The 57671-nt window shown below is 52.1% G+C and carries 51 protein-coding genes and 1 pseudogene (2 of these 52 cut by a window edge); 32 read left to right on the top strand and 20 right to left on the bottom strand.

Annotated features, from left to right (window positions below; translation table 11 throughout):
- Nucleotides 1–1885, bottom strand: the 5' portion of a protein-coding gene (locus tag GUC46_RS10705; RefSeq protein ID WP_016150348.1) for a nitrate reductase subunit alpha. 1859 nt of this gene lie to the left of the window's left edge; only the first 1885 of its 3744 coding nucleotides appear in the window; it begins with the start codon at nt 1883–1885; its stop codon lies beyond the left edge, outside the window.
- 514 nt (nt 1886–2399) lie between these two features.
- Nucleotides 2400–3791, bottom strand: coding sequence for a NarK family nitrate/nitrite MFS transporter (locus tag GUC46_RS10700; RefSeq protein ID WP_003020752.1), 1392 nt, complete (start codon nt 3789–3791; stop codon nt 2400–2402).
- 340 nt (nt 3792–4131) lie between these two features.
- On the opposite strand from GUC46_RS10700, the gene narX reads away from it, so the two are divergent.
- Nucleotides 4132–5928 (top strand): nitrate/nitrite two-component system sensor histidine kinase NarX, encoded by a 1797-nt coding sequence (gene narX, locus GUC46_RS10695; protein ID WP_003020754.1) that lies wholly within the window; start codon nt 4132–4134, stop codon nt 5926–5928.
- Nucleotides 5921–6571 (top strand): two-component system response regulator NarL, encoded by a 651-nt coding sequence (narL, locus tag GUC46_RS10690; protein WP_003020756.1) that lies wholly within the window; start codon nt 5921–5923, stop codon nt 6569–6571. The genes narX and narL overlap by 8 nt, the downstream gene beginning before the upstream one ends.
- A gap of 21 nt (nt 6572–6592) precedes the next feature.
- Here the strand turns inward: narL and GUC46_RS10685 are convergent, their stop codons facing one another.
- Nucleotides 6593–7978: a YchO/YchP family invasin gene (locus GUC46_RS10685; RefSeq protein WP_044700186.1), complete on the bottom strand. Its 1386-nt coding sequence runs from the start codon at nt 7976–7978 to the stop codon at nt 6593–6595.
- Nucleotides 7979–8153: 175 nt separating this feature from the next.
- Between GUC46_RS10685 and GUC46_RS10680 the strand changes: the two genes are divergently transcribed.
- Both GUC46_RS10680 and GUC46_RS10675 read left to right on the top strand, forming a co-directional pair.
- Entirely contained in the window at nt 8154–8507 is a 354-nt protein-coding gene (locus tag GUC46_RS10680) for a DsrE/DsrF/TusD sulfur relay family protein (protein ID WP_003020761.1), read from the top strand.
- Between the two features lie 262 nt (nt 8508–8769).
- Nucleotides 8770–9015 (top strand): DUF1883 domain-containing protein, encoded by a 246-nt coding sequence (locus GUC46_RS10675; protein WP_003020763.1) that lies wholly within the window; start codon nt 8770–8772, stop codon nt 9013–9015.
- Nucleotides 9016–9069: 54 nt separating this feature from the next.
- Here GUC46_RS10675 and GUC46_RS10670 read toward each other — a convergent pair whose 3' ends face one another.
- Nucleotides 9070–9765 carry a gamma-glutamylcyclotransferase gene (locus GUC46_RS10670; RefSeq protein ID WP_003020766.1) on the bottom strand — a complete coding sequence of 232 codons (696 nt, stop codon included), beginning with the start codon at nt 9763–9765 and terminating at the stop codon, nt 9070–9072.
- Nucleotides 9766–10177: 412 nt separating this feature from the next.
- On the opposite strand from GUC46_RS10670, the gene chaA reads away from it, so the two are divergent.
- The gene (chaA, locus tag GUC46_RS10665; RefSeq protein ID WP_003020769.1) at nt 10178–11278 is read left to right on the top strand and encodes a sodium-potassium/proton antiporter ChaA; all 1101 of its coding nucleotides are present in this window, start codon (nt 10178–10180) and stop codon (nt 11276–11278) included.
- Nucleotides 11279–11376: 98 nt separating this feature from the next.
- On the opposite strand, the gene kdsA is transcribed toward chaA, so the two are convergent.
- From kdsA to hemA, 6 genes are read right to left on the bottom strand one after another with little or no spacing between them, the layout of a single operon-like run.
- Nucleotides 11377–12231 carry a 3-deoxy-8-phosphooctulonate synthase gene (kdsA, locus tag GUC46_RS10660; protein WP_003020772.1) on the bottom strand — a complete coding sequence of 285 codons (855 nt, stop codon included), beginning with the start codon at nt 12229–12231 and terminating at the stop codon, nt 11377–11379.
- A 35-nt stretch (nt 12232–12266) separates the two neighbouring features.
- Nucleotides 12267–13076, bottom strand: coding sequence for an invasion regulator SirB1 (sirB1, locus tag GUC46_RS10655; protein ID WP_003020775.1), 810 nt, complete (start codon nt 13074–13076; stop codon nt 12267–12269).
- A 2-nt stretch (nt 13077–13078) separates the two neighbouring features.
- Complete coding sequence (gene sirB2 / locus GUC46_RS10650; RefSeq protein WP_003020779.1) at nt 13079–13471, bottom strand: invasion regulator SirB2; 393 nt, start codon at nt 13469–13471, stop codon at nt 13079–13081.
- Complete coding sequence (prmC, locus tag GUC46_RS10645; protein ID WP_048232145.1) at nt 13468–14301, bottom strand: peptide chain release factor N(5)-glutamine methyltransferase; 834 nt, start codon at nt 14299–14301, stop codon at nt 13468–13470. Before prmC ends, sirB2 begins: the two co-directional genes overlap by 4 nt.
- Nucleotides 14301–15383 carry a peptide chain release factor 1 gene (gene prfA, locus GUC46_RS10640; protein ID WP_003020786.1) on the bottom strand — a complete coding sequence of 361 codons (1083 nt, stop codon included), beginning with the start codon at nt 15381–15383 and terminating at the stop codon, nt 14301–14303. Before prfA ends, prmC begins: the two co-directional genes overlap by 1 nt.
- A 41-nt stretch (nt 15384–15424) precedes the next feature.
- Nucleotides 15425–16681 (bottom strand): glutamyl-tRNA reductase, encoded by a 1257-nt coding sequence (hemA, locus tag GUC46_RS10635; protein ID WP_003020789.1) that lies wholly within the window; start codon nt 16679–16681, stop codon nt 15425–15427.
- A 211-nt stretch (nt 16682–16892) separates the two neighbouring features.
- On the opposite strand from hemA, the gene lolB reads away from it, so the two are divergent.
- From lolB to dauA, 4 genes are all read left to right on the top strand, one after another.
- Nucleotides 16893–17516, top strand: a complete 624-nt coding sequence (lolB, locus tag GUC46_RS10630) for a lipoprotein insertase outer membrane protein LolB (protein WP_003841325.1) — start codon at nt 16893–16895, stop codon at nt 17514–17516.
- A complete protein-coding gene (gene ispE, locus GUC46_RS10625; RefSeq protein ID WP_032935447.1) occupies nt 17513–18364 on the top strand; it encodes a 4-(cytidine 5'-diphospho)-2-C-methyl-D-erythritol kinase in 852 nt (283 codons plus the stop codon). The genes lolB and ispE overlap by 4 nt, the downstream gene beginning before the upstream one ends.
- Before the next feature lie 266 nt (nt 18365–18630).
- On the top strand, nt 18631–19578 hold the full coding sequence (gene prs / locus GUC46_RS10620) for a ribose-phosphate diphosphokinase (protein ID WP_001518537.1): 948 nt from the start codon (nt 18631–18633) through the stop codon (nt 19576–19578).
- Nucleotides 19579–19729: 151 nt separating this feature from the next.
- A complete protein-coding gene (gene dauA / locus GUC46_RS10615; RefSeq protein WP_008322586.1) occupies nt 19730–21385 on the top strand; it encodes a C4-dicarboxylic acid transporter DauA in 1656 nt (551 codons plus the stop codon).
- Nucleotides 21386–21505: 120 nt separating this feature from the next.
- On the opposite strand, the gene GUC46_RS10610 is transcribed toward dauA, so the two are convergent.
- Nucleotides 21506–22969 carry an aspartate aminotransferase family protein gene (locus GUC46_RS10610; protein WP_130714603.1) on the bottom strand — a complete coding sequence of 488 codons (1464 nt, stop codon included), beginning with the start codon at nt 22967–22969 and terminating at the stop codon, nt 21506–21508.
- Nucleotides 22970–22984: 15 nt separating this feature from the next.
- Nucleotides 22985–24370, bottom strand: coding sequence for a diaminobutyrate--2-oxoglutarate transaminase (locus GUC46_RS10605; protein WP_008784983.1), 1386 nt, complete (start codon nt 24368–24370; stop codon nt 22985–22987).
- A gap of 608 nt (nt 24371–24978) precedes the next feature.
- Between GUC46_RS10605 and lysC the strand changes: the two genes are divergently transcribed.
- Entirely contained in the window at nt 24979–26340 is a 1362-nt protein-coding gene (lysC, locus tag GUC46_RS10600; protein WP_130714602.1) for a lysine-sensitive aspartokinase 3, read from the top strand.
- A gap of 114 nt (nt 26341–26454) precedes the next feature.
- Here lysC and ychH read toward each other — a convergent pair whose 3' ends face one another.
- Complete coding sequence (gene ychH / locus GUC46_RS10595; RefSeq protein WP_003020810.1) at nt 26455–26736, bottom strand: stress-induced protein YchH; 282 nt, start codon at nt 26734–26736, stop codon at nt 26455–26457.
- Between the two features lie 274 nt (nt 26737–27010).
- Here ychH and pth point away from each other — a divergent pair, with 274 nt between their 5' ends.
- Together pth and ychF are read left to right on the top strand one after the other, a co-directional pair.
- Nucleotides 27011–27595, top strand: a complete 585-nt coding sequence (gene pth / locus GUC46_RS10590; RefSeq protein ID WP_003020814.1) for an aminoacyl-tRNA hydrolase — start codon at nt 27011–27013, stop codon at nt 27593–27595.
- A 115-nt stretch (nt 27596–27710) separates the two neighbouring features.
- Nucleotides 27711–28805 (top strand): redox-regulated ATPase YchF, encoded by a 1095-nt coding sequence (ychF, locus tag GUC46_RS10585; protein ID WP_003020818.1) that lies wholly within the window; start codon nt 27711–27713, stop codon nt 28803–28805.
- Between the two features lie 200 nt (nt 28806–29005).
- Here the strand turns inward: ychF and GUC46_RS10580 are convergent, their stop codons facing one another.
- Nucleotides 29006–30001, bottom strand: a complete 996-nt coding sequence (locus tag GUC46_RS10580; protein WP_003020837.1) for a LacI family DNA-binding transcriptional regulator — start codon at nt 29999–30001, stop codon at nt 29006–29008.
- A 174-nt stretch (nt 30002–30175) separates the two neighbouring features.
- Here GUC46_RS10580 and GUC46_RS10575 point away from each other — a divergent pair, with 174 nt between their 5' ends.
- The 3 genes from GUC46_RS10575 to GUC46_RS10565 all read left to right on the top strand — a co-directional run bounded on the left by GUC46_RS10575 (nt 30176) and on the right by GUC46_RS10565 (nt 33915).
- On the top strand, nt 30176–31612 hold the full coding sequence (locus GUC46_RS10575) for a glycoside hydrolase family 32 protein (protein WP_130714600.1): 1437 nt from the start codon (nt 30176–30178) through the stop codon (nt 31610–31612).
- A gap of 30 nt (nt 31613–31642) precedes the next feature.
- Nucleotides 31643–32590 (top strand): aminoimidazole riboside kinase, encoded by a 948-nt coding sequence (locus GUC46_RS10570; RefSeq protein WP_106108100.1) that lies wholly within the window; start codon nt 31643–31645, stop codon nt 32588–32590.
- Between the two features lie 65 nt (nt 32591–32655).
- A complete protein-coding gene (locus tag GUC46_RS10565; protein WP_096878370.1) occupies nt 32656–33915 on the top strand; it encodes an MFS transporter in 1260 nt (419 codons plus the stop codon).
- Nucleotides 33916–33993: 78 nt separating this feature from the next.
- Here the strand turns inward: GUC46_RS10565 and GUC46_RS10560 are convergent, their stop codons facing one another.
- The 6 genes and pseudogenes from GUC46_RS10560 to ycgZ all read right to left on the bottom strand — a co-directional run bounded on the left by GUC46_RS10560 (nt 33994) and on the right by ycgZ (nt 36752).
- Nucleotides 33994–34404, bottom strand: coding sequence for a LuxR C-terminal-related transcriptional regulator (locus GUC46_RS10560; protein WP_371729166.1), 411 nt, complete (start codon nt 34402–34404; stop codon nt 33994–33996).
- Nucleotides 34355–35515 (bottom strand): IS30 family transposase, encoded by a 1161-nt coding sequence (locus GUC46_RS10555; protein WP_049015173.1) that lies wholly within the window; start codon nt 35513–35515, stop codon nt 34355–34357. The genes GUC46_RS10560 and GUC46_RS10555 overlap by 50 nt, the downstream gene beginning before the upstream one ends.
- Nucleotides 35516–35564: 49 nt before the next feature.
- A pseudogene (locus tag GUC46_RS24245) lies at nt 35565–35768 on the bottom strand (LuxR family transcriptional regulator); the annotation flags it as partial.
- A 132-nt stretch (nt 35769–35900) separates the two neighbouring features.
- Complete coding sequence (locus GUC46_RS10545) at nt 35901–36167, bottom strand: biofilm development regulator YmgB/AriR family protein (RefSeq protein ID WP_003020849.1); 267 nt, start codon at nt 36165–36167, stop codon at nt 35901–35903.
- 34 nt (nt 36168–36201) lie between these two features.
- Nucleotides 36202–36474: a hypothetical protein gene (locus GUC46_RS10540; RefSeq protein WP_016150365.1), complete on the bottom strand. Its 273-nt coding sequence runs from the start codon at nt 36472–36474 to the stop codon at nt 36202–36204.
- Nucleotides 36475–36515: 41 nt separating this feature from the next.
- Nucleotides 36516–36752 carry a regulatory protein YcgZ gene (ycgZ, locus tag GUC46_RS10535; RefSeq protein ID WP_121571806.1) on the bottom strand — a complete coding sequence of 79 codons (237 nt, stop codon included), beginning with the start codon at nt 36750–36752 and terminating at the stop codon, nt 36516–36518.
- 317 nt (nt 36753–37069) lie between these two features.
- Here ycgZ and GUC46_RS10530 point away from each other — a divergent pair, with 317 nt between their 5' ends.
- The 17 genes from GUC46_RS10530 to GUC46_RS10450 all read left to right on the top strand — a co-directional run.
- Complete coding sequence (locus GUC46_RS10530; protein ID WP_016150366.1) at nt 37070–38299, top strand: diguanylate phosphodiesterase; 1230 nt, start codon at nt 37070–37072, stop codon at nt 38297–38299.
- 203 nt (nt 38300–38502) lie between these two features.
- Nucleotides 38503–39234 carry a MerR family transcriptional regulator gene (locus GUC46_RS10525; protein ID WP_003020862.1) on the top strand — a complete coding sequence of 244 codons (732 nt, stop codon included), beginning with the start codon at nt 38503–38505 and terminating at the stop codon, nt 39232–39234.
- 309 nt (nt 39235–39543) lie between these two features.
- Nucleotides 39544–40074 (top strand): spore coat protein U domain-containing protein, encoded by a 531-nt coding sequence (locus tag GUC46_RS10520; RefSeq protein WP_003020867.1) that lies wholly within the window; start codon nt 39544–39546, stop codon nt 40072–40074.
- Between the two features lie 14 nt (nt 40075–40088).
- Complete coding sequence (locus GUC46_RS10515; RefSeq protein ID WP_003020869.1) at nt 40089–40811, top strand: molecular chaperone; 723 nt, start codon at nt 40089–40091, stop codon at nt 40809–40811.
- 55 nt (nt 40812–40866) lie between these two features.
- Nucleotides 40867–43152, top strand: a complete 2286-nt coding sequence (locus tag GUC46_RS10510) for a fimbria/pilus outer membrane usher protein (protein ID WP_160180185.1) — start codon at nt 40867–40869, stop codon at nt 43150–43152.
- 13 nt (nt 43153–43165) lie between these two features.
- Nucleotides 43166–44134: a spore coat protein U domain-containing protein gene (locus tag GUC46_RS10505; protein WP_008322599.1), complete on the top strand. Its 969-nt coding sequence runs from the start codon at nt 43166–43168 to the stop codon at nt 44132–44134.
- Nucleotides 44135–44454: 320 nt separating this feature from the next.
- Nucleotides 44455–45729, top strand: a complete 1275-nt coding sequence (locus tag GUC46_RS10500) for a Glu/Leu/Phe/Val dehydrogenase (protein WP_003020877.1) — start codon at nt 44455–44457, stop codon at nt 45727–45729.
- Nucleotides 45730–46054: 325 nt separating this feature from the next.
- Nucleotides 46055–47125: a dihydroxyacetone kinase subunit DhaK gene (dhaK, locus tag GUC46_RS10495; RefSeq protein ID WP_003020880.1), complete on the top strand. Its 1071-nt coding sequence runs from the start codon at nt 46055–46057 to the stop codon at nt 47123–47125.
- Nucleotides 47126–47136: 11 nt separating this feature from the next.
- Nucleotides 47137–47769, top strand: coding sequence for a dihydroxyacetone kinase subunit DhaL (gene dhaL / locus GUC46_RS10490; protein ID WP_003020881.1), 633 nt, complete (start codon nt 47137–47139; stop codon nt 47767–47769).
- Between the two features lie 10 nt (nt 47770–47779).
- Nucleotides 47780–49210, top strand: a complete 1431-nt coding sequence (dhaM, locus tag GUC46_RS10485) for a dihydroxyacetone kinase phosphoryl donor subunit DhaM (RefSeq protein ID WP_016150370.1) — start codon at nt 47780–47782, stop codon at nt 49208–49210.
- A gap of 170 nt (nt 49211–49380) precedes the next feature.
- On the top strand, nt 49381–51093 hold the full coding sequence (locus tag GUC46_RS10480; protein ID WP_130714599.1) for an alpha,alpha-trehalase: 1713 nt from the start codon (nt 49381–49383) through the stop codon (nt 51091–51093).
- 207 nt (nt 51094–51300) lie between these two features.
- Nucleotides 51301–52323, top strand: a complete 1023-nt coding sequence (locus GUC46_RS10475; protein WP_130714598.1) for an ABC transporter substrate-binding protein — start codon at nt 51301–51303, stop codon at nt 52321–52323.
- A gap of 26 nt (nt 52324–52349) precedes the next feature.
- Complete coding sequence (locus GUC46_RS10470; RefSeq protein ID WP_369707389.1) at nt 52350–53309, top strand: FecCD family ABC transporter permease; 960 nt, start codon at nt 52350–52352, stop codon at nt 53307–53309.
- Nucleotides 53306–54067 (top strand): ABC transporter ATP-binding protein, encoded by a 762-nt coding sequence (locus tag GUC46_RS10465; protein WP_130714596.1) that lies wholly within the window; start codon nt 53306–53308, stop codon nt 54065–54067. Before GUC46_RS10470 ends, GUC46_RS10465 begins: the two co-directional genes overlap by 4 nt.
- 9 nt (nt 54068–54076) lie before the next feature.
- Entirely contained in the window at nt 54077–54889 is an 813-nt protein-coding gene (locus GUC46_RS10460; RefSeq protein ID WP_130714595.1) for a class I SAM-dependent methyltransferase, read from the top strand.
- Nucleotides 54886–55743: a ModD protein gene (gene modD / locus GUC46_RS10455; protein WP_130714594.1), complete on the top strand. Its 858-nt coding sequence runs from the start codon at nt 54886–54888 to the stop codon at nt 55741–55743. Before GUC46_RS10460 ends, modD begins: the two co-directional genes overlap by 4 nt.
- 23 nt (nt 55744–55766) lie before the next feature.
- Nucleotides 55767–57671: the 5' portion of a TonB-dependent siderophore receptor gene (locus GUC46_RS10450; RefSeq protein WP_130714593.1), read on the top strand. Its footprint extends 66 nt past the window's final position; 1905 of the gene's 1971 nt are visible here — the first part of the coding sequence; it begins with the start codon at nt 55767–55769; its stop codon lies beyond the right edge, outside the window.

Genomic DNA, 57671 nt, shown 5'->3' with positions numbered 1-57671 from the left:
GTTCCTGTGCCGTAACCGTCTCATAGCGCCATTGGCTGGAGTGGTTATAGAAGTAGGACGTACTGTTCATATGACGCGCCGGACGCTGCCAGTCAAGGCCAAACGCCAGCGGCTGCCAACCGGTCTGCGGACGCAGTTTTTCCTGACCCACATAGTGGGCCCAACCGCCGCCGCTCTGGCCGACGCAACCACAGAACACCAGCATGTTGATAAGCCCACGATAGTTCATATCGAGGTGATACCAGTGGTTCAGACCCGCGCCGACAATAATCATTGAGCGGCCGTGCGTTTTATCTGCGTTATCGGCAAATTCACGGGCAATACGCACGATCTGAGCGCGCGATACGCCAGTGATTTTCTCTGCCCATGCCGGAGTATACGCTTTGATATCGTCGTAGCTGGAGGCGCAGTTTTCATCGTTCAGACCGCGTTCCAGACCGTAGTTGGCCATGGTCAGATCGTAAACGGTGGTCACCAGCGCGGTGCTGCCATCTGCCAGTTGCAGGCGTTTTACCGGCAGTTTGTGCAGCAGAACATTTTCCAGTTCAACTTTGCTAAAGTGCTCGGTGCCTTCGCCGCCAAAATACGGGAAGCCGACTTCAGCGATGTCGTCCTGGCTGCCCAACAGGCTGAGCTGCAGTTCGGTTTCGTTACCGGACGTGCCGTCGCGCTGCTCAAGGTTCCATTTACCTTTTTCACCCCAGCGGAAACCAATTGAACCGTTTGGCGCAACCATTTCGCCGTCGGTATTGATGGCAACAGTTTTCCACTCTGGATTATTTTCCTGACCCAGGGAGTCAACCAGATCGGCGGCACGCAGCATACGACCCGCCGCATAATACCCGTCACGCTCTTCGAGCATCACCAGCATCGGGAAGTCGGTGTAACGACGCACGTAGTCGGTGAAGTATTGGCTCGGGTTATCAAGGTGGAACTCGCGCAGCATGACGTGACCCATTGCCAGCGCCATTGCGGCATCGGTGCCCTGCTTCGGAGCCAGCCACAGATCGCAGAGTTTAGCGATTTCAGCGTAATCCGGGGTGATGGCGACCGTTTTAGTCCCTTTGTAGCGAACTTCCGTGAAGAAGTGCGCATCTGGGGTACGGGTCTGCGGAACGTTTGAACCCCAGGCGATAATGTAACTGGAGTTATACCAGTCGGCAGATTCCGGAACGTCAGTCTGCTCACCCCAGGTCTGCGGAGACGCAGGCGGCAAGTCACAGTACCAATCGTAGAAGCTCAGGCAGGTGCCGCCAATCAGCGACAGATATCGTGCACCGGAGGCGTAGGAAACCATCGACATCGCAGGGATCGGCGAGAAGCCCGCCACGCGGTCAGGACCGTAGGTTTTAACGGTGTAAACGTTAGAAGCGGCAATCAGCTCATTCACTTCCTGCCAGGAAGAACGCACGAAACCACCACGACCACGCGCTTGTTTGAAGCTTTTTGCTTTATCGGCGTCTTCGATGATGGAGGCCCATGCGTCTACCGGATCGCTGTGCAGTCTTTTCGCTTCACGCCACATTTTCATCAGGCGTTTGCGCATCAGCGGGTATTTCAGACGGTTAGCGCTGTAGAGATACCAGGAATAGCTTGCACCACGAGGGCAACCACGAGGCTCGTGGTTTGGCAGGTCCGGACGGGTACGCGGATAATCGGTTTGCTGGGTTTCCCAGGTCACCAGACCATTTTTCACATAGATTTTCCAGCTGCATGAGCCAGTGCAGTTTACCCCGTGGGTTGAACGCACGATTTTGTCATGCTGCCAACGCTGGCGGTATCCGTCCTCCCAGTCCCTGTTGGTATTGAGAAGCTGGCCATGCCCATCGGCAAAGGTTTCGCCCTTCTGCTTGAAGTAGCGAAACCGGTCCAGGAATTTACTCATCGGTTTTCTCCTGTAGGAGCCTGACGGCTCTCTGATAAATCGACATTGCTTGATTGAGAGCGAAGGTAACGCTCTGAAAGGGCGTGAGAATTGATAACGATCAAGGCAGGCAGGGATGAAAAATGAGGGTTGGTTTTTACATACCCCCAAAGTGGGATATTGATATTTAACGTAATGAATTGAATTTAAAGGATTTTTAATAATTCAATTATCATGCAAATGTTAAATTCTTTATAAGTGGGTATTAAGGGGTATCCCCCCTGCTTAGCATGTTGCGTACGCCGTTCTCACAGGCTGTTGTCATGCCACAATACAAAAGTATGTTGTAACTAATTACAGACAAAAAAAAGCGCGGTCTAACACCGCGCAATGGATAATCAACTTACACTTCATCCTTCAAACTGCTTCGCGTTGGCTGCGCTCGTTCTCCCCAGTCACTTACTTCTGTTAGCTCCTGGGGATTTCTCACTTGTCGCCTTGATGCAGTTAGAATGATTTTGTGTATACCACTTTTTTACTTTTTAGAATGACGTCCGTATACCGCCCAGGTGATAACCACACAAGCGACATAGAAGATCAGAAATACTTTCATCGCACCGACCGGAGAACCGGTTAATGCCAGGGACGTGCCAAATGCTTTCGGGATAAAGAAGCCGCCGATCGCACCAATAGCAGAGATAAAACCCAACGCTGCCGCCGTATCGGTTGCCGCCTCGCGCATCGCTTTCTCCTCTGAACCACCTTCAGCTTTTACTCTGTCCATCGTCAGTTTGCGAAAGATTACAGAGATCATCTGGAAGGTTGAACCACTCCCCAGACCAGCCGTCAGGAACAATGCCAGGAATACCGCAAAGAAGGCGATAAAGTTGCCGCCGACACCGTTTGATGGCAGCGTCAGGAACAGTAAGGCACTGAAAATAGCCATCAGAATGAAGTTCACCAGCGTGACGCGGGTCCCGCCCAGACGGTCAGAGATTGCGCCGCCCGCAGAACGCGCCAGCGCACCAATGAACGGGCCAAAGAAGGCGTAATGCAGGATCTGCACCTCAGGGAACTGCGTTTTTGACAGCATCGCGAAACCGGCAGAGAAACCGATAAAGGAACCGAAGGTCGCCAGATACAGCAGGCTCATAATCCACAAATGCCCGCGTTTCAGCACCGGCAATTGCTCTTTCAGCGAGGCTTTGGAGGTTGCTAGTTCGTTCATACCGAACCATGCTGCCAGCGTGAAAATAGCGAGGAACGGCACCCAAATCCATGCAGCGTTTGCCAGATACAGCTGCGTGCCATCCGGTTGTTCAACCCCGTGGCTACCAAATGCGGCAAAGATTGACAATGAAACCACCAGCGGCGCGACCAACTGCATCACGCTGACGCCCATGTTGCCCAGGCCACCGTTCAGACCCAGCGCGCCGCCCTGTTTCTGTTTTGGAAAGAAGAAGCTGATGTTTGCCATACTGGACGCAAAGTTCGCACCAGCGAAGCCGCACAGCAGGGAGATAATAATAAAGGTACTAAACGGCGTGGAGGTATCCTGCACCGCAAAACCTAACCATACGCAAGGAATGATCAGGATGCCGGTGCTAAATGCCGTCCAGCGACGTCCACCAAACAGGGGGACCATAAAGGAGTACGGAACACGCAGCAGCGCGCCGGACACCGAAGGTAATGCCGTCAGCATGAACAGCTGTTCAGTGGTGAAATCAAATCCGACTTTCGGTAAGTTCACCGCCACGGCGCTAAATAACATCCACACGCAAAACGCCAGCAGCAAACAAGGGACGGAAATCCACAGGTTACGGCTGGCGATTCGTTGACCACGCTGCTGCCAGAAGGCGGGATCTTCCGGTCGCCATTCGGTAATTACAGCTCCAGATGCCCTTTCCGGGGCAGATGAGTGACTCATAGACACCTCTGATACTTGTTTCGATGCCTGCAACATTAGGGTTTACAGCTGGAGGTAAGTTGATATAAATCAAAGGAAAAGGTGTCATTATTCATGCCTAAAATTTATTATTACCCTTAATGAGTACATAACTTCGGTAAAAAAGATGTGGTTTTTCACGCTTCTGTCGCCCCCTACTCCCCCTCGCCCAGGATCTCTCCCTCCACTGGCAATTAAGAGGTAGCCCGTTTGAGGTATGGGTATACTCCAGTGTATCGCCGAGAATAACGCCACTGCCTGCAGCAGAATCGTCATTCAATAAGGTTTTCTGTTCGACGAAAACCCGAAGGAACAAGTCACCATGTTTAAACGTTGTCTCTCCCCGCTTACGCTGGTCAACCAGGTGGCGCTGATTGTTTTATTGTCCACAGCCATCGGCGTGGCGGGTATGGCTGTCTCCGGCTGGCTGGTTCAGGGCGTTCAGGGTAGCGCCCATGCAATCAACAAAGCGGGATCGCTGCGCATGCAGAGTTATCGCCTGCTGGCAGCCGTACCGCTGGACGCTAGCGATCAACCGCTGCTGGATGAAATGGAGCAAACGGCGTTTAGCCCGGAGTTAACGCGTGCCGCAAAGCGAGACGGACAACAGGCGCAGTTAAAAGCATTACAGGATTACTGGCACACTGAACTTGCGCCGGGACTTGCGCATGCGCAAACGCCTGATGCGGTAGCGCAGGATGTGACGCGCTTTGTGGGCGGACTGGATAAATTGGTTACCGCCTTTGACCATACCACCGAATTACGCATTGAACGCGTCGTCCTGCTGCATCGCCTGATGGCCGTATTTATGGCATTGCTGCTGGTTTTCACCATTATCTGGCTGCGCGTGCGCCTGTTAGAACCGTGGAAACAGCTGCTGTCGATGGCGCGAGCCGTCAGCCAGCGTGATTTTACCCAACGCGCGCATATCAGCGGTCGTAATGAGATGGCGGCTTTGGGCTCGGCGCTAAATAATATGTCGGAAGAACTGGCCGAAAGTTACGCTGTGCTGGAACAGCGAGTACAGGAGAAAACGGCGGGGCTGGAGCACAAAAATCAGATTCTTTCTTTTCTGTGGCAAGCTAACCGCCGCCTGCATTCTCAGGTGCCGTTGTGCGAACGCCTCTCTCCGGTACTGAATGGTTTGCAAAATTTGACCTTGCTGCATGATATTGAGCTCCGGGTTTACGACCTGGAAGATGAAGACAATCATCAGGAATTTACCTGTCAGTCAAATGCCAGCTGTGATGAGAAAGGTTGCCATCTGTGTCCTCGCGGAACGCTGCCCGCGATTGACGGCGGGATTACATTGAAATGGCGGCTGACCGATGCGCATACCCAGTATGGTATTCTGCTCGCCACCTTGCCGAACGGACGCCATCTCAGCCACGATCAGCAGCAGCTGGTTGATACTCTGGTTGAGCAACTGACCGCAACGCTTGCGCTCGACAGGCATCAGGAGCGTCAACAGCAGTTGATTGTGATGGAAGAGCGTGCCACCATTGCGCGCGAACTTCATGATTCCATTGCACAATCGCTCTCTTGTATGAAGATGCAGGTTAGCTGTTTACAGATGCAGGGCGATGCGCTTTCAGATAACTGTCGCGAGTTGCTCAGCCAGATTCGTAACGAGCTAAATGCTTCATGGGCACAACTACGAGAACTGTTAACCACCTTCCGTTTACAGCTCACGGAACCTGGATTACGACCGGCGCTGGAAGCCAGCTGTCAGGAGTACAGCGCCCGTTTTGGATTTACGGTTAAGCTGGATTACCAGCTACCGCCACGCCTGGTCCCTTCGCATCAGGCGATTCACCTACTACAAATTGCGCGCGAAGCCCTGAGCAACGCACTTAAACACTCTCAGGCCAATGAAGTGGTCGTGACGGTGGTGCAAAATGGCAAGCAGGTCAAACTGACAGTGCAAGATAACGGCTGCGGCGTACCGGAAAACGCCGAACGCAGTAACCACTACGGCATGATAATAATGCGCGACCGCGCGCAGAGCTTGCGCGGCGATTGCCGCGTACGCCGTCGCGAGACGGGCGGTACTGAAGTTGCTGTCACTTTTATTCCCGAAACAAACTTCACAGAAGTCCAAGGAGATACCCATGAGTAATCTGGAACCGGCAACTATCCTGTTGATCGACGATCATCCGATGCTGAGAACCGGTGTAAAACAGCTTGTCAGCATGGCGCCCGATATTACCGTTGTCGGCGAAGCCAGCAATGGTGAGCAGGGTATCGAGCTGGCTGAATCCCTTGATCCCGATCTGATCCTGCTTGATCTCAACATGCCCGGCATGAACGGTCTGGAAACCCTCGATAAGCTGCGTGAAAAATCACTGTCGGGCCGCATCGTTGTGTTTAGCGTATCCAATCATGAAGAAGATGTGGTTACCGCACTGAAGCGTGGTGCCGACGGTTACCTGCTGAAAGATATGGAGCCGGAAGATTTACTGAAAGCATTGCAGCAGGCTGCGGCTGGTGAAATGGTGCTGAGCGAAGCCTTAACCCCGGTTCTGGCCGCCAGCCTGCGCGCCAATCGCGCAACGTCCGACCGTGATGTTACTCAACTGACGCCGCGCGAACGCGATATTCTTAAACTCATCGCCCAGGGTCTGCCTAATAAGATGATCGCCCGCCGCCTCGACATCACCGAAAGCACAGTAAAAGTTCACGTGAAGCATATGCTGAAGAAAATGAAGCTCAAATCACGCGTTGAAGCCGCGGTATGGGTGCACCAGGAACGCATTTTCTGATAACGCGCTCATGCGTCATTGTTAACGAGGATCATTTTCCGAAACGGTAATAAACGGTTCGGTCAGTGATAGCGTGATCTCATTGGAAGAGACACGCTGGCCCTGCTCATCTTCTACCACCACAGACAACCGCCAGCGGTTTGTCGCACCTTCTCTGTTGTCCCACTTCGGCATAATAATCGTCCAACCCTGAGCGCTTCGGCTATTGCTGCCCGCCGTTAAGCTCAACGCCTGAGTATCACCTTGCCATGCCAGACGACGGATCCCATGCAAACTACGCACCTGCACCTTCAACGCCACCGTCTCACCAGGCTTGAGATCCCAGGGTGGCGTGGCCAAAAATACCGACAGTGTTTTACGCTGGCGATACTCCAGCGTCGGCAGATTGTTACGTTGTGGATCGTCATAACGACTGCCGCGCAGCGATCGGCTGTTTGCCACCTCGCTTACCATCAGCTGTTTTTTTAGCGGCACACCAAAACGATAATTTAGCGTTAATCCGAGGTTATTCTGACTGACGCCATTTTCACCCTGCTTATGCTGTGCTGTCACGGTGATCAGCGGCACCGGCGTATAGCTCAATCCCAGATTCACCGCCACAGGATTGTGGTACCCGGTTCCGGAATGAAACAGATCCACCTGGTCACCAAAATACTGCTCCACGCTGACGCTGGTATTAAGATGTTGATAGAACGGCATGCGCATTTGCGCGGTCAGGTCGTATCCCCGGGCCATCCGTTGTTCTTGAGTTGCAAAACGATCCTGCCAGGAGGACAACGGTTGATAGTAATTAGCAGATAAACGGAGGTATTCACCCCACGCCTCTGCCCCCACGCCTCCCCGAGGCAGATTCTCATCCAGCAGGTTGTCATAAAAGGTGTTGTAACCCAGTAACCAACCGTCACGAACCCAGCGCTGCCCAATCCCCGCATTACTGACCAGGCCTCCGTCCTGTTGCGTCAGCCCCAACTGGCTCCATGTGAGATAACGTTGATTGTCCTGCCACGGGATAAACCAACTTCCCCGACTCCCGGTAAAGCTGCCTTCGTTATCCACCTGCAACCCGACGCTGGCGTTTCCCCAGGGAGAGAGCCAGGATTCCAGTTGCTGATTCACCTGTTCGCTGACCCTGTCGCGCACCTGGCCAAACGCAAACTGCTTCGCCTGTTCACCGGTATCAAGCCCGTTATCGGTCATGCTGGCTTCACCAAACGCTTTGACCATTTCGGCAAAGTGCTTTTCGCCTGCCCGCGACTCCGGCGCCATACCAAGATCGGGCAAGCCATCACTATTGTTATCGAAAGGGTTTTCCGCCTGGTGAATAAATGACGATTGCGCGCTGGCAGTACCGCCTGCCAACGGCAAGAGTGCAAATACAGCGAGAGATAAATAAATATTACGGCTCAAATCGTTAGTGGTTTCTTATATCTATTAGCCACAGCGGCATACTTATCTTAAACCATAACGTCTTCAGTATTGATTTTCAGCCCTTCCTTCCTTTTTCGGCATTATCCTGGCATCTAGAAATAGGTGTAACATACGTGTCAGTTTTTAACGCTCACATGCAGCAAAAGGAGTAAAAATGCAAAAGATAGTGATCGTCGCGAACGGTGCAGCCTATGGAAGCGAATCGTTATTTAACAGCCTACGTCTGGCTATCGCCTTGCGCGAGCAGGAAGGGGATCTCGATCTGCGTTTGTTTTTAATGTCGGACGCGGTAACCGCGGGATTGCGTGGTCAAAAACCCGCGGAAGGATACAATATTCAGCAAATGCTGGAGATTCTGACGGCGCAAAATGTGCCGGTCAAACTGTGCAAAACCTGCACCGATGGCCGTGGAATCACCACGCTGCCGTTAATTGACGGAGTAGCCGTCGGCACGCTGGTTGAACTGGCTCAATGGACGCTGGCTGCAGATAAAGTGCTGACCTTCTGATACACCGCTTTCAGGCAAGCACACTGAAAGTGTCGATAATTTCCGGATTTAATCGTAGATGGGCGCGGTTTCGTTGAACGTTAGCACGCCCTTTCAATCCTTTTGAGGGATTTTGTCACTTTTGTTTAATCGTTATGCCATTTTTTGATCAAAATCAGCATCCCGTTGCTCCCCCTTTGGTGTTATGCAATGAGTGAAATGTGAACAACATCACGCAGCACTTTCGACAGAAAGTACGTTGTTTTCAAGAACGGGGTGAAAAATGGCATTAGTGAAGGCAAGTTTAAAGTTATTTGGTGGCGATACGGTGGTTGTGCGCTGTTCCGAGCGCTGTCACATCCATCTGATGAGCGAGAAAAATCACGTCAAAGACACGCAGTCCGACATCTTAAGCGTGCAGGATCGTGATAACGCATGGTTGACCGTGCCCTACACCGGCATCTGGAATGTGCTGATCGACAGCCACAGCCAGTCGCTAGAGCATTCAATAAGTTATATTGCAGCCTAAGCGTTAATTGCCCGAAAAGCGCCTGGCTTTCGGGCATTCAGTTCCCGGCTGGATTCAGGCAAACCCTGGCCGCATAACGCCTTCCGGCAGATTCTCTCCCAACAATCGTTTGACCGTGATCACCAGATCGTTAAGACAGTCATCCTGCATCCCCAACTTGACCAGCTCTTGTTCCAGCGAGAACAAATACTGGGCGTTGGTGCCTAAAGGTCCGCTCGCCGCAGCGATAAGCGGCGCAATCACCTGCGCGCGCGTGTCTGACTCAAACAGCGGGTGGCGAGGATCCATAATAAAGACCAGCGCGTTCACCGTCCGACCATCATCCAGCGCCAACTGGCACCAGGTGGGCAGATAGCATCCGGTGATCATTTCACGCTTCCACAGTAAAGAAAGCTCTTGTTCGAGCGATGCGTTAGGTAAGCGGTAGGCTACACCGGTAGTGCGTCCGCCCTCTTTCAAGGCCAACATGCGTCCTGGCTGACCCGCCGTTCCTCGCCCCGCCGTCAGGCGCAGGCAAAAAGCACGGTGCCAGCCAACTAACGTCCCGGTACAGGACTCATCAAACTCTAAGGCCGGATTCCACATCAACGATCCATAACCGAAGATCCACACCGGTCCATCATCGGGTCGGCAAGCAAGCGTGGCCGCCAGTGAGGCTGCCCGTTGTTCCGCTGACCAGAGTAGTGATTCTTCAATAGCACCAAATGCCGTCTTACAGTCGGCATTCAATAAAAAATCACGCGTTAACACCTTACACCTCCGCCACTGCTGCTTCCCTGCGACAACTTTTTTGACGCCTTCCGGGCTTTTTTACTGCTCATTTTGAAACCAATAGCTGGACAATAGGCAATTCGCCGCTAGCTTGCAAGGCAACAAAGCGTCAACGGCACTTTATATCCTCTCGCGTTGCTAAGCTCTGCACTATCATTTGTATCAGTAGTATCAGTAGTATCAGCAATTTTTGTTGGCGTTAAAATCTAATGCTTTGTTATTTAAATACTCTATAAACAAGATATGCAATTTTATCCGCTTGGATGCAAAAATTGGTCCATGCCGTAAAATTACGTAAAACTAGATCGGAAATACCGAAAGATCTGTTATTTTTTACATTCTTTAATACTTTTATAATTATAAATACCTGCAGAGATGGAGAATTAGTTCAATGACACAAGTACATGAGGCGGTAAAAACCCGCCACAAGGAGACCTCTCTCGTCTTCCCGATTTTGGCGCTGGTAGTCCTGTTCTTCTGGGGGAGCAGTCAGTCACTACCAGTGGTCATCGGTATTAATGCGCTGGCCCTTATTGGTATATTAAGCAGCGCATTCAGCGTTGTCCGTCATGCGGATGTATTAGCACATCGACTTGGCGAACCCTACGGGTCACTGATCCTCAGCCTGTCCGTCGTTATTCTCGAAGTCAGCTTAATCTCCGCATTAATGGCGACCGGTGATGCTGCACCTACGCTCATGCGCGACACGTTGTACTCAATCATTATGATCGTCACCGGCGGTCTGGTCGGTTTTTCATTACTGTTGGGTGGCCGTAAATTTGCTACTCAGTATATGAATCTGTTTGGTATTAAACAGTATTTAATTGCCCTGTTCCCACTGGCCATTATTGTACTGGTGTTCCCAATGGCTTTACCGGGAGCGAATTTCACTACCGCCCAGGCGCTGCTGGTAGCATTAATTTCTGCAGCGATGTACGGCGTATTTTTACTGATTCAAACCAAAACGCACCAAAGCCTGTTCATTTACGAGCATGAAGATGAAGGCGACGATGACGACCCGCATCACGGCAAGCCATCAGCACACAGCAATATGTGGCACGCCGCCTGGCTTATCATTCATCTGATCGCCGTTATTGCCGTAACCAAGATGAACGCCAGCCCACTGGAGACCTTGCTGACTGAACTGAATGCCCCAGTGGCCTTTACCGGTTTCCTGGTTGCGTTACTCATCCTCTCTCCTGAAGGGCTGGGCGCGCTGAAAGCGGTTCTGAGCAATCAGGTACAGCGGGCGATGAATTTGTTCTTCGGTTCAGTATTAGCCACTATTTCACTAACCGTACCAGTGGTGACGCTGATCGCATGGGCAACCGGGAATGATTTGGTGTTTGCGCTGGGCGCGCCAGAGATGATTGTGATGGTTTCTTCACTGGTACTGTGCCATATCTCTTTTTCCACCGGACGCACCAATGTGCTTAACGGTGCGGCACATCTGGCGCTGTTTATCGCCTATCTGATGACGATATTTGCCTGATGAAAAAAGCCGGACACCGACATAACTTGTCGGGTCCGGCTTCTTATTTCCTTTCGTATACCTGATAAGCGCAAGCTCTATCAGGCACACAAAATGAATTAGTTCTCAGTATCCAGCTCGTCGAAGCTTTTCACCAGGTCATCAATCGCTTTAATCTGCGTCAGGAACTGTTCCAGTTTTGCCAGCGGCAGCGCGGATGGGCCATCGCATTTCGCATTGGCTGGATCCGGATGCGCTTCAATAAACAGACCCGCCAGACCTACCGCCATACCGGCGCGAGCCAGTTCGGTAACCTGCGCACGACGACCGCCGCTTGCTGCGCCAAACGGATCACGGCATTGCAGCGCATGGGTAACGTCAAAAATCACCGGTGAGTTGCCGGAGACTTTCTTCATCACGCTGAAGCCCAGCATGTCTACAACCAGGTTGTCATAACCAAAGTTCGCGCCACGGTCGCACAGAATAACCTTATCGTTACCACCTTCATGGAATTTATCCACGATATTGCCCATCTGGCCAGGGCTTACGAACTGCGGTTTCTTCACGTTGATAACGGCACCGGTTTTCGCCATCGCTTCCACCAGATCGGTCTGACGCGCGAGGAATGCCGGCAGCTGAATCACATCCACCACGTCAGCAACAGGCTGCGCCTGGCTGGCTTCGTGAACGTCGGTGATCACTTTTACGCCAAAAGTCTGCTTCAGTTCCTGGAAGATTTTCATCCCTTCTTCAAGGCCCGGTCCACGGTAAGAGTGGATGGAAGAACGGTTGGCTTTATCAAAGGAGGCTTTGAACACGTAAGGGATACCCAGCTTTTGAGTAACGGTTACGTAGTGCTCACAAATGCGCATCGCCAGATCGCGGGATTCCAGCACGTTCATTCCGCCAAACAGCACGAACGGCAGGTCATTTGCCACGTTGATGTCGCCAATGCTAACCACTTTTTGTTTCATAGGATCGCCTTAAACGGTAGGTAAAGTGTCATTAATCAATGCAATACAATTTGCTTGTGCGAAATAGTATTAATCTGCGCACGAATCATTTCGCTGATCGGGTCTTCCGGACACTGCTCAACGAAATAACTTAAATCGGTCAGCGCAACATGTTCACACTCAAGCTGCGCGTAGATTAATCCACGATCGCGTATTTCATACGGATCTTCAGGATTAAACTGTAATAGTGCTTCGCTGGCACGCAGCGCCAGCTCCATTTGCCGCTCTTCCATCAGCGATGATTTCAGCGTGTCGAGCAGCTTGCGGATTACTTCTGCATTATCCGCCTCATCCAGGTCTTCGTTAAACAGTTCCGCGACCGGGCTGATATTCCCCTTCAGCCACACTTCCAGCGTGTGCTCATTTAACGTTTCGCCATTGAACGGATTGATTAGCCACATTTCGCCATCGAGCGATTCAATACGCAGGATGAGTTGTGTCGGGAAAATCACCGGCACCAGCGGTAGCTCCAGTCGGTTGGCAATCCACAACAAGATAGCGCCCAGAGATACGGCGCTGCCCTGACGATTTTTCAGTACCTGGTCAAGCCATAATGCATCAGAAAGACGATAGACGCCGTGGGTATCCGTAAACCCCCATTCGCCGTAAAAAAGTGCCAGCAGTTTTTCCAGTTGCTCATCCTGAGACAGGAGCTGGCTAATTTCTTCTTGCGCCAGACTAACCAGACGTTCCAGTTCGTCATACACAGTTTGTGTTGGAAAATCCAGACGGATAGACTCCGACGCCAGGATCATCCCATCACACAATGGCGCTTTATTAAATTCGAAATCAGCTAACGACCTCATGCTTACCCCAGTAACGGTATTTTTGTGGTGGCGAGTTTAATGATGATGTACAGCACCACCAGTGCCAGCGGAAATGCGACTAATCGCGCCTGCTGACTGCGCGCCCGACGATAATCGAGCGCAATAAAACCCAAAACGATGTAAATGATAACCCCAAACAGCTTTTCAGTCAGCCATGTCCCGTGCTCAGTGAATGGCAGGATGTGCGCTTTAACCATTAACGCTATGCCGCTGAGTAATAAAACGGTATCGACAACCGGCGGCACGATGCGCGTCCAGCGCGCGCAGGCAAGGCGCGAGTCGGTGTAACGCCACCAAAAACGCAGCGTTAACAGACCAACAGAAAGCGCAATGCTGATGAGATGGACGTTGAGTAACACGCTGAAGGTACTCATGATGGGATGCGTCCAAGCGTAATTCGCTCGTTGCCGCCATAGTCGCGGCAGGTTTCAACCGCCTGGTAACCGGCATGAGTATAGGCGTCGCGGACTGCCTGTCCCTGCTGCCAGCCGTGCTCCAGCAACAGATATCCGCCGGGCGTTAACATTTGTCGAGACTGGTCAATGATATGCACGATATCCGCCATACCCTGCTCGCCCGCCACCAGTGCCGATAGCGGCTCAAAACGTACATCGCCAAGCGCCAGGTGCGGGTCCTGTTCGTCAATATACGGCGGATTGCTGACAATCATGTCAAACTGCTGCCCCTGCAAAGCACTGAACCAGTCGCTTTGCAGCACGCAAACATTGTCGATGGCCAGATGCTGTTTGTTGCGAGTTGCCAGCGCCACGGCATCGGGCATGCGGTCAACCGCGGTCACCGCACAATCCGGACGCTCAGTTGCCAGCGCCAGCGCGATGGCGCCCGTACCGGTTCCCAAATCGAGAATACGACACGCAGAGGCAGGCAGACGAGCCAGCGCCTGCTCAACAAGACACTCAGTATCCGGGCGTGGAATAAGCGTAGCCGGAGAGACAAACAGCGGCAGCGACCAGAACTCGCGCACGCCGGTCAGATGTGCCACCGGCTCACCCCGCTGACGGCGTTCCAGTAATGTATCGAGCCGTTGACGCTGCGCCTCGGTTAACACCGTTTCGCCGAACGCCAGAATAAAGGTGCGCCCCTTACCGGTGACAAACTCGAGTAAAATCTCGGCGTCACGTCGCGGGCTTTCGCTTTCCTGTAATTGGCTTATCGCTTCACGCAGCCAGTGCTGATAATCCATTAATCCTGCTCGGACAACGCCGCCAGTTGGTCGGCCTGGTATTCCTGGACAATCGGCTCAATCAGCATATCCAGTTTGCCTTCCATCGCTTCATCCAGACGGTAGAGTGTCAGGTTAATGCGGTGATCGGTCACACGACCCTGCGGGAAGTTATAGGTGCGGTTACGATCGCTGCGATCGCCGCTGCCCAACAGGTTACGACGTTCAGAGGCTTCTGCCTGTTGACGTCTTGCCACTTCGGCGGCACGAATTCGCGCCCCCAGCACCGACATCGCTTTGGCTTTGTTTTTATGCTGTGAACGTTCGTCCTGGCATTCCACCACGATACCGGTCGGTAAGTGGGTAATACGGATTGCGGAGTCGGTGGTGTTAACGTGCTGACCGCCCGCGCCTGATGAACGGAAGGTATCAATACGCAGATCGGCCGGGTTGATGTCCGGCAGTTCGGCATCCGGCAGTTCCGGCATGACAGCGACCGTACAGGCAGAAGTATGAATACGCCCCTGCGATTCCGTCGCAGGTACGCGCTGCACGCGATGGCCGCCGGACTCAAACTTCAGTCGCCCGTAAACGCCTTCGCCGCTAATCTTGGCAATGACTTCTTTAAACCCGCCATGTTCGCCTTCGCTGGCGCTCATGATCTCTACCCGCCAGCGACGCGATTCAGCGTAACGGCTGTACATGCGGAACAGATCGCCGGCAAACAGCGCCGCTTCATCACCACCGGTTCCCGCACGCACTTCGAGGAAGGCGTTACGTTCGTCATCGGGGTCTTTAGGTAACAGCAGGACCTGCAGATGCTGTTCCAGCTGCTCGCATTTCTCTTTTGCTTCGCGCAGTTCATCCTGCGCCATTTCACGCATTTCAGGATCGTCGAGCATCATCTGAGCCGTCTCGATATCTTCCTGAACCTGTTGCCAGTCCGTAAAACAGCGAGAGACATCGCTTAATTGCGCATATTCGCGCGACAGCGCACGAAAGCGATCCTGGTCTGCGATAGTACCCGCATCACCGAGCAGCGCCTGAACTTCTTCATGGCGTTCATGCAGGGCTTCCAGTTTGGCAACGATAGAAGGCTTCATAGGCGTAAATGCACCCTGTAAAAAATAAGATTGGTGTGCTGCTACTCCAGCCCGAGGCTGTCGCGCAGAATATTCAGGCGTTCACTATCCCCATCACGGGCGGCCTGTTGAAGTGATTTGGTTGGTGCATGGATCAGGCGGTTGGTCAGTTTCCAGGCCAAATCCTGCATAATGGCTTGCGCATCACCGCCCTGTTGAAGAGCGGCCAACGCTTTAGCGGTCAGTTCATCACGGATCTGTTCTGACTGACTGCGATACTCGCGGATAGTGTCGCTTGCGCCCTGGGCGCGTAGCCAGGCCATAAACTCGCTGGCTTCCTGCTCCACAATCGTTTCGGCTTCCACCGCCGCCGCTTTGCGCTGGGCAAGGTTATGCGAAATGATGCTTTGCAGGTCATCAACGCTGTACAGATAGGCGTTAGACAATTTACCCACTTCCGGCTCGACATCGCGCGGTACGGCGATATCCACCAGCAACATAGGCTGATTGCGGCGGTTTTTAAGCGCGCGTTCCACCATTCCTTTACCGATAATCGGCAGCGGACTGGCAGTAGAACTGATAATGATATCGGCATCCTGCAAACGTGCGTCGATATCACTCAGTGAAATCACCTCGGCGCCGACTTCATCCGCCAGTACCTGCGCACGCTCGCGCGTACGGTTGGCGATGATCATCTTCTTCACTTTATGCTCGCGCAAGTGTCGCGCTACCAGTTCGATGGTTTCGCCCGCACCGACTAACAGCACGGTTACCGTTGAGAGCGATTCAAATATCTGCCGCGCCAGAGTACAGGCGGCAAACGCCACCGACACGGCGCTGGCACCGATGTCAGTTTCTGTACGTACACGTTTAGCAACAGAGAATGATTTCTGGAACATGCGCTCCAGCGCACTGGCGTTCTGGTGGCCTTTTTGCGAATCCGCAAATGCTTTTTTCACCTGCCCCAAAATTTGCGGTTCACCGAGCACCAGTGAATCCAGACCACTGGCAACGCGCATCAAATGACTGACGGCGTCGTTGTCCTGGTGCCAGTACAGGCTATTACGCAGGTCTTCTTCATTGAGGTTATGGTATTCGCACAGCCAGCGAATCAGCGCTTCTCGCAGGTTATCCTGCTCTTCCACGCTGAGGTAAATCTCTGTGCGGTTACACGTCGACAGCACTACCCCGCCCTGCACCATTGGCAGCGCTTGCAGGCTGTCCAGCGCCTGATCGAGCGTATCCGGCGAAAACGTTACGCGTTCTCGCAGCGATACAGGTGCCGTTTTATGGTTAATACCAAGCGCTAAAAGGGTCATGTGTGCGGGAATAGTACCAGCGTTGATAAGGTTAGACTGGGTGCATCATACAGGATGCGTGCGGTCAATAAAAGAGACTGACCCCTTTTGGAGTAATAGCTTAGTGCACAAATTTAAGCGATTTAAGATAACTTGAACGTAGACGATGTCTGATGGCGGCGCTAGCATTAAGAGTTATAACTGCAACGTATCTCAAGGATTTGTCATCATTATGACCCTGCCTGATTTTCGCCTGATTCGCCTGCTGCCCCTTGCGGCCCTGGTTCTTAGTGCCTGTACCCTCAACGCGCCGAAAGGTCCCGGCAAAAGCCCCGATTCCCCGCAGTGGCGCCAGCACCAGCAGGAAGTACGCGCCCTGAACCAATATCAGACGCGCGGTGCGTTTGCCTATATTTCCGATCAACAGAAAGTGTATGCCCGCTTTTTCTGGCAGCAAACCGGTCAGGATCGCTATCGTCTCCTGCTAACAAACCCACTGGGCAGCACTGAACTGGAACTCAATGCGCAGCCGGGCAACGTCGAACTGGTCGATAACAAAGGCAAGCACTACACTGCCGACGACGCTGAAGAGATGATCGGCAAACTGACTGGCATGCCTATCCCATTGAATAGCCTGCGCCAGTGGATCCTTGGTCTGCCGGGAGATGCCACCGATTACAAACTCGATGATCAATACCGTCTAAGTGAAGTGAATTACAGCAAAGACGGTAAAAACTGGAAAGTGGTCTATAGCGGCTACGACAGCAAAACCCAGCCAGCGATGCCGGCAAACATGGAGCTGTCGGACGGCGATCAGCGTATTAAGCTGAAAATGGACAACTGGATTGTGAAATGATGACTCATTGGCCCTCTCCGGCAAAACTGAATCTGTTTTTATACATCACCGGGCAACGTGCGGACGGTTACCACTCGCTGCAAACGCTATTTCAGTTTCTTGATTATGGCGACACGATAGATATTGCGCTGCGTGGCGACGGCGAAATTCGCCTGTTAACCCCGGTGGAAGGCGTTGCGCACGAAGACAACCTGATCGTCCGTGCGGCACGTTTGCTGATGAAGGTAGCATCTGAAAGCAATCGCCTTCCCAAAGGGAGCGGTGCGGACATCAGTATCGACAAACGCCTGCCGATGGGCGGCGGCCTCGGCGGTGGTTCATCAAATGCGGCAACCGTTCTGGTGGCGCTTAACCATCTCTGGCAGTGTGGACTTTCGATTGATGAACTGGCGGCACTCGGTTTAACCCTAGGGGCGGATGTTCCCGTGTTCGTGCGCGGCCATGCGGCCTTTGCCGAAGGTGTTGGAGAAATTCTGACGCCGGTCGAGCCTGAAGAAAAGTGGTATCTGGTTGCTCACCCGGGAGTCAGCATTCCGACACCGGTGATTTTTAACGATCCCGACCTCCCGCGCAACACGCCAAAAAGGTCAATAAAAACGTTACTAAAATGTGAATTCGGCAATGATTGCGAGGTTATCGCAAGAAAACGTTTTCGCGAGGTTGATGCGGCGCTTTCCTGGCTGTTAGAATACGCGCCGTCGCGCCTGACTGGTACAGGGGCTTGTGTCTTTGCTGAATTTGACACTGAGTCTCGTGCTCGCCAGGTGCTTGAGCAAGCCCCGGAATGGCTCAAAGGCTTTGTGGCGAAAGGCGTCAACCTCTCCCCATTGCACAGAGCGTTACTCTAAATCCTTCTGGTTTCAGGAAGATGGCGAAATGACGAACCGCCAGGAGCATACAAAAGTATGTGACTGATGTGAGGAATTAATGCCAGCGAACATGAAACACGAAGGATAACGAGTAAGCCGGGCAAGCTGAGTTGCGGTGACAACGTCACCCTGTTCCAGACGTTGCATCGCGCTCTTTAATACACCGCATGGAGAGGATACTGCCTGGCCCGCACAGTTTTCGGCAGATTCTTTCCACCAATGGACGCATGCCTGAGGTTCTTCTCGTGCCTGATATGAAGCTTTTTGCTGGTAACGCCACCCCGGAACTAGCACAACGTATTGCCAACCGCCTGTACACTTCACTCGGCGACGCCGCTGTAGGTCGCTTTAGCGACGGCGAAGTCAGCGTACAAATTAATGAAAATGTACGCGGTGGTGATATTTTCATCATCCAGTCCACTTGTGCCCCTACTAACGACAACCTGATGGAATTGGTCGTTATGGTTGATGCGCTGCGCCGTGCTTCCGCAGGCCGTATCACCGCCGTTATTCCTTACTTCGGCTATGCACGTCAGGATCGTCGCGTACGTTCCGCTCGTGTACCGATTACCGCTAAAGTCGTCGCTGATTTCCTGTCCAGCGTTGGCGTTGACCGCGTCCTCACCGTTGACCTGCATGCTGAACAGATCCAGGGCTTCTTCGATGTACCGGTTGATAACGTATTCGGTAGCCCGATCCTGTTAGAAGACATGCTGCAGCTGAACCTGGACAACCCGATTGTGGTTTCTCCGGATATCGGTGGCGTCGTGCGTGCCCGCGCTATCGCTAAACTGCTGAACGATACCGATATGGCTATCATCGACAAACGTCGCCCGCGTGCGAACGTTTCTCAGGTGATGCACATTATTGGTGACGTTGCAGGTCGTGACTGCGTACTGGTTGATGACATGATCGATACCGGCGGTACGCTGTGCAAAGCAGCAGAAGCACTGAAAGAACGTGGTGCAAAACGCGTATTTGCTTACGCTACTCACCCGATCTTCTCAGGTAATGCGGCAAACAACCTGCGCAACTCAGTGATTGATGAAGTCGTTGTCTGTGACACCATTCCACTGACTGACGAAATCAAAGCACTGCCAAACGTGCGTACATTGACCCTGTCGGGTATGCTGGCCGAAGCGATTCGTCGTATCAGCAACGAAGAATCCATCTCTGCTATGTTCGAGCATTAATCGAGCCCGGCTCAAAAACCCGCTGCGGCGGGTTTTTTTATCTGTAATATTTATTTGTATGACTTTTGCCTCCTTCACCTGTCATTCAGTTGACAGATGATGCGCCCATGGATGAAACATTATTGTGAACAGATTATTTTCCTCACATGTGATGCCTTTCCGCGCCCTCATCGACGCTTGTTGGAAAGAAAAATATACTGCTTCCCGCTTCACCCGCGACCTGATCGCCGGGATAACGGTTGGGATCATTGCCATTCCACTGGCGATGGCGCTGGCAATAGGCAGTGGCGTTGCACCGCAGTACGGTCTGTATACCTCAGCCGTTGCTGGGATTGTTATCGCCCTTACCGGGGGCTCGCGCTTTAGCGTATCTGGCCCAACCGCCGCCTTCGTGGTGATTCTGTATCCGGTGTCGCAACAGTTTGGGCTGGCAGGCCTGCTGGTTGCCACGCTCATGTCCGGGATATTCCTGATCCTTTTCGGCCTCGCCCGCTTTGGTCGTTTGATCGAATATATTCCGGTGTCCGTGACGTTAGGTTTTACCTCAGGTATCGGTATCACCATCGGTACCATGCAGATTAAAGATTTTCTCGGCCTGCAAATGACCCACGTGCCAGAGCACTATTTGCAGAAGGTGGGCGCGCTATTTATGGCTTTGCCAACCATCAACGTGGGTGATGCCGCGATTGGCGTGGTGACACTGGGGATCCTGATTTTCTGGCCGCGTCTGGGTATCCGATTACCGGGCCACCTTCCCGCACTCCTGGCAGGCTGTGCGGTAATGGGTATCGTGAACCTCACCGGCGGCCATGTCGCCACCATCGGATCTCAGTTCCACTATATTCTGGCTGACGGCTCGCAGGGCAATGGTATCCCACAGTTGCTGCCGCAATTGGTATTACCGTGGAATATGCCAGAGTCAAACTTTACTCTGAGCTGGAGCTCGTTACAGGCGCTGTTACCGGCAGCCTTCTCGATGGCAATGCTCGGGGCGATCGAATCTCTGCTGTGCGCCGTCGTACTCGATGGGATGACCGGCACCAAACACAAAGCTAACAGTGAGCTGATTGGTCAGGGACTGGGCAACATCGTCGCACCGTTCTTTGGCGGTATCACCGCCACGGCGGCAATTGCCCGTTCTGCGGCAAACGTCCGCGCGGGTGCAACATCGCCAATCTCAGCGGTTATCCATGCGATTCTGGTGATCCTAGCCCTGTTGGTGCTTGCACCGCTGCTTTCCTGGTTACCGCTTTCCGCCATGGCCGCCCTGCTGCTAATGGTGGCATGGAACATGAGTGAAGCGCATAAAGTGGTGGATTTGCTGCGTCATGCGCCGAAAGACGACATCATCGTCATGCTGATGTGTATGTCGCTGACGGTGCTGTTCGATATGGTTATAGCCATCAGCGTCGGTATCGTTCTTGCATCTCTACTGTTTATGCGTCGTATTGCGCGCATGACGCGTCTGGCGCCGGTCAACGTAGACGTACCGGACGATGTGCTGGTGTTGCGCGTCATTGGCCCGCTATTCTTTGCCGCGGCGGAAGGATTATTTACCGATCTCGAGTCGCGTATTGAAGGTAAACGCATCGTAGTCTTGAAGTGGGACGCGGTCCCGGTACTGGATGCCGGTGGTCTGGACGCTTTCCAGCGTTTTGTGAAAAAACTGCCTGAAGGCTGCGAGCTGCGGGTATCTAACCTGGAATTTCAGCCGCTGCGCACCATGGCGCGCGCGGGTATTCAGCCGATTCCCGGTCGTCTGGCATTCTTCCCGAATAAAGACGCCGCTTTAGCGGATATTAAATAGCAAAAAGGCTCCCGTTCACGGGAGCCTTTTTATTGCCGGATGCGGTTCGCTTATCCGGCCCACAAAACCCAAACATTGCACCGAACCCGTAGGCCCGGTAAACGCAGTGCCACCGGGCAATTACGCGTTTAAAATGCTCAATGCCGTTGCCTTAACGCTGGCCAGCAGGACTTTCACATCCTCCAGGCACACCGTCGGGTTCAGCAGCGTCAGCTTCAGGCAGGTGATGCCATCCGCTTCGGTCACGCCGACGTTGGCGCTACCGGAAGCCAGCAGCACGTCGCCAATACGCTGGTTCAGCAGCGCAACGAACGCCATATCATCGCTTTCAGGACGGAAGCGGAACAGCACGCTTGCCAGCTGTGGTTCCATCACCAGTTCAAGATGCGACTGGGTTTTGACAAACTCAGCAACATCACGCGCCAGCGTTACGCCATTATCAATGATTTCGGCATACTGCTTTTTGCCCAGCGCTTCGAGGCCCATCCACAACTTCAGCGCATCGAAACGACGCGTGGTCTGCAGCGACTTCGATACCAGGTTTGGTACGCCAGCCTCTTCATCGAAATCAGAGTTCAGGTACGCCGCCTGGTAACGCATCAGCTCGTAGTGGCGCGCATCTTTTAACAGGAACGCACCGCAGCTGATGGTCTGGAAGAACTGCTTGTGGAAATCCAGCGTCACGGAATCTGCCAGCTCAAGGCCGTTGAGGAAGTGACGATACTGCTCAGAAAGCAGTAACGCCCCGCCCCATGCCGCATCCACGTGCATCCAGATCTGATGTTCTGTCGCCAGCGCCGCAATATCCGCTAACGGATCGATGGCACCAGCATCTGTCGTGCCAGCCGTCGCGACAATGGCCATCACCTGCTCGCCATTGGCTTTCGCCTGGGCCAGCTTGTCTTTCAGGTCAGCCAGATCCATGCGTGAAAACGCATCGGTCTTCACCTGGGTGACGGAGCGGTAGCCCAGCCCCATTAGCGCCATGTTCTTCTGCACGGAGAAGTGCGCGCTTTCAGAGCAGAACACTTTAATTTTGCTCAGATCACCGGTCAGACCATCTTGCTGAATGGAATGTCCCTGGCGAGCAAAGAAGGCGTCGCGCGCCAGCATCAGGCCCATCAGGTTACTCTGGGTGCCGCCGCTGGTGAATACGCCCGCATCGCCTGCCACATAACCCACCTGCTCACGAAGCCATTCGATCAGTTTGATCTCAATGATCGTGGCCGACGGGCTTTGGTCCCAGGAGTCCATACTCTGGTTAGTGGCGTTGATCAGCACTTCCGCCGCCTGGCTAATCACCAGACTTGGGCAGTGCAGGTGCGCCACGCACTGAGCATGGTGAACCAACAGGCTGTCTTTGAGAAAGTATTCAACCGCACGCTCAATAGCGGCCTGGTTGCCCAGGCCCTGAGACGTAAAATTCAGGTTGATACGTTCACGCAGTTGCTCAACGGTTTTGCCCTGATACATCTCAGGCTGCTTCAACCATTCAACGACCGCTTGCGTACTCTGCTCGATAGCGTCCTGATAGGCGGCGATGCTTTGCGCCGAGCCGGACAGAATCGGGTTTACGTCTGACATTCGATCCAACTCCGTTTAAACCGGCTTCACGCCAGCGCCCAGCAGGGCGTTTTCGAATTTATCGAGGAAAATTTCCAGCTCAGCGTTGGTGATCAGCAGAGACGGCAGCAGACGCAGCACGCAGCCGTTGCGGCCACCACGCTCCAGAATCAGCCCGTTTTCGAAGCATTTCTTCTGCAGCAACGCGGACAGCTCGCCATCAGCCGGGTAGCAACCCATGTGATCCTGCGCTTCGTTCGGCTTCACGATTTCCAGGCCGATCATCAGGCCCAGACCACGCACTTGGCCGATAACCGGGTAGCGTTTCTGCAGGTCAGCCAGTTTGCCTTTCAGCCACTCGCCCTGGGCGGCAACTTTATCGGCAATCTTGTCGTCTTTGAGGATCTTCAGCGTTGTCAGACCGGTCGCCATCGCCAGTTGGTTGCCGCGGAAAGTGCCAGTGTGGTGGCCCGGAGCCCACGCATCGAATTGCTTTTTAATGCCCAGTACCGCCAGTGGCAGACCGCCGCCAACCGCTTTGGACATCACGATGATATCAGGTTCAATACCGGCGTGTTCGAAGGCGAACAGTTTACCGGTGCGTGCAAAGCCAGCCTGAACTTCATCGATGATCAGCAGAATGCCGTGTTCCTGAGTCACTTTACGAATGCGTTGCAGCCATTCGACCGGAGCCGGATTCACGCCACCTTCGCCCTGCACCGCTTCGAGGATTACGGCAGCCGGTTTACGCACGCCGCTTTCAACGTCGTTGATCAGGTTTTCGAAGTAGTAGGTTAATGCTTTGACGCCAGCGTCGCCGCCGATACCCAGCGGGCAACGGTACTGATGTGGATACGGCATAAACTGCACTTCCGCCATCATATTGCTGACCGCTTCTTTCGGCGACAGGTTGCCGGTCACGGACAGCGCGCCGTGGGTCATCCCGTGGTAGCCGCCGGAGAAACTAATGATGCTGGAACGGCCGGTCACTTTCTTCGCCAGCTTCAGCGCCGCTTCAACAGCATCTGCACCGGACGGACCGGTGAACTGCAGGCAATATTCTTTGCCCTGGCCCGGTAATAAAGAAAGTAAATATGATGAGAATTCATCTTTTAACGGCGTGGTAAGGTCAAGCGTATGTAACGGTAAGCCGCTTGTGATGACACTTTGAATGCTCTGCAGCACTTCAGGATGGTTATGACCAAGCGCCAGGGTTCCGGCACCTGCCAGGCAATCAAGATATTGATTATTTTCTACATCAGTAATCCAGACGCCCTGCGCTTTAGCGATCGCTAATGGCAGTTTACGTGGATAGCTGCGGACATTAGATTCAAACTCAGCCTGTCTTGCTAAAAAGGTATCATTGCTCTGTGGTAATGAATTAGCACTTAAAGTATCAATACGGACTTTATCCGTCATCATATCACTCCTACAACCAGGTGTAGATTAACGCCTGATTGAATAAATGGTTATAAGGATTACCTGTAAAAAAGCGCGGCTAATATATGTTGTTTTAGCTTGGGACTCAATCATTTATTTTTAGACGTCTCAAATAAGCATTTTTTCCTTAAATTTCAGCGCATAACCTTCTTCAATCATTACTAAACCCTAAACAAATATAGCTATTAAATTAACAATACTGTAGCCAATTGCAGCGCTTACGATGTTATAAAAACCATGAGATTTTCATGTTTTTATTATTTTTTTACACGTTTTTACCATTAATAATGTAGGCGCTTTCTTGTTACGACATGATTTTTCACTTATTTGCCTATAAATCGAATAAACAAGTCGATCCCTTAATATAAATCACTTAGTATGGCGCGCTTATTTGCAGGCTTTGTAAATAAAATTAATGCGCAGCACCCGGTAACGCGTACAGGCGACACTCGTTATCGACAACAGGTATACCCTGGGTTGTCAGCAGAAATGTTCGCGGGCGGACATTTCGTAAGGCGAACTTTGTTCCCTTATGCCGAGAATGAAAATTTTCTAGCCATACTTTTATGGCGCCCTGATATGAGATTGTTATGACTCGCATTTATCCACCATCCGTCGTTGCCAAATTTGGCGGCACCAGCGTCGCTGATTTTGATGCGATGAACCGAAGCGCCAGCATTGTCCTTGCTGATCAAGATGTCCGTTTAGTCGTTTTGTCTGCTTCAGCAGGCGTGACAAACTTACTGGTCGAGCTTTCTGAAGGTCTGGAAACGCATCAACAATTAGATAAGCTTGAGACTTTACGCGCCATCCAATACAACATTATTTCCCGCCTGAAGCAGCCTTCCGTTATCAGCACGGAAATCGATAATCTTCTCAACAACATACAGCGTCTTGCACAAACGGCGATGGTTTCACCGTCTGATGCGTTAAGCGATGAATTAGTCAGCCATGGCGAGCTGATGTCGTCACTACTGTTTACTGAAGTTTTACGTGAACGGCAGGCCGAGGCCGGGTGGTTTGACGCCCGCAGCGTGATGCGTACTAACGCGAACTTCGGCTGCGCCGAACCCGAGCTTGGCACACTGCACCACCAGGTGGAGACTCACCTGCGCCCTCGTCTTGAGCAAGCGATTATGGTGACTCAGGGATTTATCGGGCGAGATGCCGCAGGACACACCACAACGCTTGGACGCGGCGGTAGTGATTACACGGCTACGCTTCTCGGTGAGGCACTTCACGCCACACGCGTTGACATCTGGACCGACGTCGCAGGGATCTACACCACCGACCCACGCATTGCGCCGCGGGCCAAACGAATCGACCATATCTCATTTTCCGAGGCCAGCGATATGGCCGCCTACGGTGCGAAGGTCCTCCACCCGGCTACGCTACTTCCGGCAATGCGTAAAAGCATTCCGGTCTTTGTTGGCTCAAGTAAGGATACTGCCGCCGGAGGTACGTTGGTGCACAACACCACCGATAATCCACCTCGCTATCGTGCGATCGCCGTGCGTCGTAAACAGACGCTGTTGCGGTTACACAGTCTGGAGAAGCAACCTTCCTGCTCTTTCCTGGCGCAGTCCTTCGCCATTTTAGCTCGCCACGCCGTCACGGTGGATTTGGTTACAACCTCAGAGAATAGTATTGCGCTGGTGCTGGACGCCACTCATGCAACCTCAGGTGAAGACCATGTGCTGACCACCGCATTGTTTACCGCATTATCCTCCCACTGTCGTGTAGAAGTGGAAACCGGGCTGGCGTTGGTCACTTTGGTGGGGAATCAACTCACACAGGCTGCGGGAGTTTGCAAAGACATTTTTGCCTGGCTTGAAGAGCATACGGTACGAATGATTTGCCATGGAGCATCGAACGACAACCTGTGCATCCTGTTACCGGCTGACGATGCAGACAGCGCGGTTAGAGCATTACATTACCGGTTATTCGAATAATTCTTCTCTTATTCTGTCGCATCCAGTTTAAGCAATGATCATGAACAAGCAGAGCCCTGGTTTTATAACCAAGGCTCTTCATTCTGACCCCCGCCCTTTCAACAGAGGGAGGATTTAGTTATGACGGTGATTGGTGTCACCACGACGACAGCGTTTGTCATAATGACGTACCCACCAGTAACGGTCACTGATTTGTTCGTGTCCACCCACTCTGGCACCTGCTAACCAGAGAATACCGCCAACAAAAATACTGAGCACCGCACCATGTGCGAAAAACTGCGGCAGATTAAATTGCGGCAACTGGTTTAAAATTGAATAACCCACACCCACAACCATTACCACCAACCCTAAAGCCATGAGCACGTTACCGAGTAGCGAAGCGTTTTTGCGTTTCATGTGTCACCTCCGGAACTTTGGGTTGTTACAGGGAATACCCCTAATCCTTATGTGTAAAGTATAGACAACACTGCCGTTCGCAAGTGCGGGAGCGATCACAATTACAAACACTCATGCAACAAAACTTTACAAATAAGCCACTGAACATACTCATTTTCTAATAGTCCACTTGTGCAATTATTCAGCTTTTGGCGATAAGCACGCAGTTTTTTGTCAAGCGCACCGTCAGACAGTAAACTACACGTCGTTTATCGAAACACTCAGGACAAAACACGTGGCGATTAAATTGATTGTCGGCCTGGCGAACCCCGGCGCAGAGTATGCGGCAACGCGACACAACGCAGGCGCATGGTATGTCGATCTACTGGCAGAGAGATTACGCGCCCCCCTGCGCGATGAGCCGAAATTCTTCGGTTACACCTCCCGAGTAACGCTTGAAGGTGAAGACGTCCGTCTGCTGGTACCGACCACATTTATGAATCTTAGCGGCAAGGCCGTCGGTGCGATGGCCAGTTTTTATCGTATCAACCCCGATGAAATTTTGGTCGCGCACGATGAATTAGACCTGCCTCCTGGCGTGGCCAAATTTAAGCTTGGCGGCGGTCATGGCGGACATAATGGCCTGAAAGACATCATTAGCAAATTAGGTAATAACCCCAACTTTCATCGTTTACGCGTTGGAATTGGCCATCCGGGCGATAAAAACAAAGTTGTCGGATTTGTTTTAGGCAAACCGCCTGTTTCAGAACAGAAGTTAATTGATGAAGCGATTGACGAAGCGGCACGTTGTACCGAGATTTTGTTCAAAGATGGCCTGACCAAAGCTACGAGCCGGTTACACACCTTTAAAGCGCAATAAGCAGTGATGTGCGGCATTTTTCTCGCGTGCTGTGTATAATAGGCAAAGTTATTTACATTTCTACAATCTGTTTTCCATAACAGGTTGAATATCAAAAGATTAAGGTGATTTAAACATGGGATTCAAATGCGGTATCGTCGGTTTGCCAAACGTAGGCAAATCCACCCTGTTCAACGCGCTCACAAAAGCGGGTATTGAAGCGGCAAACTTCCCGTTCTGTACTATCGAGCCGAACACGGGTGTTGTCCCGATGCCCGATCCGCGTCTGGATCAGCTGGCCGAAATCGTCAAACCACAGCGTATCCTACCTACAACGATGGAATTCGTCGACATTGCCGGTCTGGTAAAAGGCGCGTCCAAAGGCGAAGGTCTGGGTAACCAATTCCTGACCAACATCCGTGAAACCGAAGCGATCGGCCACGTTGTACGCTGCTTTGAAAACGACAACATCATCCACGTTAATAACAAAGTGGATCCGGCTGACGACATCGAGGTTATCAATACCGAGCTGGCGTTGTCCGACCTCGACACCTGTGAGCGCGCTATCCATCGTGTGCAGAAGAAGGCAAAAGGCGGCGACAAAGACGCTAAAGCAGAACTGGCTGCGCTGGAAAAATGCCTGCCACAGCTGGAAAACGCCGGCATGCTGCGCGCGCTGAAAACGCTGACTGACGAAGACAAAGCGGCCATCAAATACCTGAGCTTCCTGACCCTGAAGCCAACCATGTATATCGCTAACGTCAACGAAGACGGTTTTGAGAACAACCCGTACCTCGACAAAGTGCGCGAAATCGCGGCTGCCGAAGGTTCTGTTGTGGTTGCCGTTTGTGCTGCCGTTGAAGCTGATATTGCAGAACTCGATGATGCTGACCGTGAAGAATTCATGGCTGAAATGGGTCTGGAAGAGCCGGGCCTGAACCGCGTTATCCGTGCTGGTTACGAATTGCTGAACCTGCAGACCTACTTCACCGCTGGCGTGAAAGAAGTCCGTGCATGGACCATTCCTGTCGGTGCCACGGCTCCGCAGGCAGCCGGTAAAATTCATACCGACTTCGAGAAAGGCTTTATCCGCGCACAAACCATCGCGTTTGAAGATTTCATCACTTATAAAGGTGAGCAAGGTGCGAAAGAAGCTGGGAAAATGCGTGCCGAAGGTAAGGACTATATCGTCAAAGATGGCGATATCATGAACTTCCTGTTCAACGTCTAAGCCGTTTCTATTGTCTCATGCGATCTCAGTGAATCGCATGAAAAATGGAAAACCCCATAAAATCCACGCAATTGCGTGGATTTTTTATTTCATAGCATCTCAGTGGTTCCCGCTGTTGTGCATCTGAAAGTTGGCACCAAACACGATGACCAAAAAAGCTGAGCTATTTTGGCAAAGCAGCAGTTGCCACGTGAACGTACTCATATTGAGGCGCGCGGAAGCCAGGGGCTGTCTACCCGCACGGTATCGCGGTGATCGAGCCCCTGGATAAGATGCAGTGCACTGAGACGGCCAATTTCATAATGCGGCAGCTGTACTGTGGATAGCGGCGGCAAAAACAGCTCGCCGGTGCCTACCATGTTGTCATAGCCCAGTACGGCAACATCCTGCGGAATGCGCAGCCCTCGCCCCAGCAAGACCTGGTAGATAACAAAAGCCACGCGGTCGTTACCGCATACCACCGCATCAAACATCGGACGCGTGCCACTCAGGTAATGCCCGGCAATCTCCGCCGCATCAATATGGTGACTCTCGCCCGCCGGAAGATAGTGGTGGAACATGGCATCAGGGTCGACGCCAGCTTCACGACAGGCGCGCTCCATTCCCGCCCGGCGGCGATCGGTGGCCACAATCCCTTTTGGCAGGTGGATGCACAGCAGCCGACGGTAGCCTGCGGCCAACAGCGCTTTCACGCCAAGGTATTGCCCTTGCTCATCATCAGGAATATAGGTGGGAAAAGGGCCACTGATGCTTTCGCAGTTCGCCAGCACGCAGCGATACTTATGCAGCTTTTCCGGCACCGGAACCTGACGTAGCCCCATCGCGGTGTAGATAATGCCGTCAGGGCGATGCGCCAACAGCAGATCAACCATTTTCTCTGGCTGGTCATTGCTGAACATATTCACCACAAAGCTATTCCAACCGTGCGCTCGCGCGGTCTCTTCGATAGAGAGCGTTATCTCCACGGAAAATGGCGTGGTCATGGTGTCCAGCGCTAACACTCCAATAGTGTTAGCCGTGGTTTTAGCGCCACGAATTTTTTTCGCGGAGAGATCGGAGACATACCCCAGCGCATCTACCGCTTCCATCACCTTTTTATAGGTTTCTGGCCGCAGTCGTTCGGGTTCGTTAATCGCTCGCGATACGGTCATTAACGAGACGTTAGCCCGCTGCGCCACATCCTTTAAAGATGCCATACCCTCTCCTTCGCCGGTGTTCACTTTGCCGGGTTCTGAAAATGCGATCTTGATAACACTCGCAAAATGTTAACGTTAACTTTTGTGATTAACATCGATATTACCATCAATTCTGCGAGAAAAACGAGAATGTTAACGTTATCTTTTACTTAATTCACTGATAGGGACAAGCAAATGACAGCATTACTCGCCGCGGCCAACGAGGCCCTAAACCAGCAAAAAGATCGTATCAATCCGCGCTGGTATCCGCGCTATCACCTCGCCCCTCCGGCGGGCTGGATGAATGACCCTAACGGCCTGTCCTGGTTTGATGGTTACTACCATGCGTTCTATCAGCACTATCCGTGGCAGCCGGTCTGGGGACCAATGCACTGGGGCCATGCGCGCAGCCGCGATATGGTGAACTGGGAGCACTTACCCATCGCACTGGCACCAGAAGGGCCGGAAGATAAAGACGGCTGTTTTTCCGGTTCAGCGGTGGTTGACGGCAATAAGCTGGCCCTGATCTACACCGGGCACAAATTCGACGGTGAAGCGAAAGAGGAAAATCTGTATCAGGTGCAGTGTCTGGCCACCAGCACCGACGGGATTCACTTTGAACGCCAGGGCATGGTTCTGGATACCCCGCTGGGCGTTCACCATTTTCGCGATCCGAAAGTCTGGCAAGAGGGAAAGAGCTGGTACATGGTGGTGGGCGCCCGGGTCGATGACGTCGGTGAAGTACAGCTCTATCGCTCGCAGGATCTGCAGCACTGGCAGTTTGCCAGCACGCTCGCCCAGGCCAATGACGGCATGGGCTACATGTGGGAGTGCCCGGACCTCTTCCCGCTGGACAATAAACTCGTCTTCATGTTCTCGCCGCAGGGCATCGCCGCGGACGGATACGATTACCGTAACCTGTTCCAGAGCGGCTATATGGTCGGCGAATGGCAGGATAACCATCAGTTCCACGTTACCCAACCCTTCCAGGAGATGGACCACGGGCATGATTTTTACGCCCCTCAGTCATTTATCACTCCGGACGGTCGCCGCGTGGTGATCGGTTGGCTATCCATGTGGGAGTCGCCGATGCCAGAACAGGCCGACGGCTGGGCGGGCATGCTTACTCTTCCCCGGGAAGTGACGCTCGATGCAGATCTGCGGCTGCGCATGAACCCGGTCAAAGAGCTGGAGACATTACGCGGTCAGCTTCATGTCTGGCCGGTCAGTGACCTGAACAATCGCACCCTGATGGTAGAAGAACAGGCGCATGCTCTCGAAGTCGAACTGAGCCTCGATATCGCCCGCAGCCATGCTGAACAGTATGGCATCGCGCTGGGTGACGGGCTACGCGTCTTTGTCGATACCCAGGCACAGCGTCTGGTGCTGGAACGCCGCTATCCGCAACACGGCCTGTCGGGCTGCCGTAGCGTACCGCTGCCCGCCAATGATGTGCTGGACCTACGTCTATTTATCGATAGTTCGTCGGTAGAAGTCTTTGTTAATCACGGCGAGTACACCCTCAGCAGCCGTATTTATCCTGAACCGGACGATCGCCAACTGACCTTATTTAGCCAGAATGGACACGCCATTTTTAATAACGGGCATGCCTGGCCGCTCGCCGCCAATTAACCACCCGTCTCACTGCTTTGGGGAAAAATAATGACAATCTGGACGCTCGGAGATGCCGTGGTGGATTTGCTACCGCGCGACAATATGCAGTTTGAAGCCTGTGCGGGAGGCGCGCCCTTCAATGTGGCCATCGGCGTCGCCCGCCTCGGCCATGACAGCGGCTTTATCGGCCGTGTGGGCAATGACACTTTTGGCCGCTTTCTGCATCAGACGCTGGTAACAGCGCAGGTGGATACAGGAAGTCTGGAGTTTGATGCACAACAGCACACCAGTACCGTACTGGTTTCACTGGCTCCCAACGGTGAGCGGCAGTTTGAGTTTTTAGTTAATCCGTCTGCCGATCAATTTCTCAGCCCGGCGAGTCTGCCCGACTTTGGTGCCGATATTCTGCACTTCTGCTCGCTGGCGCTGGTTGCCCCTGAGTGCCGCGCCACCCTCACCCAGGCAATGGCCGCATTGCGACAGGCCAGCGGTACGCTGAGCTTTGACATCAATCTGCGTCCGCAGATGTGGAGCAACGAGACGCAGATGTTTGACCTTGTCAGCGAGTTTGCCCGGCAGAGCGACATTCTGAAGATGTCGGAAGAAGAGCTGCTGTGGCTAACACAAACTAACTGTCTTAGTAGCGCCTGCGAACGCCTGGCTGATTTTCCCGCACGCCTGAAAATCATCACCCGCGGCGCCGATGGCGCAATCGCTTTCTGGCAAAACCATAGGCTGACTTTAAGCGGCTATCACGTCGACAGCATCGATACCACCGGCGCCGGTGATGCCTTTATGGCCGGGCTGCTGGCGGCACTCGCCGGAGAAGGCTGGCCCACATCGACGTCAACGCTACTTCCGCTTATCGAGCAGGCCAGCGCTTGTGGTGCTCTGGCGACCACCCGGCGTGGCGCGCTAAGCGCGTTTCCCGACAGCCAACACCTGAGCAGCTTTATTCAGTCGCAACCGTCGCTACGGAGAACGATTACCTCGTAATAAAGCGCACTCGTTACGTCGTATCAGAAAGACCTTACAATGACCTGATCTGGATTGGAAAAATCATGAAGATAAATATGCCGTTCAGTAATGATAAATATCGATACTCATCCGGGTATCTGCTCTTTTTCTTTGCCGCCTGGTCGTTGTGGTGGTCTTTTTATGCAATATGGCTAAAAAATAAACTTGGCCTGTCCGGAACGGAGCTGGGAATGCTGTATGCCGTAAACCAGTTTTTCAGCATGCTGTTTATGCTGGGCTACGGTTTTCTGCAGGATAAGCTCGGTACCCGCAAACCCCTTATCTGGATGATGGGGACTGTCATCACGCTCAGCGGTCCGTTCCTGATTTATGTTTATGAACCGCTGCTGGTCTCCAACTTCAAGCTTGGCATGGTGCTAGGCGCCATTTTCTTTGGCCTTGGCTATCTCGCCGGTTGCGGTCTGGTGGAAAGCTTCGTCGAGAAAGTGAGCCGTAAATTCAACTTTGAATTCGGCACTGCTCGTTTCTGGGGATCGCTTGGCTACGCCGCAGGGACTTTTGTTGGCGGTATCTTCTTCAGCATCAACCCACACATTAACTTCTGGTGCGTGTCGGTCATGGGGGTGTTATTCCTGGTGATTAACGTGGTGTTCAAAACCGACGCACCGGCCCCGGCATCCACGGATACACGTTCGCCCGAGCCAGACGCGCTGACCCGAAAGGATTTTCTCACCATCTTTAAAGATTCGCAGTTCTGGTTTTTCGTTATCTTTGTCGTCGGCACCTGGTCGTTCTATAGCATCTACGATCAGCAGATGTTCCCGGTGTTTTACGCCAGCTTATTTGACGATCCCGAACTGGCACCACGCGTATACGGCTACCTCAACTCGGTACAAGTCTTTATGGAGGCCGTCGGTATGGCGCTGGTTCCGTTCCTGATTAACCGCATCGGGCCTAAATCCGCATTGCTGCTGGGTGGAACAATCATGACCTGTCGAATCCTGGGTTCAGCACTGTTCACCGATATATATATTATCTCCTTGATTAAAATGCTCCATGCGCTGGAGGTCCCACTGTTTGTTATTTCAGTGTTTAAATTCAGCGTAGCGAATTTTGATAAGCGCCTGTCGTCAACGATATATCTTATTGGCTTCAATATCGCCAGTTCCATTGGCATCATCGTGCTGTCACTGCCTGTCGGTAAGTTGTTTGATAAAGTGGGCTATCAGGAAATCTTCCTGATTATGGCGAGCATCGTGGTAATAACACTAATATTTGGCTACTTCTCGCTGAGTAAAAAGCATCATCAGCAGAAGGGTATCAATGAACTGGTGATTGAGTAGCGAAGTTTTATTAATATCGCGACAGGGCCATTAGTCCTGTCGTACCACCTCAACAGTAAGTTCGAACTGTCGATTTACTCAGGCATGTTCCAGCCAGTTGCGGAATATTTGCGCTCGCAGTATTCCCTGAAAATCAATCAGCCCAGAACAACCAAGCTTCTTGATCAGATTCTGCCGGGCCTGGTAAATCGTTTTTAAGTGTAGATTTAACAATGCGGATATCTCAAAAATAGTTCGACCTTCTCCTAACTGCGTTAAAATATATTTATCTCTCGCGGTTAATGAGATATTTGAATCAGATTGATTCTCGTGATTACCACCAGCACGAGTAATATCAATAATAAATTGTTTGATTGAGGCAACTCCGATATCTACTGGTAGTCTGTAAAGCGAAACATCATTAAGATACTGATACAAATGACCATCAATCAGTGTGAGTTCAACTGATGGACGCAACACACTTATTGAACCGTTCTGCGGGTGATTCATAGTCTAGCGTTTTTCTCGGTCTTTCGTTGAGCTGTCTCGCAACGCTGTTTAGTCTCTGCTGACTGTGAACCGATAAGTCAGTTCCCTTTGGAAAATATTGTCTGAGCAATCTGTTCGTATTTTCATTTGAGCCACGTTGCCAGGGAGATTGAGGATCACAGAAGTAAATCTGGATGTCTGTTGCTACAGTAAACCGGGTGTGGCTGGTCATTTCAGCGCCCCGATCCCAGGTTAATGTTTTATAAAGCTCAACAGGTAATTCCCGGGCTTGTCTGATGAGTGCAGATATAACCGTTATGGTCTTATTGTCCCTGATTTTGGCCAACATAACAAAGCGGGAATGGCGTTCTACAAGGGTGACGATATAGGAGTTTTTCGAGCCCTGGATCAGATCACCTTCCCAGTGACCAGGTATGGCTCTGTCTGCGGCTTCCGGTGGCCTTTCGCTGATAGATAGCGCATTCGGGATTTTCCCTAATCCTTTCCCTTTAAGTGATGACGTTCGGGATCTACGAACCGCTCTTCCGCTTCTGAGGCATTGTTGCAGCTCTTTTTTTAATGCGCCCCGGGTTTGTATAAAAAGCGTTTTATAAATCGTTTCGTGTGACACATGCATTTCCTGATTATCCGGATAACAGCGTTTCAGCCAACCGGCGATCTGCTCCGGCGACCAGTCCTGATGCATCTTCTCTGCAATGATTTTACACAATGTGGGGCTTTCAATTAGCTTGCAAGGTTTTGGTCTCAGAGCATTTTCCCACGCAGAAGTATCGGCTTTTGCTGCACGGTATTGCCTGGCACCTCCGTGCCTCCTGACCTCGCGGCTAATCGTTGAGGGCGCTCTTGATAATTTGGCAGCGATGTCCCTGATACTGAGTTTTGCTACCAATCCTCTGGATATCTCCTCTCTTTCATCAAGCGTAAGCGCTAATCGGTGCCGCTTTCTCACAGGAGGACGGTATCCACCAGTCTGGTGGATAGTGGGCATAATAGAAGAATGATATCTGTCGAACATTCTGGCGATATCATGCAGGGAATCACCTTGCTTATATCTGTCCCAGATAATCGCCTTCTGCTCTGGCGTGTAGTAAATCCGAGTTCTTCGTTTCATGGCAACGTCCCCCTTGATTAAGGATAGCGTTGCATCGACCCGTTGAACTCACAAGCAATACCAGACGATGCGTTTTCAGATTGTAATTTTGCTTTTTTACCGCCTCAAAGTGATTCGCGGTAAAGAATACAAGTCGCGCCTTGTCATCTTCAAAAACGATATCTGCAAGAATATTCTTTAACCCTTGCCTGATAAAAATATCATCAATCCATAACTCTGCGTTTAGAGTATGTTCCTGAACGATGTTCATCATTATGGCCTCAATGAAAAATCATAATTGATTTAGAGGGGTGCTATGTATAGTCTTAATCCAAAAAATGCTTAGCATAAGGGCTTTCAGCATATAACAAGGGTACTGTACATATTTTGTTAATATGAAGACTTATTAAACATCGTCAGCTGTGTAGCGCAATACTATTTCCAGGGTTTTTCTGATAACATCTGCCTGGACAACGTCAACCGTTGACTCCAGAGAACCAATCAGGCTTAAAATGATGTTTTTATTATTAACATTATCACCTGCAAGAATTACATTTGTTACCGCCTGCCCCAATACCACAGACTCATCTGCTAATAGCTCACCTGCATTATGGAAGTAACTTGATAAAGCTTTATCCGTCATTACGTTGTGGACATTAATTTCATGGAGCATGGTAACCTCGCTTGTATAGTCTGGAAGATTATCTTTAATGTAATTTAGGGTTTTTGCTGGCACTGAATGCACTCTCATCTCTGGTTTTATCCGGTTTTCTGCTTATTTTCTCCGGATTAATGTTTGTAAAATCATTGATAACGCTGTCAATTAATTGCTTGCGTGTGCCATCCATTTCACTGGCCTGCATAAGTCGCAATTGCTTAATCACTGCAGCTAACGAAACGTCTCTATGCATTCGCAGAATTTCCAGCACAGCCAAACCTGTAATTTCATGTTTCAAGCGTTCACTATCAGTTTTCTTCATAACGCCTTCACTACTAACCCCTATCATATAAGGGGTTTATTTTATTCAAAGAGCAGGCCAATTAACGCATTGTAATGTTTTTGTTCTTTCTCCCCTGATGCTTTTTCAAGACGACACAGAAGCTTAGTGCAAAGTGATTTGCGGTTCAGATTACGTCCATCGTTGAGTATCTCAGTGACGATTTCTCCCAATGTTTCCTGTTGAGTTGGCAGATGCGCCTTTGCAAAGTAACGAGAAATCGCGCTTGCAGTATCAGTGCGAACGTTATGCTGCTGCATGTCATGCTCCTGTATCAAAATGCTGGTGAATATTAAGTTTTATAACAGTAGCAAAGTTGTACCAAAAATGTGTACAACAAGATTAATTTGTTTTTACCAAAATGTGCTAAATAATATAAATCAATTACTTACGGCTGTCTCAATTGATATAAACATTAGGATCACTGTACAAACCACGCCGTAACATGGCTAAATTTCATCTTAATCAGACCGTTCAATTGTGAAGTTAAAGTTAGAATAATGTATTAAAATCAGGACATAACCTGGGTTGTCTGATACTGTCATATACCTTCCTCTCCCTTATTCCCGGACTGTCCATGCTCACGACCATTATTTACCGCAGCCATCTACGTGATGACGCCCCCCTCAAAGCGCTTGAGGATATGGTGACAGCCGCAAATATCAAAAACAGGCGATCTGATGTTACCGGAATCTTACTCTTTAACGGTCACCACTTTTTCCAACTGCTTGAAGGCCCTGAGGAGCAGGTAAAAGAGATTTATTGTTGTATTTGTAACGATCCACGGCACCACAATATCGTTGAGCTGATGTGTGATTACGCTCCTGCGAGAAGATTCGGAAAAGTGGGAATGGAGTTATTTGATCTACAAAAACATGAACGCAATGACGTTCTGCAAGCTGTGCTGAATAAGGGAACATCAAAATTTCAGCTCACCTATGATGACAGGGCGTTACAGTTTTTCCGCACATTTGTCCTTGCGACGGAAAAATCGAGCTATTTTGAAATACCAGCGCCAGATTGCTGGAGTTTTATTGCCGACAACTCTTGTACTCTCCTGGATGAAAACACACTCCCATCCGATATCGATTTCAGCTTTGCTTTTCAACCAATTATCGATCCTATGTCGCAACGCGTCATTGCCCTGGAAGCACTTATTCGTGGTAGAGACGGTGAAACGCCCGCAACTTATTTTGACAACTTAAATCCTGAGGAACTGTATACCGCGGATCTGCAGAGCAAAAAGACTGCTTTTGCAATGGCAAGCGCACTGGGACTTAACGACAAAATGCTGTCAGTCAATCTGCTCCCCATGACCCTGGTAAACAAACCCAATGCAGTCAGCTTTCTTATAAACGAAATCGCTGCGCACGGGCTAGTGCCTGAACAAATCATTGTAGAGTTTACCGAAAGTGAAGTTATTTCTCGCTTTGATACGTTCGCGCAGGCCGTGAAGTCACTCAAGGCTGCGGGGATCTGTGTGGCGATAGACCATTTTGGGGCAGGTTTTGCCGGGCTTCAGCTTCTGTCTCGTTTTCAACCCGACCGAATTAAGATAAGCCGCGAGCTGATCACGGATGTGCATAAAAGTGGACCGCGGCAGGCTATCATTCAGGCAATTATCAAATGCTGCGCGTCACTGGAAATTATGATTTCCGCAGTCGGCGTTGAAAAACCCGAAGAGTGGATGTGGCTTGAATCCGCGGGCATTGAAATCTTCCAGGGTAACCTTTTTGCACAAGCCTGCCTGAATGGTATTCCATCTGTTGCATGGCCAGAGAAAAATGATTTCTCAGCGTCACAATAACTAACGCATTGTTATAAATCAACAATCACCACAACCGCCCTCATGCCGAACATAAAAAAACAGCATTTACTCCTTGCATGATAGTAAAGTAAATCTTAATTTTGCTAGAATCTTATATATGTTTTGTACAATTTGATGAATGTTGTACACAGTAGCAGGAACCGCATATCGGTGACGGAGAATCAGGAGTGTCCGGGGGAACTATGGCTTATTACAGCATTGGGGATGTCGCAGAACGTTGCGGGATAAATCCTGTCACCCTTCGGGCATGGCAACGACGTTACGGTTTACTCAAACCTCAACGCAGTGAAGGTGGCCACCGACTCTTTGATGAAGAAGATATTCAGCGTATTGAAGAAATAAAACGTTGGATTAGCAATGGCATACCTGTTGGTAAAGTTAAGGCATTGCTGGAAACCAGTACCCGTCAAGCTGACGACGACTGGAATCAATTACAAGAAGAGATGATGAGCATTCTTCGCATGGCGCATCCACCGAAGCTGCGAGCCAAAATTACCGCACTCGGTCGCGTTCACCCCGTAGATGCGCTGATTGATCACGTTTATCTTCCCGTACGTCAACGGCTGATACTTGACCATAATACATCCCGCATAATGAACAGCATGCTTGATGGCGCATTGATTGAATATGTTGCAACACTGCTGTCTGAAACGCGGCGCAAGTCAGGAAAGGATGCTCTCCTGATGGCCTGGGATGTTGAAGACAGAACCCGTCTGTGGCTCGAAGCCTGGCGTTTATCGCAATCTGGTTGGCATATTGCCGTTCTGGCTGAACCCATTGAATCGCCAAGACCTGAACTTTTCCCTGGGCAAACGCTTTTTGTCTGGACCGGTATCGCGCCAACCCGCAGACAAAATGAACTGCTACAACACTGGAATGAGCAAGGTTATAAGGTCATTTTCCACAGCCCGTAGCCAATACGTAATACGTGTAAGATAAATCATACGACTCTCATTTTTTGGGTGGTTATTTTGAGTACCATCCAAGGAATATGTTGCCCCCTATTCTCCTGACTTAACACCCGCCATAGCATAAAAACAAAACAACATACTCACCCGTTGGTATTATTTTTTTGTCGACGACATCACCTTTTTCCTAAGTAAAATTCATTAGATCAACTGGCGTACACCTAATACTTATTCTAGGGTTAAATTATGTCTTCTTGTGCCACATTATTGTTTTTCTAAAGTAATAAATGTGGTTATTTGAAAAAGGTAAAGGATATGGCTCTAGTCTTAGACAAACGCTTAATTCTTTGTTGCTGCGCCTTTTCCATTATCTCTGTGGCAAATGCAGCAACCGTTAACGGAACATTTCAGGTGCTGATGACGATTCAAAAGGCCTGTACCGTGACTGCGGGTTCGGCTTCAAATATCACACTTGGTCCGGTGAATACCACGGCGACAAATACCAGTGCAAGCAACACTATTTCAATTAATTGCTCAAAAACCACGCCCTATTTTATCGGGCTGGCGCCGTCGGCCGCTAATGGAGGGACGACGACGGGCTCGGGCGCCATGTCCTCTGTGGCTAACGCTGCTACCAATACCGATAAAGTGCCCTATCAGCTAAATCGCACGTCAGCAACAGGTCCGGTATGGGGAAATACCGCCACCGACACCGCACCTGGGAATGGCGTAGCAGCGACAGGGACCGGCCTGGTGCAAACTTTTACTGTTTATGCCACCGCACCGAGCGCCAACTTCACTCCTGACGACTATGCCGACACGGTAACGGTTAACGTTAACTACTAACTTCAGGAAGCTATATGAGAGTAAAACTGCCTGTTAAGCAGTGTGCCTGCGCATGCCTGCTAGGGATGGTTGCGAGCGCCAACCTTGCCACTGCCAGTGGGCTGCAAATAGCCCCGGTCACGTTAACGTTGCAAGCGACGCAAAATGCCGATGGTATCTGGTTGAGTAACGCGGGTGAAAATGTGCTCAATGCCCAGGTTCGGGTTTTTCGCTGGAGTCAAAGTGCTTATGACAACAAACTTTCCCCCTCTCAGGGGCTGGTGATAAGCCCGCCGATGTTGGCATTAGCCCCTGGAGAACGTCAGTTGATTCGAGTTATTCGCACAAGCCCTCCCTCGGCACATGCCGAAGACGCTTATCGTTTGTCGATAGATGAGTTACCGCCTGCAAAAGTTGAAAAAAATAAGCTTCAGTTTGTGCTGCATTATTCCGTTCCCGTTTTCATTCAGCCAACATCAGCGGCACAAACTCAGGCAAAACTGCAATGGAAATTACAACAACTGGATGGCAAAAAATTTATTGAAGTCAGTAATCAGGGAAATGGGCATGCACAGTTATCTGCTGCAACATTTATAAGCCCTGACGGTACTAAAAAAGTCATTACACCCGGACTATTAGGCTACGTTTTACCAGGCTCAACAATGCGCTGGATAGTCTCCCCGTCGGCCAGTAATAATCATTATGGCGGGAAAATTGAAGTCACAATCAATGGCCAAAAAACAGTACAAGATCTGTAACAGATTCTGGCTTCTGGTGAAATATTGCTTTCTCAATGGAGTATTAATATCGGGAATGGTTTGCGCACAAACGCTGAATAATAACCAGAGTGAGAATGGTGTTATTAATAGCACCTCACAAATTACGGGAGTCGATTTGTATCTCGATGTCACCTTAAATGGGAATCCCGTTGGGCTGGTACATTTTGGCTACGATAATGGAAAGCTTTATGCGGGAGCTAATACCCTGAGTAAAATGGGCTTTCGCTTTGCTCCAGACGCCACTAACGCCGTCTGCCTGAACGATATCCCCCAGTTAACCATTGACTACAACGTTCAGTTGCAAACGCTCTCGCTTACTGCGCCACTTAGTTCACTCGATCTTGCCACCACGCAGCTTAACTCGCCTACCGAAACCGCGCCAACGGCGTCAACATCACGCGGAGCGCTGCTCAATTATGATATCTATACCCAGCAGGGGGATGAGAGCGTAATAAATACCTTCAGTGAACTTCGCGCCTTCAATGCTGCCGGCGTGCTCAGCACCACCCAGTTGACGCAGTACTCCACCGAGGGATACGCCGATAACAGCTTTGAGCGCCTTGATACCAGCTGGCGTACCTCATTTCCTGATACGATGTTGGCGTTAACCGTTGGCGATACCCTGACAAGCTCACTCATCTGGTCCCGACCAACGCGTATCGGTGGCATTCAGATAGGCACCGATTTTGGTTTACAGCCCTATATGCCAACCACCCCGCTCCCTGCATATCTGGGATCCGCGACGTTGCCATCAAACGTTGAGCTGTACGTGGACGGTGTCAGGTACTACAACGGAGAAGTCCCCGCAGGTAGTTTTCAGATCAACACCATGCCTAACATCAGCGGCGCGGGAACGGGTCAGGTGATGATGACAGATGCGTTGGGCAGAACGAGCGTACAAAATTTTTCGTTCTACAACGATCAACAACTCCTGCGGGAAGGATTAACCGCCTGGTCGGCAGAATTGGGCACGGTACGCGAAAATTATGGTTATTCCTCTTTTGACTATGCCAGCGCACCGGTATTGAGCGCTACGTGGCGTCGCGGGTTTAGCAATACGTTGACCGCCGGGGCTCACGCAGAAACCAGCGATGGACTAATTAACGCAGGCTTCAGTAACGACTGGATCCCGGGAACCCGCAGCGGCACATTTTCGACATCACTTGCCGCAAGTAGCGATTCAGGGCAGAACGGATTTCTGTATAGCTTTGGTTATCGTTGGTCCGGCGGACGGTTTAATTTCAGTACCAGTACCACGGCAACTTCTGGCGATTACCGCGATGTCGCCACCCATTATGGTGAGCCGCCCCCAACGCTTAACAGCAACACGGTCATTGGCTATTCGCTGGAATCTGCCGGAAATGTCAGCCTGAGTTACCTGCAGTTTCGTTATCCACACGAAAATGCGGTGCGCTACGCTAACGCCAGCTGGTTCAAATCCGTTACAGACAACATCTCACTGAATGCCGGATTCAACCAGAACATTGACGATAACCGCGCTCGCAGTCTCTATCTGATGGTAACGATTACCACTGATAACAATCTGAGCGCCAGCAGCACGCTACAACGCACCAACGATGAAACCGGCTATCAGCTCAACGCAAGCAAGACGCCGCCTGCCGACGGCGGTTGGGGCTGGAATCTGGCCGCCAGTCAGCAGGCTTCCCGACAAAGTGGCCAGGGAGAAGTAGGATATCTGGGGCGTTATGGTAAAGCGTACGCGGGATTCAGCCGTTTACCAGATAACCATTACGGCTACGCAGGCGCAACCGGATCGCTGGTGACCATGGGAGGCGGCTTGTTTGCAGCAAGGGAAATCAACAATGGTTTTGCCGTCGTCTCAACTGACGGCGTGCCTGATGTTCCAGTCAAATTGCAAAATAACCTGATTGGCCGCAGCGATGACCAGGGACTACTGCTGGTCACGCCGCTCAACAGTTATCAAAAAAACCTGATCAGTATTGACCCGATGGATCTCCCCACCAATATGCGGATCGCACGCGTTGAGACGAATGCCACGCCTGCAGATCGTTCCGGTACTTTGGTTAGTTTTGGCATCACCACCGTACGTGCTGCGCAGGTTATCCTCGTCGACAATCAGGGTAAGCCAATTCCTGAAGGTAGCATGGCTTACGCCATCAACGGAAAAGGACAGTCGTCTGTCGTTGGTTTTGATGGGATGACTTGGTTCGACACCCTGGAACAGCACAACACGCTGCGCGTTGAGACGGACACCGGTAGTTGTCGCGTGCAATTTGACTATCCCGTGTCAGCAAAGGGGATTGTGCAAATAGGCCCGCTGGTTTGTCGCCCACACTAACAGGAGTGCGCTCATGAGGTTAAGACATCTGCTACTCATTGCTGCCGTACTTTTTTGTCCGGCAATTAGCCATGCGGTAACCTGTTCGGTGAGCAATGTGCAACCCATAAATTTAGGTTCGGTCAATCCACTGTCTGCGACAGGCGCAACGTCATCAATGACGTTCAGTTACACCTGCACCAAAGAGCTTGGTGACGCGCTGGCAGGGATCAATCTCTGTTTTAATATTGGCGCCTCGGCCGTCAGTGGCCAGGTGACACCGCGAAATATGTCATTAAGCGGAACGCCTGCCAGAACACTGGCATACCAGCTTTACCAGGATAGCGGGCGCACCAAAGTCTGGGGCAGCCAGTATCAGTCGGGAACCACTTTTCCCATGGTACAGCTTAACCTGCTGAATCTGACGCCAGTGACGGGTTCACTCACGGTATCGGCGCAGATCGTCACACCACAAACCGCAGCCGTCCCCGGAAATTATCAGGATAGCTATACGACTGCAACAGCCCTTGTCACTCTCAATCCCGGATTGCTTTTCCCGCCAACAACCTGTGGCGATACCGTTGCCGCCAGGCTGCCTTTCACCGTATCGGCGACCGTAAGCAAACAGTGCAATATCACCTCTGCAACCGATATTAGCTTTGCGCCAGCCAGGGCGACCGGGCGTAACCTTACGGCGTCAAATACCGTGGGTGTAGCCTGTTCCAATAACACGCCTTACACCATCGGACTTCAGCCCTCTAACGGCAATACGGCAGGCAGCGGCGTGATGGCGGGCACGGGGTCAAATACGGATAAAGTCCCCTACCAGCTTAGTTCGACGCCAGGTCCTTCCGGTACGGTTTGGGGCAATACATCACTCAATACCGTCGCGGGCAACGGTACGGGAACAACAACTACCTACCCGGTTTACGCCACCGTCCCCAGCGCGAACTACACGCCAGACAACTATGCCGATACCGTTACCATCGCCGTAACCTACTGACCTCATCTTAACCGCAATAAAGCAAATACATTTTGTTATCAAATTATTTACTTTTAGAGGTGCGTCATAAATCTAACAAATTACGATTTTTATATATTCTGCATATTAAATTACGCACCATGCAAAATAACCCAAATACAAGCAAAAAAAAGAATAACTATTCAATCGCAAGTTAAAGCCCATACTAATCATGGCGATAATTCGTGCTGGTCGGGCAGGCCCTTCTATGAAAAAAATGTTAAATTTAGGTTTATATGGTGAGATTCACTGTATACCACGGCCAAATTAAGAACATATTACTTTTATAACTAAGGTTTATCATGGATAAGTTATCTTACGCTTCAGATAGCAGCACATCTGCCTGGAATACCTACCTGCAACAAATCGAGCGTGTGGCCCCTTACCTGGGCGAACTTTCCCATTGGGTGGATACCCTGCGCCACCCAAAACGCGCGCTGATTGTCGATATCCCGGTGCAGATGGATGACGGCACTATCCGTCATTTTGAAGGGTATCGCGTGCAACATAACCTCTCCCGCGGGCCGGGCAAAGGCGGTGTGCGTTATCATCCTGATGTTGATCTTAATGAAGTGATGGCCCTGTCCGCATGGATGACCATCAAATGCGCAGCGTTGAACCTGCCGTACGGCGGTGCCAAAGGTGGAGTGCGCGTCGATCCGTTCTCGCTGTCTGAAGGCGAACTGGAGCGTTTAACTCGTCGTTATACCAGCGAAATCGGCATTATCATTGGGCCGCAGAAAGACATTCCTGCGCCGGATGTAGGTACTAACGGAAAAGTCATGGCCTGGATGATGGATACCTACTCCATGAACCACGGCACCACCGTGACCAGCGTGGTCACCGGTAAACCTATTCACCTTGGCGGTTCATTAGGTCGTGATAAAGCCACCGGTCGCGGCGTTTTCGTCAGCGGTCTGGAAGTCGCGCGCCGTGCCAACATCGAAGTTGAAGGTGCTCGCGTTGCAGTGCAAGGTTTTGGTAACGTCGGCAGCGAAGCCGCCCGACTGTTCGCGGCAGCTGGTGCACGCGTGGTCGCGATTCAGGATCACACCGCTACGCTGTTTAACCCCACAGGTATCGACATGACCGCGTTGTCTGCCTGGCAGTTAGAGCACAAACAGATTGCCGGTTTCCCGGGCGCTGAAACCATCGCCAGCGAGGCCTTCTGGAGCCTGGATATGGATATTCTTATTCCGGCCGCGCTTGAGGGTCAGATCACCCGTCACCGTGCGGAAACCTTGACCTGTAAACTGGTACTTGAAGGCGCTAACGGCCCAACCTATCCGGATGCCGATGATGTGCTGGCAAGCCGTGGTATCGTGGTTGTGCCTGACGTGGTCTGTAACGCCGGCGGCGTAACCGTCAGCTACTTCGAATGGGTTCAGGATATGGCAAGCTTCTTCTGGAGTGAAGAAGAGATCAACAATCGCATGGACAAAATCATGACTGATGCGATGGTGCATGTTTGGGAAAAAGCAGCTGAGAAATCCTGCTCCCTGCGTACCGCAGCCTACATCGTTGCCTGCGAACGCATTCTGCTGGCACGAAAAGATCGCGGAATTTATCCGGGTTAACGCCGAAATCGACCATGCCTACAAACCACCTGTTCTGCAGGTGGTTTGTTTTCCATAAAAACTCGTTCAAAAACTTTCCGCACAAATACCGCCCGACCTCTCACTTTCGCTGTTTTATGCACCATGACGTTCCAATACGGAACATTATTATGCTGCTATGTTTCGTATTGAAACGCTGTTCACAGCAATTTTCTTTTGCAAACCCGTGTGCAAAATTACCTTATCGGCAGCGAGCGGTCGCCGTGACGTTGTACAAACCGATACCCTACATCAGATGCCTGCCCGAATTTGGCAGCCATCCAGGACTGTCTGCGGAGCATAAATAATGAAAAAATTGATCAACCGTGTTGAAGACGTACTGAATGAACAACTCGCCGGACTGGCGAAAGCGTATCCTTCCCTGGCACTGCATCAGGACCCAGTGTATGTCACCCGCGCAGATGCACCGGTGATGGGCAAAGTGGCGCTGCTTTCCGGCGGCGGCAGCGGGCACGAGCCTATGCATTGCGGCTACATTGGTCAGGGCATGCTCTCCGGCGCCTGCCCGGGTGAGATTTTTACCTCCCCCACGCCGGATAAAATGTTCGAATGCGCCATGCAAATTGATGGCGGGGAAGGCGTGCTGCTGATAATCAAAAATTACACCGGCGACATTCTTAATTTCGAAACCGCTACCGAGCTGCTGCACGAAAGCGGCGTCAAGGTCACCACCATGGTGGTGGATGACGATGTGGCGGTGAAAGACAGTTTGTATACCGCCGGACGCCGTGGTGTGGCTAATACCGTATTGATCGAAAAACTGGTCGGCGCGGCCGCCGAACGCGGTGACTCGCTGGAAGCCTGTGCTGCGCTGGGTCGTAAGCTGAATAACCAGGGCCACTCCATTGGCATAGCCATTGGCGCCTGTACCGTTCCGGCAGCCGGACAACCGTCGTTCACGTTACAGGATAACGAGATGGAGTTTGGCGTAGGTATCCACGGGGAACCGGGCATTGACCGCCGCACCTTCACCTCTCTCGATCAGACCGTTGATGAAATGTTCGATACCCTGCTGGAAAACGGTAACTACAGCCGTACGCTCCGCCACTGGGACAACGTCCAGGGCGCGTGGCATGAAGGTAAAGAAAGCAAGCGTGCGTTACAAAGTGGCGATCGGGTTATTGCGCTGGTCAATAATCTCGGTGCGACGCCGTTGTCTGAACTCTTCGGCGTGTATAACCGCCTCGAAAGCCGTTGCCAGGATGCAGGCATCGTCATTGAGCGCAACCTGATCGGTTCTTACTGTACCTCTCTGGATATGACCGGCTTCTCCATCACCCTGTTACAGGTGGATGACGAAACGCTGAACTTATGGGATGCACCGGTTCACACCCCTGCTCTCAACTGGGGTAAATAAGGAGATTCATGATGTCCCTCAACAGAACACAGATTGTTAATTGGCTCTATCGCTGCGGTGAGATATTCACCACTGAAAGTGATTTTCTCACCGGACTTGACCGGGAGATCGGCGATGCCGACCACGGTCTGAACATGCATCGTGGTTTCAGCAAAGTCGTTGAAAAGCTGCCTTCCATCGCGGACAAAGACATCGGCTTTATTTTGAAAAACACCGGTATGGTGCTGCTCTCAAGCGTCGGCGGGGCCAGTGGACCGCTGTTTGGCACGTTTTTTATCCGCGCCGCCCAAGTAACTCAGGCTCATCAAAGCCTGACGCTTGAAGAGCTGTATCAAATGATTCGTGATGGCGCAGAAGGTGTGATTAGCCGCGGTAAGGCTGAACCTGGCGATAAAACCATGTGCGATGTCTGGCTGCCGGTAGTGGAGTCTTTACGCCAGTCATGCGAACAGAAGCTGAGCGTCCAGGCGGCTCTGGAAGCGGCAAGCCAACAAGCGGAAGTCGCAGCGCAAAGCACCATCACCATGCAGGCTCGCAAAGGCCGCGCCAGCTATCTAGGTGAGCGCAGCATTGGGCATCAGGATCCCGGCGCAACGTCGGTCATGTTTATGATGCAAATGCTGGCTCAGGCGTCCAGAGAGTAAGGATAAAGCGATGGTAAACCTGGTTATTGTTTCTCACAGCGCCCAACTGGGCGAAGGTGTCGGCGTGCTGGCCCGGCAGATGTTAATGGGTGATGGTTGCAAAATCGCCATTGCCGCAGGCATTGACGATCCTGAGAATCCGATTGGCACCGATCCGATTAAGGTGATGGAAGCCATCGAGTCCGTGGCCGATACGGACCACGTGCTGGTGATGATGGATATCGGTAGTGCATTACTGAGTGCGGAAACCGCGCTGGAACTGCTCGACCCTAACATTGCCGCCAAAGTGCGTTTGTGCGCAGCACCACTGGTTGAAGGCACACTGGCCGCGACGGTTAGCGCCGCCGCAGGTGCTGATATCGATCGGGTCATCCGTGATGCCATGAACGCCCTCGACGCCAAATGTGAACAACTGGGTTTACCTTCGCCATCCGCAGCGAAACCCGCATCCGCAGAACTGTCTCCCGACGCTGATGCCCGTTCTGTTGCCATTGTGGTGAAAAACCCTAACGGCATCCACGTCCGCCCGGCTTCGCGGCTGGTTTCTGCGTTGTCTGGTTTTAACGCCGACATGTGGCTGGAGAAAAACGGCAAGTGTGTGGTCCCTGATAGCCTGAATCAAATAGCCCTGCTGCAGGTACGCTGTAATGACACGCTACGCCTGATTGCTAAGGGCGAACAGGCAGAGGATGCGCTGGCCGCATTTAAACAGTTGGCGGCAGAGAATTTTGGTGAATCGCTCGAGCCCGCGCATACTGATAACAAGGCAACTCTGGCTCCCTCAAAAGTCACGGGGACGGCATTTTGTCACACGCCGTTCTCGCCAAAGGTAAACCCGCAGTCCGCCGCATCACTGCAGGCTGAGCAGCAGCGATTACAGACCGCCATCCAAAGTACGCTGAACGATCTGAGCAAACTCACCGCTCTTGCTGAAGAACGATATTCCGCAGATATCGCCGCCATCTTCTCCGGTCACCACACGCTGTTGGACGATCCTGAACTGTTTGAAATGGCCTGCGATGTAATGCGTGAAAAACAATGCAGCGCCGCCTGGGCCTGGCATCAGGTGCTGAGCGATCTCAGCCAGCAGTATTTACAGCTCGATGACCCTTATCTGCAGGCGCGATACATTGATATTGAAGATTTGCTGTCTCGTTCACTGCAACATTTGACGGGAGAGAGCGCACAAATTCCCGCGTTCTTGCGCCCCACTATCCTGGTCGCTGATGTCATTTATCCGTCTACGGTACTGCAACTCGATCCGAAGACCATCAAAGGTATCTGCCTGCGGGACGGCAGCGAAGCCTCTCATCCGGCGATTATCGCTCGTGAAATGGGTCTGTGCTGGATGTGTCAGCAAGGCGCTGCTCTCGATAGCATAAAGATGGGCGATACTCTGACCATTGACTGTGTCACACAGCGGATAACCCGCGCAAACTGATACCGAAGCACACCCTTTTCGACAAAGGGTGTGCTTCTTCCCTATTCGCGTCGGGAAATGTCTGTTTGTTCGCAAAATGGGGTGTCGATCACGCGCAACGGTCGATCCTGAACTAAGGTTTTCTCATGGTAAATGCCGCTACTTCGGCACACCGCTAAGGAGATTAACCGATGATAACGCCTGCAACTCGCCATCCAGGCCTGCTTTCTGTTGCAATAAAACTGACTCTCGCCAGTACCTTTTTTGCCCTTTCCTCTTTTGCCGTCAATGCAGAAGACGCGCCAGCCGCTACACCGCAGCCGCCAGATATCCTGCTTGGACCTCTGTTTAACGATGTACAAACGGCTAAACTGTTTCCAGACCAGAAAACCTTTGCTGACGCAGTTCCTAACAGCGATCCTCTCATGATCCTTGCCGATTACCGGATGCAGAAAAATCAGTCCGGATTCGACTTACGCCATTTTGTGGAGGTGAATTTCACCTTACCGAAAGAAGGCGAGAAATACGTTCCCCCGGCCGGGCAATCATTACGCGAACATATTGACGGACTGTGGCCGGTCCTCACCCGCTCGACAACTGACGCTGAAAAATGGGACTCGCTGCTGCCACTTCCAGAGCCGTATGTGGTGCCTGGCGGGCGTTTTCGCGAAATATATTATTGGGACAGCTATTTCACCATGCTGGGGCTTGCCGAAAGCAATCACTGGGATAAGGTCTCGGACATGGTGGCAAACTTCGCTTACGAGATTGATTCCTGGGGACACATTCCTAACGGCAACCGCACCTACTACCTGAGCCGTTCGCAACCGCCGTTCTTTGCCTTTATGGTTGAACTGCTGGCGCAGCATGACGGGAATGACGTGCTGAAAAAATACCTCCCGCAGATGCTCAAAGAGTACAGTTACTGGATGGAAGGCGTCGAAACACTCCAGCCCGGTCAGCAAAATAAGCGCGTGGTTAAACTGGATGACGGTACCATTTTGAACCGCTACTGGGATGACCGCGATACGCCGAGGCCAGAGTCCTGGGTAGAGGATATCGCCACCGCTAAAAGCAACCCAAATCGCCCTGCCACAGAAATCTACCGCGACCTGCGTTCAGCGGCTGCGTCCGGCTGGGATTTTAGCTCCCGCTGGATGGACAATCCTAATCAGCTGGGTACTCTGCGCACCACCAGCATCGTTCCAGTCGATCTCAATGCGTTGATGTACAAAATGGAAAAAATGATCGCCCTCGCCAGCAAGGCTGCCGGTGATGATGCCAAAGCGGCGCAGTACGATGGCTTCGCTAATGCCCGACAAAAAGGGATCGAAAAGTATCTGTGGAACGACAAAGAAGGCTGGTATGCCGACTACGATCTGAAAAGCCATAAAGTACGCAATCAGCTCACGGCCGCCGCCCTGTTCCCGCTGTATGTCAATGCGGCGGCAAAAGATCGCGCCAGTAAAGTCGCCACAGCTACCCAGGCACATCTGCTGCAACCGGGCGGCCTTGCTACCACGTCGGTGAAAAGCGGCCAGCAGTGGGATGCCCCCAACGGCTGGGCCCCGCTCCAGTGGGTCGCAGCATCCGGGTTACAGAATTACGGTCAGGATAACGTTTCGATGGATGTGACCTGGCGATTCCTTACCAATGTGCAGCACACCTACGATCGAGAGAAAAAGCTGGTTGAAAAATATGACGTGAGCACCACCGGCACCGGCGGTGGTGGCGGGGAATATCCATTGCAGGATGGTTTTGGCTGGACCAACGGCGTCACGCTAAAAATGCTTGACCTGATCTGCGCCAAAGAGAAGCCCTGTGACAGCGTACCCGCATCGCGGCCAACACCGACAAGTACACCACCAGCCGAGCCTAAAAAACAGACTCAACCGACGCCATAACGTCATTACCTGAGCCGTTTTACTCCCCGAATCCGCGCTTCGTCGCGGATTTTTCTGTCATATTTTTCGCTATTTAAGCTGCCTCTATCCCCTCTAGCCCTTATGGGGTATCCGGTGTTTTCATCCGTGAGAATTTGATTCTGAACATGTTTTTATTCGCTGTATATGTAAATATATAGCGAATTTGTAACCTTCAGGATACTGATAATGGCACTGACAAGACGGATGTTTGCCCAACTCGTGGCATCTGCACTGCTGCTACGCCATCTTCCCGCATTGGCGCAAACGCCGCTAACCGTTGCCGTTGGAGGCTCGCCAGGGCCGAATATAACCCAACGCGTGGTCAGCGCGGGGGCGCCCGCTGACATGCTGCTGCTGGCCGTCGCGCCGGAAAAACTGGTAGGGCTTTCCTCCTTTGATTTATCTCGCCAGACCGCCATCCCGTTCCACGATGATATTCGGGCATTGCCGAAACTGGGCAGGCTGGCAGGACGCGCCAGTACCCTATCACTTGAAGCGTTACTGGCGCTTAAACCCGACCTGGTTGTTGACTGCGGCAATGCCGATGAAACCTGGCTTTCTCAGGCCAGACAAGTGAGCGCACAAACTCACATTCCCTGGCTGCTGATTAACGGCGAACTGCGCCATACCCCAGAACAGTTGCGCGCAGCCGGTGAAGCATTGGGCATCGTCTCGCGTACTGCAATGCAGGCCGCGCTGGCCCGTCGATTTATCGATAATGCAATAGCTTTCTCGCATACAGCTGCAGCGAATCTGCGTTTTTATGCCGCGCGCGGTGCCAGAGGACTGGAGACAGGTTTACAAGGTTCTTTGCATACCGAAGCGGCAGAACTGCTGGGGCTACAGAATGTGGCGCACATCCCCGGAAGACAGGGGCTCACACAGGTTTCAATGGAAAATCTGCTCAGTTGGCAGCCCGATATTATTTTGGTGCAGGATACGATGACAGCGCAGCACCTACGAGAAGATCCGATCTGGCAAGGGGTCAAAGCGGTTGCTGACCGGCGCATTCTGTTTCTCAGCGGTCTGCCGTTTGGCTGGTTGGATGCACCTCCTGGCATCAACCGCTTACTGGGGTTACGCCGCCTGCACGCCTGGCTTGAACCGCAGGTTAACAAGAGCTTTAAAGCCGATATGCAGCGCTACAGCGAACTGTTCTGGCATACCACGCTAAGCGATGCACAGTATCAACGTCTGGTGGCAGTCTGATGAAAACATCTACCCTCGGTTTTCTGATGATTGCTGCGGTGGTGCTTTGCGCGAGCGTCGCTGCGGTATCGGGCGCGTACCGCCTGGATGCGCAACAGGTTGTGAATCTTATTACAGGTACTGATGACGTCCCGATGCAGGACAAAATCGTCTTCTGGCAAATCCGCCTGCCGCGCATTCTGGCTGCATTGCTGCTCGGCGCGGCGCTGGCAGGCGCAGGAACCACCTATCAGGGCATGTTCCGCAACCCGCTAGTCTCACCGGATATCCTCGGCGTGGCGGCGGGTGCCGGTTTAGGTGCCTGTACGGCAATCCTGTTTGGATTACCGATCCTGTTTATTCAACTGTATGCGTTCACGGGTGGTTTATTCGTGGTCGCCGGTGTCTGGTTGATTACCCGGCGAGTCAAGCGCCACGACCCGGTGTTAACGCTGGTGCTGGTCGGGATTGCGCTGGGCACGGTATGCGGCGCGGGAATTTCACTCATCAAAACGCTGGCCGACCCGTATACCCAACTTCCCTCCATCACTTTCTGGCTGCTCGGCGGTTTATCAACGATTACGCTGCACGATCTGTGGTTCTCGGCACCGCTGATCTTGGCAGGACTGGTCCCGCTATTGCTGCTGCGCTGGCGCATGAACCTGCTCACCCTTTCGGATGATGAAGCACGATCGCTTGGCATCAACGTCGCCCGACTACGTCTGGGACTGATCGTCTGCGCAACGTTAATCACCGCCTGCACCGTCGCCATCGCGGGCATCATCGGCTGGATTGGGCTGGTTGTGCCACATATCGGCCGACTCCTCAGTGGCAATAACCACCAGCAACTACTGCCGGTTTCCATGGGAGTCGGCGCCATTTTGCTGCTACTCACCGATACCCTCGCCCGTACGCTGAGCAGCACGGAAATTCCGCTGGGGATCCTGACTGCATTTATTGGCGCACCGTTCTTTTTGCTGCTTTTGCTGCGAGGAAATCGACCATGACGCTATTAATCGTGCGCCAGGCGTCGCTGGGATACCACAGTCAACAGCCCGTGCTACGCGATGTCTCCTTTCAGGTTCCGCCCGGCTCCGTCTGTTGTCTGCTTGGTGCCAACGGTAGCGGAAAAACCACCCTGATGCGCACCATTCTCGGCGTTCTTTCGCCGCTTCACGGTGACATTCTTCTTGATGGCATCGCCATAAATCATCTCAACGATCGGCAACGCGCCGCCGCTATCGCCTGGGTTCCTCAGGCGCATGACGGCGCATTTGCCTTCACTGCGCTGGACATGGTGATGATGGGGCTGGCCCCGCAACTGGCGGCATTTGCGGTTCCCGGGGCTAAAGAACACGAAATTGCTCATCAACAACTGGCGATGCTGGGGATCTCTCACCTGGCGCCCCGGCGCTGGAACACTCTGAGCGGCGGAGAGCGCCAACTGGTATTGATTGCCCGCGCTCTGGCGCAACGTCCGCGCCTTTTGTTGCTGGATGAACCCGCTTCCAGCCTGGATTTTGGGCATCAGATCCGTCTGCTCGACACGCTGGTGACGCTGAAAAATTCGGGTATGGCCCTGCTGATGTCTACGCATCATCCGTTGCACGCCCGGGCAATCGCCGACAGCGTGGTACGCGTTGAACCGAACGGTGAGGTTTCGCAGGGGCTTCCTGAACACCAGCTCGCCACCGATCGCCTGGCTGCGCTGTATCACGTTACACCGTCACAAATCACCCATCACCTCTTTGGCTCACACAATTAAGGAATAAGAATGCTCATTGACGACATTGATTTTGCCGATCTTTACCGTAAACAGTTACAACTGGCGAACAGAACCGAGAAAAAGCCGGAGCACTGGGATAAACGTGCGGAAAAAATGGCGGAGAATTGCGCCTCATTAACCGACAGCTATTTGCTACAGCTGTTGGGGAAAATCGACCTGCAAGGAGCGGAGTCGCTGTTTGATATGGGCTGCGGTCCCGGTACGGTCTCGCTGGCGCTGGCTAAAAAGATACCAATAATTTACGGCGTAGATTACAGCCAGGGAATGCTGAGCGTTGCTGCCCGCCGCGCTGTGCAAATGAACGCCCGTCACGTACAGTGGGTGCAGCGGGCCTGGGAAGAACACTGGGATGATTTACCCCAGTGCGATATCGCCGTCGCCTCGCGCTCTACGCTGGTTGCCGATATGCGCCAGGCGATGACCAAACTGAATAATCAGGCCCGGCTGCGGGTTTACACCACCCATCTCGTCAGTTCATCTTTCGTTTCCCCCACCATTCAACGTGCGCTGGGCCGCGAGGTGATTGAACTTCCCAACTATATCTATGCGCTTAATGTCCTGTATCAGATGGGGATCCACGCGCACGTTGATTTTATCCGCGGCCCCAACTGTCAGCAGGACAACTGTACCTGGACGCGCTTTCTGGAAAACGTGCGCTGGAGTATGGGCGAACTAAGCGCCGACGAGGTCGAACGTCTGGAAACCTGGTATCAGCAGCAGGATCCACGCGCGATTGCCCCCGCCAGCCGTGACTGGGCGCTTATCTGGTGGGACAGTGTGCCGCGGGAGGCGCTGCGATGATCTACTTTTCGCAGGCGCAAACCGACGCGCTGCTGCTGGAAGATATTCAGGGCGGCGATCTGACTACCCGCGCGTTGGGAATTGGCGCACAGCCCGGCGTTATGGAGTTTTACCATCGCCATGGCGGGTGCGTTAGTGGCACCGCCGTTGCCAGACAAATGCTGACGTCATTGGGCATAACCGTCAGCGATATTATGGCCGATGGCGAACGAGCGAGCGCGGGACAGAGAATAATTTGTGCGCACGGAAATGCGGCGGCGCTACACCAGGGCTGGAAAGCGGTACAAAACGTTCTGGAGTGGAGCTGCGGAGTTTCGGGCTATCTTGAGAGCATGTTGAGCCAACTGCGCCAACGCTATCCTGATGGGCAGATTGCCTGCACCCGCAAAGCCATTCCCGGCACGCGTTCGTTGGCGACTCAGGCAATACTCGCTGCCGGGGGCATTATTCATCGCGGAGGATGCGCCGAAACGGTGCTGCTGTTCGCTAATCACCGCCGTTTTCTTACCAACCCAAACGACTGGACAAACGCGGTTGCGCGCTTACGCAGCCATGCGCCAGAAAAAAAGATCGTCGTCGAAGCGGATACGCCAGATGAAGCATTAGCCGCGCTACGCGCCGCGCCCGATGTTCTGCAACTCGACAAATTCACCCCTGAGCAGGCGACAGACATTGCCCGTCAGGCACCTTCACTGGCCCCTCATTGCACGCTGGCGCTGACTGGCGGCATTACCCTCGCCTCGCTGGCGAGTTATCTCGACTGTGGCATCAGGCTGTTTATCACTTCCGCACCTTATTACGCTCCACCTGCGGATATCAAAGTTAGCCTGAGCCCGGACGCACGTGGCATATAACATTAAAAAATGGACTAACAATAATGAATTTCAACAAAAGTTGTCTTTACACAGCCCTGTCGTTTGCTTTCGCGAACAGTGCTTTTGCTGGGCAAGAAAGCGAAACCATGACCGTCTGGTCAAGCCCGGCCTCTGCGGCAACCACTACGGTTCTCGGCCAGGAAACGATCCAACAGTTGGATAAACAAAACGTGGCGCAGGCGCTAAGCGTCGTCCCCGGCGTGGTGCTGCAAAAGTCGGGCAACCGCAATGAGCAGCAGGTGAAAGTGCGCGGTTTTGACAGCCGTCAGGTTCCCGTCTTTTTTGACGGTGTGCCGGTGTACATCCCCTATGACGGCAACCTCGATTTAGGCCGTTTTCTGACATCCGATATCGCTTCAGTTGAAGTATCCAAAGGCTACTCATCTCTGCTACAAGGGCCTAACCAGATGGGCGGTGCCATTAATATCACCACCAAAAAGCCCACCAAACCTATTGAAGGCAGCATCGGTTATCGCCAGGGCTGGAGTCGTAGCAAAGACAACGCTCACGATATGCACGCTTCATTTGGCGCCAGTAACGATCTGGGTTACATCCAGCTCAGCGGCAGCCAGTTGAAGCAGGATTTCCTTGGCTTACCGCACGGCGTGGACAATCCGGTTGCGGGTAGTCACGGCAAGATTGCCAACTCGTCCGCCGATGATAAACGCGGCATCGTGAAGCTGGGCTTTACCCCTCGCGGCGATGATGAATATGTCCTGACCTATATTAATCAGGACGGTGAAAAAGATAACCCACCATATGCCGGAACCAGCAGTCAGAAATCACGCTACTGGCAATGGCCACAGTACGATAAAGAGAGCTATTACTATCAGGGCACCACCCATCTGGGCGATCGTTTCACTCTGAAAAGCCGTCTGTATCGCGATACCTTTGAAAATACGTTGATGATGTACAACTCGCTTGCCGATCTGAAAAACAAAAAAGGCAACTACAGTCATTATTCAGACTATAGCGATGGAGCTGGCCTGCAGCTCGCTGCGGATATGCGTGAAAACGACCTGCTCTCTTTCGCCGTAAACTGGAAGGATGATGTTCACCGCGAGAAAGGCGCACCGAATGCGGCTTACGACCGTTACGAAGACCGTACCTGGTCTGTTGCCAGTGAATATCAGTGGGCGGCGGCGGATAATGTCGATGTAGTGGCGGGAATAAGCTATGACTGGCGTGACAGTCTGGAAGGCATGAAGCACGAAAAAAATGGTAGCGTTACCCACTATGATGACAACAATCAGTCGGCCTTCAACTGGCAGATGATGACCAAATATCACTTCGAAAATGCAGACACATTAGCGCTGTCCTATTCTGACAGAACGCGTTTCCCTACGTTGAAAGAACGCTACACGACCTCAAAACCGGCCTATAACCAGGTGGCGCTGGTCAATCCGCAGCTTAAACCTGAACGCGCCCGCAGCGTGGATCTGACCTGGAATGGGTCACTTAGTCAGAACTGGGGATTCGAAGCCAGCGTGTATTACAACCGCATCAGCGACGCCATCCTTTCACACAATATTGATGCCGACACCATTCAGAATCAGAACAGCGGCCGGGTGGATTACACCGGTCTGGATGCAGGCGTTAAAGGTAAAGTCTTTGATATACTGGATGTCGGTCTGAGCTACGGCCTTATTCATGCAGACGTCAAACGCAGCGACATCGGCAAGATTACCGACCTGCCAACGCAAACCCTGACTGCCTGGATGACGCTGAAGCCATGGGATCCGCTCAGTATTACGCTGTCAGAAGAGGCCCGTTCGTCGAGCTATAGCAATAGCGACGGCTCACAGAAAGCCGCTGGTTTCGCCATTACCCATTTACGCGCTGACTACGCCATCGGTCACGGATTCAGCGTTAACGCGTCGGTCAATAACCTGTTCGATACGCAGTAC

This window comes from Citrobacter sp. LUTT5 (genome assembly GCF_009905315.1).
Lineage (GTDB): Bacteria > Pseudomonadota > Gammaproteobacteria > Enterobacterales > Enterobacteriaceae > Citrobacter > Citrobacter freundii.
The sequence above is the reverse complement of the archived record's forward strand: the minus strand, read 5'-3'. Positions and strand labels throughout refer to the sequence as shown.

Excerpts from the sequence above, each read along its gene's own strand:
- GUC46_RS10700 (WP_003020752.1), bottom strand. The coding sequence starts at position 3,791 with ATGAGTCACTCATCTGCCCCGGAAAGGGCATCTGGAGCTGTAATTACC.
- narX (WP_003020754.1), top strand. The coding sequence starts at position 4,132 with ATGTTTAAACGTTGTCTCTCCCCGCTTACGCTGGTCAACCAGGTGGCG.
- narL (WP_003020756.1), top strand. The coding sequence starts at position 5,921 with ATGAGTAATCTGGAACCGGCAACTATCCTGTTGATCGACGATCATCCG.
- GUC46_RS10680 (WP_003020761.1), top strand. The coding sequence starts at position 8,154 with ATGCAAAAGATAGTGATCGTCGCGAACGGTGCAGCCTATGGAAGCGAA.
- GUC46_RS10675 (WP_003020763.1), top strand. The coding sequence starts at position 8,770 with ATGGCATTAGTGAAGGCAAGTTTAAAGTTATTTGGTGGCGATACGGTG.
- chaA (WP_003020769.1), top strand. The coding sequence starts at position 10,178 with ATGACACAAGTACATGAGGCGGTAAAAACCCGCCACAAGGAGACCTCT.
- kdsA (WP_003020772.1), bottom strand. The coding sequence starts at position 12,231 with ATGAAACAAAAAGTGGTTAGCATTGGCGACATCAACGTGGCAAATGAC.
- sirB1 (WP_003020775.1), bottom strand. The coding sequence starts at position 13,076 with ATGAGGTCGTTAGCTGATTTCGAATTTAATAAAGCGCCATTGTGTGAT.
- sirB2 (WP_003020779.1), bottom strand. The coding sequence starts at position 13,471 with ATGAGTACCTTCAGCGTGTTACTCAACGTCCATCTCATCAGCATTGCG.
- prmC (WP_048232145.1), bottom strand. The coding sequence starts at position 14,301 with ATGGATTATCAGCACTGGCTGCGTGAAGCGATAAGCCAATTACAGGAA.
- prfA (WP_003020786.1), bottom strand. The coding sequence starts at position 15,383 with ATGAAGCCTTCTATCGTTGCCAAACTGGAAGCCCTGCATGAACGCCAT.
- hemA (WP_003020789.1), bottom strand. The coding sequence starts at position 16,681 with ATGACCCTTTTAGCGCTTGGTATTAACCATAAAACGGCACCTGTATCG.
- lolB (WP_003841325.1), top strand. The coding sequence starts at position 16,893 with ATGACCCTGCCTGATTTTCGCCTGATTCGCCTGCTGCCCCTTGCGGCC.
- ispE (WP_032935447.1), top strand. The coding sequence starts at position 17,513 with ATGATGACTCATTGGCCCTCTCCGGCAAAACTGAATCTGTTTTTATAC.
- dauA (WP_008322586.1), top strand. The coding sequence starts at position 19,730 with ATGCCTTTCCGCGCCCTCATCGACGCTTGTTGGAAAGAAAAATATACT.
- GUC46_RS10610 (WP_130714603.1), bottom strand. The coding sequence starts at position 22,969 with ATGTCAGACGTAAACCCGATTCTGTCCGGCTCGGCGCAAAGCATCGCC.
- GUC46_RS10605 (WP_008784983.1), bottom strand. The coding sequence starts at position 24,370 with ATGATGACGGATAAAGTCCGTATTGATACTTTAAGTGCTAATTCATTA.
- lysC (WP_130714602.1), top strand. The coding sequence starts at position 24,979 with ATGACTCGCATTTATCCACCATCCGTCGTTGCCAAATTTGGCGGCACC.
- ychH (WP_003020810.1), bottom strand. The coding sequence starts at position 26,736 with ATGAAACGCAAAAACGCTTCGCTACTCGGTAACGTGCTCATGGCTTTA.
- ychF (WP_003020818.1), top strand. The coding sequence starts at position 27,711 with ATGGGATTCAAATGCGGTATCGTCGGTTTGCCAAACGTAGGCAAATCC.
- GUC46_RS10580 (WP_003020837.1), bottom strand. The coding sequence starts at position 30,001 with ATGGCATCTTTAAAGGATGTGGCGCAGCGGGCTAACGTCTCGTTAATG.
- GUC46_RS10575 (WP_130714600.1), top strand. The coding sequence starts at position 30,176 with ATGACAGCATTACTCGCCGCGGCCAACGAGGCCCTAAACCAGCAAAAA.
- GUC46_RS10570 (WP_106108100.1), top strand. The coding sequence starts at position 31,643 with ATGACAATCTGGACGCTCGGAGATGCCGTGGTGGATTTGCTACCGCGC.
- GUC46_RS10565 (WP_096878370.1), top strand. The coding sequence starts at position 32,656 with ATGAAGATAAATATGCCGTTCAGTAATGATAAATATCGATACTCATCC.
- GUC46_RS10560 (WP_371729166.1), bottom strand. The coding sequence starts at position 34,404 with ATGAATCACCCGCAGAACGGTTCAATAAGTGTGTTGCGTCCATCAGTT.
- GUC46_RS10555 (WP_049015173.1), bottom strand. The coding sequence starts at position 35,515 with ATGAAACGAAGAACTCGGATTTACTACACGCCAGAGCAGAAGGCGATT.
- GUC46_RS10545 (WP_003020849.1), bottom strand. The coding sequence starts at position 36,167 with ATGCTCCATGAAATTAATGTCCACAACGTAATGACGGATAAAGCTTTA.
- GUC46_RS10540 (WP_016150365.1), bottom strand. The coding sequence starts at position 36,474 with ATGAAGAAAACTGATAGTGAACGCTTGAAACATGAAATTACAGGTTTG.
- ycgZ (WP_121571806.1), bottom strand. The coding sequence starts at position 36,752 with ATGCAGCAGCATAACGTTCGCACTGATACTGCAAGCGCGATTTCTCGT.
- GUC46_RS10530 (WP_016150366.1), top strand. The coding sequence starts at position 37,070 with ATGCTCACGACCATTATTTACCGCAGCCATCTACGTGATGACGCCCCC.
- GUC46_RS10525 (WP_003020862.1), top strand. The coding sequence starts at position 38,503 with ATGGCTTATTACAGCATTGGGGATGTCGCAGAACGTTGCGGGATAAAT.
- GUC46_RS10520 (WP_003020867.1), top strand. The coding sequence starts at position 39,544 with ATGGCTCTAGTCTTAGACAAACGCTTAATTCTTTGTTGCTGCGCCTTT.
- GUC46_RS10515 (WP_003020869.1), top strand. The coding sequence starts at position 40,089 with ATGAGAGTAAAACTGCCTGTTAAGCAGTGTGCCTGCGCATGCCTGCTA.
- GUC46_RS10510 (WP_160180185.1), top strand. The coding sequence starts at position 40,867 with ATGGTTTGCGCACAAACGCTGAATAATAACCAGAGTGAGAATGGTGTT.
- GUC46_RS10505 (WP_008322599.1), top strand. The coding sequence starts at position 43,166 with ATGAGGTTAAGACATCTGCTACTCATTGCTGCCGTACTTTTTTGTCCG.
- GUC46_RS10500 (WP_003020877.1), top strand. The coding sequence starts at position 44,455 with ATGGATAAGTTATCTTACGCTTCAGATAGCAGCACATCTGCCTGGAAT.
- dhaK (WP_003020880.1), top strand. The coding sequence starts at position 46,055 with ATGAAAAAATTGATCAACCGTGTTGAAGACGTACTGAATGAACAACTC.
- dhaL (WP_003020881.1), top strand. The coding sequence starts at position 47,137 with ATGTCCCTCAACAGAACACAGATTGTTAATTGGCTCTATCGCTGCGGT.
- dhaM (WP_016150370.1), top strand. The coding sequence starts at position 47,780 with ATGGTAAACCTGGTTATTGTTTCTCACAGCGCCCAACTGGGCGAAGGT.
- GUC46_RS10480 (WP_130714599.1), top strand. The coding sequence starts at position 49,381 with ATGATAACGCCTGCAACTCGCCATCCAGGCCTGCTTTCTGTTGCAATA.
- GUC46_RS10475 (WP_130714598.1), top strand. The coding sequence starts at position 51,301 with ATGGCACTGACAAGACGGATGTTTGCCCAACTCGTGGCATCTGCACTG.
- GUC46_RS10470 (WP_369707389.1), top strand. The coding sequence starts at position 52,350 with ATGATTGCTGCGGTGGTGCTTTGCGCGAGCGTCGCTGCGGTATCGGGC.
- GUC46_RS10465 (WP_130714596.1), top strand. The coding sequence starts at position 53,306 with ATGACGCTATTAATCGTGCGCCAGGCGTCGCTGGGATACCACAGTCAA.
- GUC46_RS10460 (WP_130714595.1), top strand. The coding sequence starts at position 54,077 with ATGCTCATTGACGACATTGATTTTGCCGATCTTTACCGTAAACAGTTA.
- modD (WP_130714594.1), top strand. The coding sequence starts at position 54,886 with ATGATCTACTTTTCGCAGGCGCAAACCGACGCGCTGCTGCTGGAAGAT.